60 protein-coding genes (2 of these 60 cut by a window edge) are annotated in these 57,671 nt (G+C 44.2%); 10 read left to right on the top strand and 50 right to left on the bottom strand.

Annotated features, from left to right (window positions below; all coding sequences use genetic code 11):
• From NST25_RS13550 to mraY, 3 genes are all read right to left on the bottom strand, one after another.
• Positions 1–632, bottom strand: partial view of an MFS transporter gene (locus tag NST25_RS13550; protein ID WP_076305482.1) — the 5' portion only. The gene continues 538 nt to the left of window position 1, outside the view; 632 of the gene's 1,170 nt are visible here — the first part of the coding sequence; it begins with the start codon at positions 630–632; its stop codon lies off the left edge, out of view.
• Positions 633–713: 81 nt separating this feature from the next.
• Entirely contained in the window at positions 714–1,025 is a 312-nt protein-coding gene (locus NST25_RS13545; RefSeq protein WP_076190171.1) for a helix-turn-helix transcriptional regulator, read from the bottom strand.
• Positions 1,026–1,131: 106 nt separating this feature from the next.
• Positions 1,132–2,085, bottom strand: a complete 954-nt coding sequence (gene mraY / locus NST25_RS13540; protein WP_340394196.1) for a phospho-N-acetylmuramoyl-pentapeptide-transferase — start codon at positions 2,083–2,085, stop codon at positions 1,132–1,134.
• A 295-nt stretch (positions 2,086–2,380) separates the two neighbouring features.
• Between mraY and NST25_RS13535 the strand changes: the two genes are divergently transcribed.
• On the top strand, positions 2,381–3,001 hold the full coding sequence (locus NST25_RS13535) for a TetR family transcriptional regulator (protein ID WP_076218025.1): 621 nt from the start codon (positions 2,381–2,383) through the stop codon (positions 2,999–3,001).
• A 47-nt stretch (positions 3,002–3,048) separates the two neighbouring features.
• Positions 3,049–5,352 (top strand): MMPL family transporter, encoded by a 2,304-nt coding sequence (locus NST25_RS13530; protein WP_340394194.1) that lies wholly within the window; start codon positions 3,049–3,051, stop codon positions 5,350–5,352.
• 101 nt (positions 5,353–5,453) lie between these two features.
• Here NST25_RS13530 and NST25_RS13525 read toward each other — a convergent pair whose 3' ends face one another.
• The 6 genes from NST25_RS13525 to NST25_RS13500 form a co-directional block, all read right to left on the bottom strand.
• Positions 5,454–6,584 (bottom strand): GNAT family N-acetyltransferase, encoded by a 1,131-nt coding sequence (locus tag NST25_RS13525; protein ID WP_340394193.1) that lies wholly within the window; start codon positions 6,582–6,584, stop codon positions 5,454–5,456.
• 36 nt (positions 6,585–6,620) lie between these two features.
• On the bottom strand, positions 6,621–7,250 hold the full coding sequence (locus NST25_RS13520) for a hypothetical protein (RefSeq protein ID WP_340394190.1): 630 nt from the start codon (positions 7,248–7,250) through the stop codon (positions 6,621–6,623).
• 113 nt (positions 7,251–7,363) lie between these two features.
• Entirely contained in the window at positions 7,364–8,149 is a 786-nt protein-coding gene (locus NST25_RS13515; protein ID WP_036686696.1) for an ABC-2 family transporter protein, read from the bottom strand.
• A gap of 6 nt (positions 8,150–8,155) precedes the next feature.
• Complete coding sequence (locus NST25_RS13510; protein ID WP_051491475.1) at positions 8,156–8,905, bottom strand: ABC-2 family transporter protein; 750 nt, start codon at positions 8,903–8,905, stop codon at positions 8,156–8,158.
• Between the two features lie 127 nt (positions 8,906–9,032).
• Positions 9,033–10,088, bottom strand: coding sequence for an ABC transporter ATP-binding protein (locus NST25_RS13505; RefSeq protein WP_076126169.1), 1,056 nt, complete (start codon positions 10,086–10,088; stop codon positions 9,033–9,035).
• Positions 10,089–10,166: 78 nt separating this feature from the next.
• Positions 10,167–10,949, bottom strand: coding sequence for a GTP cyclohydrolase II (locus NST25_RS13500; protein WP_339190836.1), 783 nt, complete (start codon positions 10,947–10,949; stop codon positions 10,167–10,169).
• A gap of 194 nt (positions 10,950–11,143) precedes the next feature.
• Here NST25_RS13500 and NST25_RS13495 point away from each other — a divergent pair, with 194 nt between their 5' ends.
• Positions 11,144–11,470: a winged helix-turn-helix transcriptional regulator gene (locus tag NST25_RS13495; RefSeq protein WP_036686688.1), complete on the top strand. Its 327-nt coding sequence runs from the start codon at positions 11,144–11,146 to the stop codon at positions 11,468–11,470.
• A 77-nt stretch (positions 11,471–11,547) separates the two neighbouring features.
• On the opposite strand, the gene NST25_RS13490 is transcribed toward NST25_RS13495, so the two are convergent.
• From NST25_RS13490 to NST25_RS13435, 12 genes are all read right to left on the bottom strand, one after another.
• Positions 11,548–12,432, bottom strand: coding sequence for an ABC transporter permease subunit (locus NST25_RS13490; protein WP_076183784.1), 885 nt, complete (start codon positions 12,430–12,432; stop codon positions 11,548–11,550).
• On the bottom strand, positions 12,429–13,421 hold the full coding sequence (locus tag NST25_RS13485) for an ABC transporter ATP-binding protein (protein WP_076126163.1): 993 nt from the start codon (positions 13,419–13,421) through the stop codon (positions 12,429–12,431). The genes NST25_RS13490 and NST25_RS13485 overlap by 4 nt, the downstream gene beginning before the upstream one ends.
• On the bottom strand, positions 13,421–14,506 hold the full coding sequence (locus tag NST25_RS13480) for a DUF4179 domain-containing protein (RefSeq protein WP_076301890.1): 1,086 nt from the start codon (positions 14,504–14,506) through the stop codon (positions 13,421–13,423). The genes NST25_RS13485 and NST25_RS13480 overlap by 1 nt, the downstream gene beginning before the upstream one ends.
• Before the next feature lie 46 nt (positions 14,507–14,552).
• Positions 14,553–15,071, bottom strand: coding sequence for a sigma-70 family RNA polymerase sigma factor (locus tag NST25_RS13475; RefSeq protein ID WP_076301889.1), 519 nt, complete (start codon positions 15,069–15,071; stop codon positions 14,553–14,555).
• Between the two features lie 119 nt (positions 15,072–15,190).
• Positions 15,191–15,508, bottom strand: coding sequence for a hypothetical protein (locus NST25_RS13470; protein WP_036686678.1), 318 nt, complete (start codon positions 15,506–15,508; stop codon positions 15,191–15,193).
• Between the two features lie 143 nt (positions 15,509–15,651).
• Positions 15,652–17,106, bottom strand: coding sequence for an N-acetylglucosamine-specific PTS transporter subunit IIBC (gene nagE, locus NST25_RS13465; RefSeq protein ID WP_036686675.1), 1,455 nt, complete (start codon positions 17,104–17,106; stop codon positions 15,652–15,654).
• A 47-nt stretch (positions 17,107–17,153) separates the two neighbouring features.
• Complete coding sequence (locus NST25_RS13460; protein WP_076126158.1) at positions 17,154–17,660, bottom strand: PTS glucose transporter subunit IIA; 507 nt, start codon at positions 17,658–17,660, stop codon at positions 17,154–17,156.
• 22 nt (positions 17,661–17,682) lie between these two features.
• On the bottom strand, positions 17,683–18,555 hold the full coding sequence (locus tag NST25_RS13455) for a PRD domain-containing protein (RefSeq protein WP_076126156.1): 873 nt from the start codon (positions 18,553–18,555) through the stop codon (positions 17,683–17,685).
• Between the two features lie 213 nt (positions 18,556–18,768).
• Positions 18,769–19,152, bottom strand: a complete 384-nt coding sequence (locus tag NST25_RS13450) for a DivIVA domain-containing protein (protein ID WP_036686669.1) — start codon at positions 19,150–19,152, stop codon at positions 18,769–18,771.
• Positions 19,153–19,245: 93 nt separating this feature from the next.
• A complete protein-coding gene (locus NST25_RS13445) occupies positions 19,246–19,605 on the bottom strand; it encodes a helix-turn-helix transcriptional regulator (protein ID WP_036686667.1) in 360 nt (119 codons plus the stop codon).
• Positions 19,606–20,548: 943 nt separating this feature from the next.
• Positions 20,549–20,689: a hypothetical protein gene (locus NST25_RS13440; protein WP_340394187.1), complete on the bottom strand. Its 141-nt coding sequence runs from the start codon at positions 20,687–20,689 to the stop codon at positions 20,549–20,551.
• Positions 20,690–21,099: 410 nt separating this feature from the next.
• Complete coding sequence (locus tag NST25_RS13435; protein ID WP_248548169.1) at positions 21,100–21,459, bottom strand: GNAT family protein; 360 nt, start codon at positions 21,457–21,459, stop codon at positions 21,100–21,102.
• Between the two features lie 251 nt (positions 21,460–21,710).
• On the opposite strand from NST25_RS13435, the gene NST25_RS13430 reads away from it, so the two are divergent.
• The gene (locus NST25_RS13430; protein WP_076183777.1) at positions 21,711–22,601 is read left to right on the top strand and encodes a GNAT family N-acetyltransferase; all 891 of its coding nucleotides are present in this window, start codon (positions 21,711–21,713) and stop codon (positions 22,599–22,601) included.
• Positions 22,602–22,636: 35 nt separating this feature from the next.
• On the opposite strand, the gene NST25_RS13425 is transcribed toward NST25_RS13430, so the two are convergent.
• The 7 genes from NST25_RS13425 to aroC all read right to left on the bottom strand — a co-directional run bounded on the left by NST25_RS13425 (position 22,637) and on the right by aroC (position 27,617).
• On the bottom strand, positions 22,637–23,575 hold the full coding sequence (locus NST25_RS13425; RefSeq protein ID WP_340394186.1) for a GNAT family N-acetyltransferase: 939 nt from the start codon (positions 23,573–23,575) through the stop codon (positions 22,637–22,639).
• 122 nt (positions 23,576–23,697) lie between these two features.
• Positions 23,698–24,132, bottom strand: a complete 435-nt coding sequence (locus NST25_RS13420) for a hypothetical protein (RefSeq protein ID WP_143766419.1) — start codon at positions 24,130–24,132, stop codon at positions 23,698–23,700.
• Positions 24,113–24,322 (bottom strand): hypothetical protein, encoded by a 210-nt coding sequence (locus tag NST25_RS13415; protein ID WP_076275738.1) that lies wholly within the window; start codon positions 24,320–24,322, stop codon positions 24,113–24,115. Before NST25_RS13415 ends, NST25_RS13420 begins: the two co-directional genes overlap by 20 nt.
• A 216-nt stretch (positions 24,323–24,538) precedes the next feature.
• Entirely contained in the window at positions 24,539–25,036 is a 498-nt protein-coding gene (locus NST25_RS13410; protein ID WP_139329842.1) for a hypothetical protein, read from the bottom strand.
• 278 nt (positions 25,037–25,314) lie between these two features.
• Entirely contained in the window at positions 25,315–25,509 is a 195-nt protein-coding gene (locus NST25_RS13405; protein WP_076126143.1) for a hypothetical protein, read from the bottom strand.
• Between the two features lie 33 nt (positions 25,510–25,542).
• The gene (locus NST25_RS13400) at positions 25,543–26,400 is read right to left on the bottom strand and encodes an NAD(P)-dependent oxidoreductase (protein WP_076183766.1); all 858 of its coding nucleotides are present in this window, start codon (positions 26,398–26,400) and stop codon (positions 25,543–25,545) included.
• 161 nt (positions 26,401–26,561) lie between these two features.
• The gene (aroC, locus tag NST25_RS13395) at positions 26,562–27,617 is read right to left on the bottom strand and encodes a chorismate synthase (protein WP_076126139.1); all 1,056 of its coding nucleotides are present in this window, start codon (positions 27,615–27,617) and stop codon (positions 26,562–26,564) included.
• Between the two features lie 71 nt (positions 27,618–27,688).
• Here aroC and NST25_RS13390 point away from each other — a divergent pair, with 71 nt between their 5' ends.
• A complete protein-coding gene (locus NST25_RS13390; protein WP_340394183.1) occupies positions 27,689–28,621 on the top strand; it encodes a LysR family transcriptional regulator in 933 nt (310 codons plus the stop codon).
• Between the two features lie 830 nt (positions 28,622–29,451).
• Here the strand turns inward: NST25_RS13390 and NST25_RS13385 are convergent.
• Entirely contained in the window at positions 29,452–30,036 is a 585-nt protein-coding gene (locus tag NST25_RS13385; protein WP_076126136.1) for a general stress protein, read from the bottom strand.
• A 98-nt stretch (positions 30,037–30,134) separates the two neighbouring features.
• The gene (gene hrpB, locus NST25_RS13380; protein WP_340394182.1) at positions 30,135–32,627 is read right to left on the bottom strand and encodes an ATP-dependent helicase HrpB; all 2,493 of its coding nucleotides are present in this window, start codon (positions 32,625–32,627) and stop codon (positions 30,135–30,137) included.
• 139 nt (positions 32,628–32,766) lie between these two features.
• Here hrpB and NST25_RS13375 point away from each other — a divergent pair, with 139 nt between their 5' ends.
• Positions 32,767–33,189 carry a GNAT family N-acetyltransferase gene (locus tag NST25_RS13375; protein WP_340394181.1) on the top strand — a complete coding sequence of 141 codons (423 nt, stop codon included), beginning with the start codon at positions 32,767–32,769 and terminating at the stop codon, positions 33,187–33,189.
• A gap of 138 nt (positions 33,190–33,327) precedes the next feature.
• Here the strand turns inward: NST25_RS13375 and NST25_RS13370 are convergent, their stop codons facing one another.
• From NST25_RS13370 to NST25_RS13360, 3 genes are all read right to left on the bottom strand, one after another.
• Positions 33,328–33,726, bottom strand: a complete 399-nt coding sequence (locus NST25_RS13370; RefSeq protein ID WP_340394180.1) for a DnaJ family domain-containing protein — start codon at positions 33,724–33,726, stop codon at positions 33,328–33,330.
• 474 nt (positions 33,727–34,200) lie between these two features.
• Complete coding sequence (locus NST25_RS13365) at positions 34,201–34,350, bottom strand: hypothetical protein (RefSeq protein ID WP_175619945.1); 150 nt, start codon at positions 34,348–34,350, stop codon at positions 34,201–34,203.
• Between the two features lie 627 nt (positions 34,351–34,977).
• A complete protein-coding gene (locus tag NST25_RS13360; protein WP_340394179.1) occupies positions 34,978–35,121 on the bottom strand; it encodes a hypothetical protein in 144 nt (47 codons plus the stop codon).
• 254 nt (positions 35,122–35,375) lie between these two features.
• Here NST25_RS13360 and NST25_RS13355 point away from each other — a divergent pair, with 254 nt between their 5' ends.
• Complete coding sequence (locus NST25_RS13355; RefSeq protein ID WP_340394178.1) at positions 35,376–35,852, top strand: SRPBCC family protein; 477 nt, start codon at positions 35,376–35,378, stop codon at positions 35,850–35,852.
• Here the strand turns inward: NST25_RS13355 and NST25_RS13350 are convergent.
• The 4 genes from NST25_RS13350 to NST25_RS13335 all read right to left on the bottom strand — a co-directional run bounded on the left by NST25_RS13350 (position 35,844) and on the right by NST25_RS13335 (position 40,228).
• Positions 35,844–36,653, bottom strand: coding sequence for an SDR family NAD(P)-dependent oxidoreductase (locus NST25_RS13350; protein WP_076218875.1), 810 nt, complete (start codon positions 36,651–36,653; stop codon positions 35,844–35,846). The two genes, NST25_RS13355 and NST25_RS13350, sit on opposite strands and share 9 nt — an antisense overlap.
• A 219-nt stretch (positions 36,654–36,872) precedes the next feature.
• Positions 36,873–37,739 (bottom strand): transglutaminase family protein, encoded by an 867-nt coding sequence (locus tag NST25_RS13345; RefSeq protein WP_340394176.1) that lies wholly within the window; start codon positions 37,737–37,739, stop codon positions 36,873–36,875.
• Positions 37,736–38,689 (bottom strand): alpha-E domain-containing protein, encoded by a 954-nt coding sequence (locus NST25_RS13340; RefSeq protein WP_076104260.1) that lies wholly within the window; start codon positions 38,687–38,689, stop codon positions 37,736–37,738. Before NST25_RS13340 ends, NST25_RS13345 begins: the two co-directional genes overlap by 4 nt.
• A gap of 75 nt (positions 38,690–38,764) precedes the next feature.
• A complete protein-coding gene (locus NST25_RS13335) occupies positions 38,765–40,228 on the bottom strand; it encodes a circularly permuted type 2 ATP-grasp protein (RefSeq protein WP_340394175.1) in 1,464 nt (487 codons plus the stop codon).
• Between the two features lie 354 nt (positions 40,229–40,582).
• On the opposite strand from NST25_RS13335, the gene NST25_RS13330 reads away from it, so the two are divergent.
• Positions 40,583–41,461: a DUF1835 domain-containing protein gene (locus NST25_RS13330; protein ID WP_340394174.1), complete on the top strand. Its 879-nt coding sequence runs from the start codon at positions 40,583–40,585 to the stop codon at positions 41,459–41,461.
• A 124-nt stretch (positions 41,462–41,585) separates the two neighbouring features.
• On the opposite strand, the gene ftsY is transcribed toward NST25_RS13330, so the two are convergent.
• The 12 genes from ftsY to NST25_RS13270 all read right to left on the bottom strand — a co-directional run bounded on the left by ftsY (position 41,586) and on the right by NST25_RS13270 (position 54,360).
• Positions 41,586–42,593 carry a signal recognition particle-docking protein FtsY gene (gene ftsY / locus NST25_RS13325; RefSeq protein WP_036686498.1) on the bottom strand — a complete coding sequence of 336 codons (1,008 nt, stop codon included), beginning with the start codon at positions 42,591–42,593 and terminating at the stop codon, positions 41,586–41,588.
• A gap of 36 nt (positions 42,594–42,629) precedes the next feature.
• Entirely contained in the window at positions 42,630–46,199 is a 3,570-nt protein-coding gene (smc, locus tag NST25_RS13320) for a chromosome segregation protein SMC (protein ID WP_340394173.1), read from the bottom strand.
• A 197-nt stretch (positions 46,200–46,396) separates the two neighbouring features.
• Entirely contained in the window at positions 46,397–47,101 is a 705-nt protein-coding gene (rnc, locus tag NST25_RS13315; RefSeq protein WP_038570606.1) for a ribonuclease III, read from the bottom strand.
• A 15-nt stretch (positions 47,102–47,116) separates the two neighbouring features.
• A complete protein-coding gene (gene fabF / locus NST25_RS13310; RefSeq protein WP_076101782.1) occupies positions 47,117–48,352 on the bottom strand; it encodes a beta-ketoacyl-ACP synthase II in 1,236 nt (411 codons plus the stop codon).
• 218 nt (positions 48,353–48,570) lie between these two features.
• The gene (locus tag NST25_RS13305) at positions 48,571–48,804 is read right to left on the bottom strand and encodes an acyl carrier protein (RefSeq protein WP_036686493.1); all 234 of its coding nucleotides are present in this window, start codon (positions 48,802–48,804) and stop codon (positions 48,571–48,573) included.
• Positions 48,805–48,929: 125 nt separating this feature from the next.
• The gene (fabG, locus tag NST25_RS13300; RefSeq protein WP_036686492.1) at positions 48,930–49,679 is read right to left on the bottom strand and encodes a 3-oxoacyl-[acyl-carrier-protein] reductase; all 750 of its coding nucleotides are present in this window, start codon (positions 49,677–49,679) and stop codon (positions 48,930–48,932) included.
• A gap of 54 nt (positions 49,680–49,733) precedes the next feature.
• On the bottom strand, positions 49,734–50,657 hold the full coding sequence (fabD, locus tag NST25_RS13295; protein ID WP_339173847.1) for an ACP S-malonyltransferase: 924 nt from the start codon (positions 50,655–50,657) through the stop codon (positions 49,734–49,736).
• Positions 50,658–50,678: 21 nt separating this feature from the next.
• On the bottom strand, positions 50,679–51,668 hold the full coding sequence (locus NST25_RS13290) for a beta-ketoacyl-ACP synthase III (RefSeq protein WP_139329841.1): 990 nt from the start codon (positions 51,666–51,668) through the stop codon (positions 50,679–50,681).
• An 8-nt stretch (positions 51,669–51,676) separates the two neighbouring features.
• The gene (gene plsX, locus NST25_RS13285) at positions 51,677–52,666 is read right to left on the bottom strand and encodes a phosphate acyltransferase PlsX (protein ID WP_038570599.1); all 990 of its coding nucleotides are present in this window, start codon (positions 52,664–52,666) and stop codon (positions 51,677–51,679) included.
• Complete coding sequence (gene fapR / locus NST25_RS13280) at positions 52,650–53,246, bottom strand: transcription factor FapR (RefSeq protein WP_036686484.1); 597 nt, start codon at positions 53,244–53,246, stop codon at positions 52,650–52,652. Before fapR ends, plsX begins: the two co-directional genes overlap by 17 nt.
• Before the next feature lie 358 nt (positions 53,247–53,604).
• The gene (rpmF, locus tag NST25_RS13275) at positions 53,605–53,778 is read right to left on the bottom strand and encodes a 50S ribosomal protein L32 (protein ID WP_019911234.1); all 174 of its coding nucleotides are present in this window, start codon (positions 53,776–53,778) and stop codon (positions 53,605–53,607) included.
• Positions 53,779–53,847: 69 nt separating this feature from the next.
• Positions 53,848–54,360: a DUF177 domain-containing protein gene (locus NST25_RS13270; protein ID WP_036686482.1), complete on the bottom strand. Its 513-nt coding sequence runs from the start codon at positions 54,358–54,360 to the stop codon at positions 53,848–53,850.
• A 209-nt stretch (positions 54,361–54,569) separates the two neighbouring features.
• Here NST25_RS13270 and NST25_RS13265 point away from each other — a divergent pair, with 209 nt between their 5' ends.
• Entirely contained in the window at positions 54,570–55,808 is a 1,239-nt protein-coding gene (locus tag NST25_RS13265) for a nucleotidyltransferase (RefSeq protein ID WP_076308082.1), read from the top strand.
• On the opposite strand, the gene NST25_RS13260 is transcribed toward NST25_RS13265, so the two are convergent.
• A complete protein-coding gene (locus NST25_RS13260; RefSeq protein ID WP_076308083.1) occupies positions 55,798–56,835 on the bottom strand; it encodes a SepM family pheromone-processing serine protease in 1,038 nt (345 codons plus the stop codon). The two genes, NST25_RS13265 and NST25_RS13260, sit on opposite strands and share 11 nt — an antisense overlap.
• A gap of 152 nt (positions 56,836–56,987) precedes the next feature.
• Between NST25_RS13260 and NST25_RS13255 the strand changes: the two genes are divergently transcribed.
• A protein-coding gene (locus NST25_RS13255) for a nucleoside recognition domain-containing protein (RefSeq protein WP_339173818.1) crosses the window boundary here: on the top strand, positions 56,988–57,671 show its 5' portion. The gene runs 543 nt beyond the window's last position; 684 of the gene's 1,227 nt are visible here — the first part of the coding sequence; it begins with the start codon at positions 56,988–56,990; its stop codon lies beyond the right edge, outside the window.

The raw sequence follows: 57,671 nt of genomic DNA, 5'->3' as shown, positions 1-57,671 counted from the left end.
GCCACAATATTTAACCACAATAGAGGTTTGCGTAAAATACCAAGTTGTTTACCATATGACATTTTTTCTTTAACTGGCATGGAAGGGAGCCAAGCTAGTATTCCTAAAAAGGCAATTATACTTACGACAGCTCCAAACAGAAAAGCGACTTCTAACGAAATTTTGTCCGCGAGATAAGAAGTCAAAGGCACACCAAAAGCAAACCCGACCGTTATTCCGGCGAAAACCTTTGTAACTGCTTTGGTGCTCTTTTCCGGAGGGACAAGTTGGGCAGCGGTAACAAGTGCAACTGAAAAAAACACGGGATGAAAAATAGCAGGGATAATACGGAAAATCAGCATTACTTCAAACATGGTCGTATACGCATAAACAATATTTGAAATTGCAAAAATAAGTACAGCAGTTAATAGAATTATTTTACGATTAATTCCAGAAGCCAATAAGGTCAGAAATGGACCTGAAATAGCAACAACTAAAGCAAATATACTTACAAGCCATCCAGACTGAGAAGTTGATATATTAAATTTTTGAGTTACCTGTGGCAGAACACCTATAATCCCCATTTCCGTTGTAATAATGCCAAATACGCCTAAAGCCAAAATAATAATAAGCAAAGGGTTAACCTTTTTCATTTTAAAATAATCCTCCATTTATATTCACATATTTAGATTTGTAGATATGTATTACCAAAAAAAAGCCCTACCTCCTTTCTCCTATAGTTTCTCTTTAATATAATCGGAAAACTCTTGAATTGTCTTTTCGTTTCGACGATAATACGTCCACTTCCCAATTCGCTCAGATTCCAGCAAACCAGCTTTTTGCATAGTCAATAGATAGCTCGAAATAACCGACTGTGCAAGCCCCGCTTTAGCTTGAATATCTCCCACGCAAATCCCAATTTGAAAATTTAGGCCTTGTTGTAAATAAGGCTTTTCATCAAAAAATTCCTCGGGAGTTTTTAGCCACATCATAATTTGACTACGAGTCTCGTTAGACAACGCTTTGAATATCAATAAAGGTTCCATGTGTTCCATTATATCTACTTTTATAGATTTGTAAATACAAAAGATGCCGATGTCTCGTTGTTGCAATAACATTATGTAGAGTCATGTTTCGTATCGAATTGTTCGTTTAGTGAATTAAATATTTCCAAATCAACCAGCACAGCAGTACGGATACCCACGAAATGAAACCGAAAATCATCACGATTTTGTTCTCACTCCATCCGTATTTTAAGCTGAAGTGGTAATGGATCGGAGCCATCCGAAATAGCCGCAGCTTCGTCCGTTTGTAGTACCAAACTTGTAAAATGACCGACAACTGCTCCGCAAAATAAATGAAAAATAAAATTGGAAGCAAGAGCTCAACCTTTTCAATGACAGCCAGAACGGAAAGGGAGCCACCGATCGCCAGTGATCCAGTATCGCCCATAAACGCTCTTGCAGGATAAATATTGTAAAGCAAAAGCCCTAGCAGACAACCGATCATAACAAGTGAAAAAGTCTGCACTTCAGGTTTGTCCGAGATCATAAAAAAGAAAAAATACGACGGTATGGCAACATTGATCAGTAGCCCATCGAGACCATCTGTAAAATTGATGGCATTCGCGGATCCGACCACAAACAGCAAAATGATGGCCACATAAAGGTACACAGGCAACTGCAGATTTTGGCCTTTAAATAACTCGATATTACTCGTCAGGCCGAACGAATGGAATAACACATATAATATAAATCCAGTAAAAAGAAATTGAAGCACTAGTTTTGAGCGGCCGCTGATGCCGGATGGGTTTTGCCAAAAAGCCTTTTTGAAATCATCCAAAAATCCGACTGAACTAAACAACAAAAACGTAACGCATAAGAGTAACATTAGAGGCCCGGGTTGAAACTGCAGCGAAATCGCTATCCCGATAAGCAGGATCAACCCTGCCATTAGTGGTGTACCCCGTTTGGCCTGATGATCTGCTGGAAGCTCGGCACGAATTGGCTGCGTTAACCTCAGTCTATGCAGCGTCCAGATTAATAGAGGCGTAAACACCGCCACCAGAAGAAAAGACAGGCCGGAAACAGCCAGAATTCCATACATATAAAGAACTCCCCTCTTTGAAAAAGATCATTTATAATACTCACAAAATATTTCTAGAGTTAATGAGGTCGTCTGTAATTATGTACTCTTTTCATCTGTTGATAAAGAGAAATTATTCTATTTTTATTTCCTGTTTTCTGCTGTGAAACTACTGGGAATTTTCTATAAGCAGATTCCAAAGCATAAACTTGCCCAACGAGAAAGTTTGCACATTGGGCAAGTTTACATTAGTATAAAGTCAGTAATCCTAATCTTCACCACAATTACAGCTATATGGGAGGTGTATACATAAATTATGATTAAACAAACGTTGAGAGATTTCAAAAAAGAAGCCACTGAAAAAGCGCTAGCTGAAGCGGCATTCGAACTTGCACTTGAACATGGGTTGGACGGTTTTGTTGTTGAAGATATCGTGCAAAAAGCCGGCTACTCCAGAAGAACTTTCGCAAACTATTTCACATGCAAGGAAGAGGCAGTTGCCATGGGAGCAGTTACCGTACGGAACACGAATGAGTATGAAGAATTGCTCACCAAAATCCCTGAAAATGCCTCCCTGCTGGATACCTTATATCAACTAATTAAGATGCAACTTACATCTGAGCTTATAGGGAGGTTGCGTGAGCTTTCTTTACTTTCCCGAAAATTCCCAGCTCTCGAGCCCCATTATCTAAGAGCAATACATCTTACGCAAACTGGAGCACAAAAAACATTGTTGCACTTGTCAAATGGTAAGTATGACGAGGTCTATACTTATCTGCTTATAAATTCGGTTTACGGAACTGTGCTTCCCTTAATTGACGGAAAACTTAATGTGCTGCTTCCGGGACAAACGACGAGCGACGATCCAAGTCCTGAAACGCTTACGTTCGATCAATTTTTGGAAACTATTTACGGATATTTACGCAACGGATTCTAATAGGCTAACAATCAGTTTTCATCATCGAGGGAGTGTAAAATAGATACATGTCAACATTATTATACAGAGTGGGAAAAACCGCTTATCGCAAACCTGGGTACTTCATTTTAGGTTGGATTTTAATTTTAGGAATTGTCATCTCTATGATCAGCATGAATGGTATTCATATCAGTTCAGAAATGAAGATTGAAGGCACAGAATCGCAAAAGATTTTGGATCAATTAGCAACAGAACTTCCGGCTGCATCTGGTGGACAAGGGAGTGTCGTATTCAAAGCACCTGAAAATGAGCGATTGGATACGCCAGAACGTTTGGCAGCGATCACTAAAGGTGTTAATGAGGTTTACGGTATAAACGAAGTGATTAATCCTGCGGATTATGCAGCGGAAGCAAGTAGTTCAACTACTGAAGCAACTCAGGCTGCCAGTATGGATCAGTCTGCAGCAGCCACAGCACCCCTTTCCTATGGTCCTCTGATGGCAGATGGCGTTCCAGTACCTGGTGTTATTCTTTCCGCAGACGGTAGCATTGCATTGTTCCAGTTCCAGTTTACCATTGAGCAATCTGCTATCTCTCAAGATATTTTTGATTCTGTAATTGATACCGTCATGAATGTCGAGAAAGATACCAACATCACTGTACTGCCGGGCGAGACACTCAAATCAGTATCTATCGGTGTAGGATCAGCTGAGATTGTCGGACTTGTCATTGCTGCAATTGTTTTGCTGGTGACGCTTGGCTCTGTCGTTGCAGCAGGTCTGCCCCTTATAACTGCACTGCTTGGAGTCGGCATCGGTGTAGGTGGAGCATTTTCTATTTCCAAATTCATTGAAATGCCTAGTGTCACTTCCGTCTTGGCGCTTATGATTGGATTAGCCGTCGGAATCGATTATGCTCTTTTCATTGTAAATCGCCAACGCCGGATGATTATTGATCAAGGATTAAGCGCACAAGAAGCTGCGGCTAGAGCAATTGGCACATCCGGCAGCGCCGTATTTTTCGCCGGTTTGACGGTTATTATTGCTCTCTGCGGTATGCTTGTAATCGGGCTTACTTTCTTATCTACGATGGCGTTAGTAGCAGCTGCTACCGTCCTTATCAACGTATTTGTTGCCTTAACCCTATTGCCGGCATTGCTCGGATTGGTGGGTGAACGCATCTGTTCACCTAAAGCTCGCAAGAAAAACAAGGATCATCATACAACGGGTAACCGCGGTATAGCTGATGGATGGGTTAAATTCGTCATCAAGTATCGTTGGGTCACTATTGTTGCCATCGTCGTGGTACTTGGCGTAGCAGCAACCCCTATAGCAAAAATGGAAATGGGCATTCCCGGAGCTGCCTCAGCGAATTTGGATACGGTAGCAAGACAAAGTTATGATGCTATATCCGAGGGTTTTGGAGAGGGCTTTAACGGACCGCTTATTCTGGTTGCAGAACCAAAGAATTCTTCCACTCCAGTCACTCCGGAGCTCCTAGGAAATCTTGTAAAAGAGCTCCAAGCTCAAAAGAATGTCGCATTGGTCACTCCTCTGGGCATGACTAAGGATTTGGCTATCTTCAGTCTGATTCCAGAAACGGGTCCTAGCGATATAACAACCAAAAATCTGGTGAATGATTTACGGGCTACGGAATCTAGTATCGCTCAAAGTAATGATGTTAAACTCGGGGTTACCGGCTTTACCGCTGTTAACATCGATATGTCGGCCAAACTGGCAGATGTATTTCCCATTTATGTAGGAATCATCATTCTCCTATCGCTCATTATTCTTCTGTTGGTATTTCGTTCGATTATCGTTCCTATCAAAGCTACGATCGGCTTTCTGCTTAGCATACTCGCTACCTTCGGGATCACCACAGCCGTGTTCCAATGGGGCTGGCTCCATTCTCTCTTTGGTTTCGACACCGGTGGCCCATTGCTAAGCTTTATGCCAATCATCGTTACGGGTATCCTATATGGGCTTGCGATGGACTATCAGGTTTTCCTTGTCAGTTCCATGCGTGAATCGTACGTTCATGGTCATGAGGGATCAGAGTCCGTTGTTCATGGATACAACCAGGTGAGTCGTGTCGTAGTAGGCGCTGCTATAATTATGATCTCCGTTTTTGCAGGGTTTATTTTTACGGATGATGTCATGATTAAACAAATTGGCTTTACACTGGCCGTAGGGATCTTAATCGATGCTTTCATTATTCGAATGGGATTAGTTCCTGCTGTAATGTCTATTTTCGGCAACAAAGCTTGGGCACTTCCAAAATGGCTCGACCGTATTCTGCCAAACCTGGATGTCGAAGGCGAGAAACTGATTGCTACACTCAATGCTAAAGACAAGTCTAATTCCATGAAATAGATACAATAATAAACAGCCTGAGTCCTGTATTCCTAGGGGTTCAGGCTGTTTTGTTTCTGTGGTAAGATTCGCTTCCCATGAAACGATGTTGGAGAAAGAGCTTAATAATTAAGGATTAAAGCGGGGCGCACACCGTAACAAGCCAAGTTGACATGTCCGTAACTGCGAATACTGCTACGAGTACCTACAAAATACGCACGTGAGGAAATCGCAGGTTGAGTTCTCAGCCACCACCATGAGCAGCCAAACTCTTCATCCTTCTCAAGGATATAATCAGCTTTGACTTTTTTATCATACACATACAATTTACATCCATCGTACTTTTTCACTTTGGAGAATCCCGTTCCTATCGCCCTACGCTTCGCACGTAAAGTATCTTCTCCAAGTTTAAAGGTGAATTCATTCGCCTCCGAAACACTAAGCAGAAAAATCTTATCTTCCGTGTTTATACTTCCCTCTCCGTTATCTGTGCACTGTGTAGTCTTGATGAGCCTGTGCTCGGAGTCATTAAAAGCGGCATTATAAAACCCATCGTTCAACCACTTTCGCAAATCGGAGTCATGCCATGTAACGTCAACATATTCATCGTGATACCGCCTGCAATCCAAAATGTACTCGCTCAAAATGAACAGTTCTCTACCTGAATTTTGCAGCACTCGCCACTTTATCGGCATTTGGTCTGCTCCGTCCGCCATTTGCGGATAAGCGCCAAAAGTAATTAGTTCGCCGGGTTTTGCCCGCTCATACACGGAAGCAAGATTATCATTTTCATTACAAATCATAATTATAAATTCTGTAGTTCCTTTAACGATTTCAGCTTCCCTGCTAAATCCTAGTTTTTCATACAAGCGTATCGCTCTATCGTTGAACTTCGCCACTGTCAGCCGCTTTGGTTTTTCCTCGCATCTCTCATTGATATAGTTAAGGACTGTTGTGAAAAATTGTGTCCCATTCCCCTGTCCGGTTAACTCAGGCTTCATTCCTAAACCCACATCTATAAAATCCTGAGAATATGTATATTTATCATTTGGAACCTGTGCTGGACTTCCTACACAGAAGAATCCGATCAATTGTTTATCTGCATCAAGTACAGAAAAAAATGCTTCCTCTAGCATTTCACTTATAGCTTCAGGAGTTAGTTCATTATTGTAAAAATCATAGGGTGGATCATATTGCCAGCTTAAAATATCCCTAGCAGCATCAGCATTCAGCTTTTCCACGTAAAGTTCCATTTCGCATCCCCCTTTGTTTTCAAAATCGATAAGTCCCTAAGTGTCTAGCTCCGCTAACTCCTGAAGAATTATCTCTACATCACCATCAGGATTTAACGCTTTGATCATCTCTTTTGTAATGGCTGCACCCTCATAAACTTGTGAAACAACCTCTAAGGGGAGTGTGAGTTCAAAATAACCTTCGGCAAATTCCACGAAATCCTCAGCTGTGCGGAAAATAGTCCCTAGCAAAAAGTCCGAACCATCTTCTGCCCCCGCTGGAATCTCTACCTCCCCCTTCTGCCACGTCAAGTCGTTATTTTCACGCCAAAAACAAAAAGTAACATCATCCTTAGCTATCGCCTCATCTTCCAGTAAAGACAATAGCGAGGTTGGAACCTCTTCATAGATTCCTGGCCAAACTTCATGTTCGTCACGCGCATATGGACTTACTTCGGACTCATGATCAAAACCTTTAATTACCGTTCCTTGAGGTGTAAAAATAATAAACAAATTATCGCCTGAGCCATTATTGATCGATGCTAGAGAAACATTCTTATCAAATTTAGAATCAAAACTATGATAGCGAAGCCAGTCCTCTGGACATAGGACAATATTTAGAGAAGCAAGTATTTTCATAAGTTTTTTTAAGTTTTCGGGTGCTGGTAAAATATCTAACACATTCATCTATGATTCCTCCCCATTGTAGATATAAATGATTTTAGCATATTCATGAATTCCGGGTGAAAAAAAGACTACCCGAAGGTAGCCTTTCCAACTTAACAAAACACTAGCTTAACTTAAGACCCCGCACCTTTATATCTTCGTACGCCATAACTCCAGGCTAACAAACCAATCCCCAGGAATATAGCGCCTACTACAGGTGTCATCAGAGCAAGGCTGGTCATCTCCTCCCGCTGTAGAAAAAGCGCGGCTGGATACACTCCGACGAATGCAAATGGAATGATCCAAGTAAGCAATACCTGTATAGCACGATTGTAAATCGTTACCGGGTACCGGCCATAAGTCTGAATGTTGTACATTAACGGAAGAATGCCAGTAGGAGCATCCGAATAGAAAGACAATGAAGTCAACGTTGTGTAAATCCCCGTATAGATGGCGACCGCACTTAACGTTAGAATGATCAGAGCCGGTATCGTCCACCATTCAAAAGGAAGACCCAGATTGCTGCCACTGATGGCCATAATAATAATACCTATGAATGAGCCCATAAGTGCTGGTGGATCAACATTTTCCAAAAAGATCTGGAACAAATTATGAGCTGGGCGTGTCAAAATACGGTCCATCTCACCTTTAACGATGTAACGTTCACTAAATCCCCATAGATTCACAAAACAACTAAACACCCCAAATGGCACCATAAAGAATCCATAAACGAACACTACTTCATTCTGATTCCAGCCGCCCAGGCTATCTGTGTGCATAAAAATTACGAGAATAAAGATAAAGTTGGTAGCTTGAAAAAGTAAGTCTGAAATGACCTCTACCCAAAAGTCAGCGCGATAGGTGAGCCGGCTCTTCATATAGTTTTTGATATATTCAATTAATAATCCCAGGTAATACATGTTTCCTCAACCTCCCTGCACGAAGAGACGCTGCCGCGCCGCATGATATAACCAGACAATTGGAATCAGCAATACTAGGAACCAAATAATTTGTATCCCTAATACATTCCATATTCCAACCCCTTGCACACGTCCCGTAAACACTGAACCTGGCAAGTAGGTAATCGCCTGAAACGGCAGCACCTCAAGTACGGAAGATAACCAGTTAGGAAACAGACTGATCGGTACGATTAAGCCGGAGAATAAGTCTACAATCACCCGCTTCATTCGCATCATGCCTTCATTATTTTCCACGAAAAATGCCGAGAGCCCTGTGATGATATTGATCTGTGAATTAATTAAAAAGCTGAAAAAGAGCATCACCAGGAACCCTGCCCAAGCAGATGGCGCTGTTGGCAATTGAACCGGGAACAGCAGCATCGCTATCGCCATGCCGGGAATCATAAATAAAAGGAAGCGGAACATTCCCTCTCCAAGACCTTGCATCATTTTGACTAAGACATAGTTATAGGGCCTTATAAACTGGATAGCGATACTTCCATCACGGATATCCGTAGAGATCTCGCGGTCTAGGTTATTAAAATAAAAGGCTCTAGCCATCCACGACACAGCAACATATGATGTCATTTGCGTTGCAGTAAAGCCACCCAATGAATCCCCATTGCCATAAATGGCCATCCAAGTGAAATAGTTAACCCCAATATTCAGTGAATAGATAAGAATACCTGAGTAGTAGTTAATCCGATAAGCAAGCATGGTAAGAAAACGGATGCGTATAAAATCTAAGTAAGCCCCGAATAGTAATTTACGGCTATTCTCCTGAGGACCGCCAGAAGATGAACTTCCTGAGGAGGAAGACATAGCTGTTGCAGGATTAAGCTTATCAGACATGTAAAGCCTCTCTTTCATCCTTCAGAGCGGCAGCCATTTCATCAGGCTTGTCTGCAGACCCAGATTGATAAATACTGCGAACAATATCGTCCGTATTGGTCTCTATGATTTTGATATCAGTAATGTCTGCTTTTCCCACTACTCTGCCTAATACATCCGATACATTTAGCTCTAGCGGTATCCAGACAGACGCCCCTAAATCGTTCTCCGCAGACCAAGTAACAGGCAATCCCTCAGTCCATAACTCAAGTTGCTGACGTTTCGTAGCATTTCCAAATTGAAATTGAACCTCACGTCCGGTTCCCCAACGCTGCTTCAGGTCTTCCAGTCCTCCGTCATAAATGATACGGCCATCATCAAGCATTATCACTCGGGAGCAAAGCGCCTCAATATCTTGCAGGTCATGTGTAGTCAGCAGTATGGTTGTCCCATGCTCGCGGTTCATATCTTTTAGGAATTCACGGATCTCTGACTTCACCACAATATCTAAACCAATGGTCGGTTCATCCAGAAATACAATCGACGGATTGTGAAGCAATGCTGCCACTAATTCACAACGCATCCGCTGACCTAGACTAAGCTTACGAACCGGACGATTCAGCAGTTCTTGCAGTTGCAGTCGTTCGACCAATTCATCCAGCCGTTTCTTGAAATCTTGTTCAGACACCCGGTAAACCTTGCGCAGGAGCTGGAACGACTCAATCACGCCAATGTCCCACCATAGCTGACTTCGTTGCCCGAATACCACACCGATATTTTTCACGAATTTCTCGCGCTCCAAATACGGAACATACCCACCTACTGTCAGGTTTCCGGAAGTCGGCACGAGAATACCTGTGAGCATTTTGATCGTGGTCGATTTCCCAGCACCGTTCTCGCCGATATATCCACAGATCTCACCTTCAGGAATGGAAAAGGAAATGTCCTTCACCGCAGTCACTTCCGTATATTCCCTTTTAAACAAATCAGCGAAGGCCCCTTTGAGACCCTCGCGGTTTTTTTGTACTTTGAATGTTTTGCGTAAGTCTTGTACTTGAATAGCAGTCATATTGTACCTCACTAAGCTTAGAGTTGGTTCCCAGTACCCCATTATAATAGAAGAAGCGCAAAAGCACTACTTCAATCTTTACTTAGCCAGTCTTTCATTTAGCGAATGGGTGTCCTTCACAGCTTCTAAATGCCCTGAGCGAGCGACTTTAGTCCGCAAATATTTCTCGTTAAAAGAAGATACATCTCCCCATAACGCTACTCTTTTCACGGCATTCATCCCTGCAGCCTTGAGCGCATCCAATTTCTTCGGATTATTCGTAATCAGCGTCACTGGTTTGTGACGTAAAGTTTGCAGAACACTGATTGCCTCTTCGTAGTTTCTTGAATCATCAGCAAATCCCAACTCTAAATTAGCCTCAACTGTATCGTATCCTTCTTCCTGTAAAAGATACGCTAAAGATTTGCTGAACAGGCCAATGCCTCTTCCTTCATGATTCGCGAGATAAAATAATGCCCCAGAGCCATGCTCAACAATCATTTTCATGGATTGATGCAGCTGGAATCCGCAATCGCAACGTTTACTGCCAAAAATATCGCCAGTATGGCAGATGCTATGCATCCGGATCAATGCATCCTCAGACCCTTCGAAATCGCCATATACCAACACACTGGATTGTTGTCCTTCTGCTAAGTTCATGGATGGCAAACGTGAAATTAAAGCTGCCGTTGCTTTACTGCTATCCTCTTGAAGAAGCTCTGCATCCGTTGTATTCAGCCAGTTGTACCATTTAAAAATAACGGTCTCGCCGTCTAAATTCACCGGTAACGTAATGGGTCCAACCAATATATTTGTGGAATTTGCTAAAGGAATTCGCGTGATTTTATTCTGTAAAATAGAAGTGATTTCTGGTTTAATCATAATTACACCTTCCTCATTGTTCATCAATGCTTAGATAGAGCTAAGCATAAGGATAAAATATTAGTTAAATTATAAGTAACTATTTGTAAGTAAGTTTATCATTGTAATATAACTTCGTCAAGTTATAATATATCTTTAAATATTTATAATTACTTTATGTAAGTTTATGATATAATGAATGTCGAGGTGATATTATGAATGATTTCAACATGTGTCCTCGCTTTGAAAAAGCGGTAGACTTGCTAAGTAAACGTTGGGTCGCGCTTATTGTTTTCGTGCTTATGCCAGGGCCACGCCGTTTTGGTGAAATTGAGAGCTGTCTGTCCAATCTCAGTGGCAAGGTGTTATCTGACCGATTGAAGGAAATGGAAACCGAAGGTATTATAGAGCGAACTGTATATCCTGAAATGCCAGTACGTATTGAGTACTCTCTGACTCCAAAAGGCACAGCGCTTGCTCCTATACTTGGTGAAATTGGAAACTGGTCTACCGAATGGATTGAGCTTGGTATTAAGAAATGATTCCCGCTACACAACACAAAGAGCCCTAATTGTCCCGATCATGAGACAAGAGGGCTCTTTTTGGATTAACATCCCCTTTATAAGTCTTTTCGCTCGAAGCGAAGTAGACCTATAACAAAAGCTAACAGGGTATATCCTATCGCATAAAAAATAAACATATTTGACGGAACCGTATTAAAATCCAGCAATCCATTCATGCTGCCGAACAATCCCATCATTCCACTCATTTCATTAGCGCTGAACAGGACGGCGGTCATTTTCCGCTGTAAACCATCCACTGGCATAAGCAGTGCCATCATTCCTGACAGATTATTTAATGTGTCAAGGACATCGGGTTCTAATCTCAGCGATCCTCCGATCTTATCAATCATCCCACCTAACCAGCCAGCTCCATATAACATTGTCATAAAGACACCATTCCCCACTGCTGAGAAGAATCCAGAACCCAGCATAGAAATCGTAATTAGCAAAGGCACTACAGAGGAGAATAACAAAAATGATTTCAATAGGACTACGGCATCTCTAGGAACGGTGGCATGGATCTCAGTAATCCATAAAATAGAAATAAATAAAATCAGGGCATAACCGATCCCAAGCGTCACATATCCAAGCCAGCGACCTGTGTACCATTTCCACCGCGGCAGCGGTCTTGGCAGTAAAGCCTGCATAACCCCTTGTTCCGCTTCACCTGCAATAGCTGAGAAGGAACTGAAGATCGCCAAAAAGGCGAGTACAAACGCGCCAAAAAAGAATCCAAGTGATAATATAAAAGCACCATTTGTAAAATTAGCTAAGAGATGCTCGCCACTGCTAATATCTGTTCTGTTCGGTATTCCGCTTTGTCCGATCGTATTTGCCACAAACCAAAATCCTATAAGAAAGACAATGGTCATAAGCAATGTTAATACCATTACTCGTTTACGCAGCAATTCCTTCCAGGTCATTCCTATGATTATTCTCATTCGTGTTCACCTCTGTGACTTAGGCCGGATACAGCACTCATAAACCAGTCTTCCAGACGTTCTCGCTTCCGTGAGACTTCATATAAGGTCATGCCCTGTTCAATAATTAACGTGTTCAGCCAGCCTACTTGCTCCTCATTCTCCAATTCCGCTTCCAGCCAAACTGTGCTACTCTCCAATGTAGCTGGGAATGAAGCTCCTTTTTCAGATTGAGCTCCGATATCCGCTGAAACTTTGATCTGAAGTTCAGTACTATCCTGTAACCAAGACAACAAAATAGGCGTAAAACCGCCCACTTTAAAATGCCAGCTTGTTCGCTTATTTAAGATCTCAGATACTTTCCCATGCCGCAGTATAACTCCGTTATTCAGCAGTGCCATACGGTCGCAGATGAGTTCAACATCCTCCAGTAGATGAGAGTTAAGAAATATTGTAACTCCCTTCTCTTTTAGCCTCTGCAAAATATTCCGAACTTCCTGACGTCCAATCGGGTCTAGCGCCGATGAGGGCTCATCCAGAAAAACGATGGCCGGATTGTTTACAAGAGCGCAAGCAAGCCCTAATCTCTGCTGCATCCCTTTGGAATAATGTTTCACGCGATCCCGTCCACGGTTTCCAATTCCAACTTCCGCTAGAAGCTCTGGAATTCTTTTGTCGGCTACAGATCGATCTACACGGCACAGCTTGGCATGCAGTCTTACTACTTCTTCCCCCGTAAGCCATTCTTGATAGCGATATAATTCCGGTAAATATCCGATTTGGGACTTGGCTTCAAGTGAACCGATCTTATGACCAAATAGAGTAGCACTACCATTCGATGGACGAATGAGACCTACCAACATTTTGACAAAGGTACTTTTCCCCGCACCATTAGGGCCGAGGAAGCCAAAGGCTTCCCCTTTCCCAACAGTAATCGTTACATCACGGCAACCACGTCCGTTATCATATTCTTTGGTCAAAGACTTCGCTTCTATTGCAGCAGCCGTCATTATTCAATCAACTCCCCTAGCTTCTCTAAGAATACAGCTTTATCTGTATACACGCTTCCTCCGTTGAAATCAAACAGTTGTCCGTTCTGTACCCAAACAGCCGAGTACACAATCCCTTGACTATATTCATTCTGATTCAGTAGAACCGTAGTATCTTTAATCTTTATTTGATCGGTATTCAAGCCTTTTACCAGTGGCAGAGGAATTTCACCCGATAAAATGCGGCTCTGCTTTAAGCTGGATTTCAGATAATCTGGCAGCAATGGAAAATCGATTATAGCTTCCAAAGCTTCATCAACCTTTATAGTTGGATCTACCGTAATTAAAGGAGTCTTCGTCTGTGTAAGATTAGCCCATTTATCATTATTAATCGAAAGATCATAATTCACGATCTCCGAAAGATCTAATTTAATTTCTTTCCCATCTATGGCTTCTGGAAGAAGCTGTTTTGCACCCAATCTTTTCATTGCTTTATTAACTGCTTCAATATTAAGCTTCAAGGTTATTTCTTGTGAATTGGTTATATATGCGCTCTTCACATTCTCGAGCAAAGTTCCGCTTGGAAGTGTAAAACCTAGAGTCTCTTCCACCTGATTTAGCGGAATAATCCCTTTATTTGAACCAAAGGAACTTGTAAACACACCAAATTTGTTCATAGCTTCATTCATGGATTGACTTTCATTTACCTGATAAAAAATATCCCGGATATCATTTTCATTCACAACTGTAACTTCTTCCATCCGAAATTGATTCAGCAGCGATGCCATAGCCGTATTTCCTACTGGAGTTCCAAGTATAACCGCAAAGATCGCGGCACCTGCCACTGCTACTCCCCATTTGCGCCGACGATTCATGCGAGGACGCTTGGATGGGCGATTAGCTGTTGGATTGTCATCCGTAGATTGAGGCTGGTCTATATGTGGATCTGTTTTGTCATCATCTTTCATAACATCCACAGACAACTGCTGACTCCACACAGACCATTTGGGACTTGCAGGCTCAGACGCTAACTTGTTTTGCAATTTGGCCCAGGCTTCATCTGTATGTTGTTTATTATGATCTTGATTTAGCGGTTGTTTAGTCATTAGTAATCCCTCCTAAATAATTTGGAGCTTCGCTTATCTCGTTTTATTATTCCGTCTGAGACAGTGATTTTGCTGCATTTTGTCTTAACCTCTGGGTCGCACGGTGCAGTAATGTCCCTACTACGGGAGGTCTTAGACCAAGCTCGCCTGCTATTTCCGCATAACTGTAACCAGAGTATCTAAGCAGAAGCGCTTGTCTATCCCTGTCAGGCAGCTCGTTCAACCATTCATGAACATCCTCCTGATCCAGCTTACTGATTAAGACTTCCTCTCCTGAAGGAGGTGATTCCCTCACTTCGTATAACTGTTCTTGTTTATTTTGCAGCCGCCGTTCCCTTGCTTTTTTGTCCAGATAATCATATCCAATACGAGTAAGGACTCTATGAAGCCAGGCACCCAGCGCTGCTGGATCATCTGGGGGGTTACGATACAATCTCAGAAAAACTTCTTGTGCCAAATCATCTGCTGCCGACTCATCACGAACCAAAGCGGTCAGCTTACGTCTGACAATAGGATAATGTTCATAGAATATTGCTTTAAAAATTTCAGATTCCGGAATTTCCATCTTGTAAATCCTCCTTATCAGCTGCAGCTATAAGTAAGACGACTATCAATGTATTTTTGTATCAAGATTACGTAAAAAAAGACAGCCCCTAAATTAATAAGGAAACTGTCTTCTAGTGTTTACCTAATTCGAATGTAACGATTAAGAATCTTTTTAGATAAAATACTCCGTTCCAGCCTAAGCTCCCAGAGCTGCTCTTTCCACTGAAACTGTTGCTCTGAATGTTCATTCTCCCGTAACTTCTCAAACAGCTTCATGATCATTATGTTAATGGCATCAAACCTTGACCAAAGTTCTATTACACTTTCTTCTTGTATCTGAGGACTTTCCGCTGCTGCACTAAGATTCTTTAAGCGCTCAATGATGTCAGCCTGCCACTGCCCATCTTTAATCGCCTTGGCGTAATTTAAAAGATCCAAATAATCATCGACTGACATGTGTACCGACTCCTTTGCTTACTTATACCAAGTATTATACTAGGCATTATCTATAAAGCAACCCTTTATCTCTGGACACAGCAAAAAAACAGGACTGGTATGAGAACCAGCCCTGTTTAATGATTTCAACATGATCAATTTAGTTATAAAAGCTTTTGAATATCATCTTTAATTTGCTCTGATTTTGGACCAAATACGATCTGCACAGCCCCTTGACCCAGTCTCATAACACCGGAAGCTCCGAGCTGTTTCAATGCGGAATCTTTAACGGCTTTTTCGTCATTAACAATCAGACGAAGGCGTGTGATACATGCATCGATATTGCGGATGTTCGATGGACCGCCGATGTTCTCAAGAATTTGAGCAGCTTTAGAAGACGATGAAGGCGTTCCATTACCTCCAGGTGGTGCTAACAGACTTTCTTCATCATCATCTTCACGTCCAGGTGTTTTTAGCTTGAACAATGAGATAATAAAGCGGAATAGTACATAATACAAGACGAAGAATCCAAGACCCACAGGAATAAGTATCCATGCATTAGTAGACAGTTTCAGGTTTACAAGATAATCGATCAAACCTGCGGAGAAACCAAAACCAAGCTTAACATCTAAAATGTACATCAAGGCCATGGAGAATCCTGTTAATAAAGCATGAACTCCGTACAAGAGTGGTGCTACGAACATAAAGGAGAACTCAAGTGGTTCAGTGATCCCTGTTAAGAAAGAAGCAATGGCAGAACCGATGAAGATGGAAGCAACCATTTTACGTTTTTCCGGTTTAGCTGTATGAATAAATGCAAGTGCTGCCCCTGGAAGCGCAAACATCATAATTGGGAAGAATCCAGTCATAAACATCCCAGCAGTTTTATCTCCAGCGAAGAAGCGGTACAAGTCACCATGCACCAGTTCACCAGCTGCATTCGTAAAATCACCAATTTGGAACCAAGCAATCGTATTAAGCACGTGGTGAAGACCGAACGGAATCAGCAAGCGGTTAGCTGTACCGAAGATGAATGCTCCAACAGCCCCCAGTGACACAACCCAGTTCCCGAAGTCACTAATAACATCTTGTATCGGACTCCAGATCATACCCACAAATACAGCAAGAACCATCATAGAAGCTGCCGTAATGATTGGGACAAAACGTTTACCTGCAAAAAATCCGAGCCAATCAGGCATTTTTATATTGTGATATCTCTTGTATAAGAACGCTGCCCAAGCACCGGCAAAAATACCACCAAGCACACCCATGTTCAATACAACATCATCATTGATGAAAGAGAATTGAAGCGGTACGATAAGCAGAATCTTAGTCAGTACCATGTAAGAAATTACTGCTGACAAAGCTGCTACGGCGTCACCGGCAAATCCAATGGCAACCCCTACCGCGAAGATTAAGGCTAGGTTACCGAAGATCGCATTCGCTCCGGCGTTTAGAAATGGAGCAAAGTATTGATTCAGAAATCCACCAATGGTCGCTCCTAGCGGAATATCTTTTTCGTAGTTAAGCAAACCAAACCCTTGAAGAATAGCTGCCGCCGGCATGGTTGCAACAGGAAGCATTAACGACTTACCTAGTTTTTGTAGAAAAGCCAACATTTAAAATCATCCTTTCGGTTCAATAGTAGTAGTGCTCTATAAACCATTTACTTTGAAGCCACGGTAAGAATCAGATCCTGTCCTGCTGTAACCTGACCATAATGTCCGCTTACTTGAGGTGGATTCTCCTCTGTACTGGTCACGATTACAGGCGAAATTGTGTCACAACCTGCCGCGCGAATTACGTCCAGATCAAATTCGATTAGGGTTTGACCTGCTTTTACTTGATCTCCAGAGGTTATATGACTGACAAAACCGTTGCCCTTGAGGCTGACAGTATCGATTCCGATATGTAATAGCAATTGCATACCGGAGGAATGTTCCAGAATGACTGCATGACTCGATTTCACGATATGAGCAACCCTACCGTCAAAAGGCGCTTTCAAAATTCCTTCAGATGGTTTTATTGCAATTCCGTTACCCATATGACCGCCAGCAAAGGTTTCATCCGGAACCTGTGCTAGTGGAACTGACTCCCCGCTGATTGGTGCCATGATTTCGATGGTATGTTCAGTATGTTTCTCTTCTTTTTTTGATTTCCATTTGGAAAACATATGCTCCACTCCTCTTAAGATGTTAATTTGATTTCACTAAGGTCTGAAATAACCGGTGCAAATGCATGGCTAGAAAACATAGTTCTTCTTCCGGAATTTCGACCTCAAGCGATCTTTGCATTACTTTACCGAGCTTTTTAGCCAGCTTGTATTCCTCTTTGTATTCTTTCTTAATATGTTTCACAAAGGGATTATCTATTAGTGATCCTTTTAAAATACGTTCCAGCGAAAAACGCAAGTGGATCATTAATCGGATATGATTCATACTGCCGTGCTCAAAAGTTATCTTTCGTTCTTGCTGAATCATGTCTAGAAGCTCATTGACAATATTAGAGGCCTTGACTAACTGACCAACCGATACATTATTGACGGCTGAATACACATGATAAGTAAGAAATCCAATCTCATCTTCGGGGATTTGCACTTGAAATTCAGCATTGATTTTCTCCGATGCCTTGTAAGCGATCTCAAATTCCTTCGGAAATGACATTTTGGTTTCTTGCAAAAACGGATTAATAATATCCATCCCGTTGCGCAGACGGTAGATGGTGAACTGTATGTGGCTCGGGAGTGCCAGATAAATCTTGTCGTTTAACTTGTCAGGAAATTGACTTTGGATATCTGCAATTATCTCATCAGTTATTTTCATTACCTTAGGATCTATATCTTCCAGCAAAACTTGATATTGGCTCCAGGCTTCGCGATCTTCTAGACGAAACAATTTTTCAATCCGAGCATCATTTCCTTCGATCACACCAGAACCCTTCACTGCAAATCCAATACCTTTGCCAATGATGACATATTCCTTCCCGTTTTTGCTTCCCTGAACCATTACAACGTTATTCCCAATTACACGCTGTACTTGAAATTGCTCGATCTCTCGCGACAAGCTCATCACTCCTCTCCCTAATTATCGTCAAATTGGAACAAAAAAAGCCAAGAATTGTCTAATGGAAATAAAGACAATTCTTGGCTCATGCCCTTAACGGTAACACGCCACTAAAATATAAATGATCATTTATGAACATATCATAATTCATGAACTGCTAACTCGTCAATGGTAAATTTAGAAATGTCAAGCGGAGCTCCCATTATCCCAAACAGCGCCTTATAAAAACTCTTCCACGCGAGGAAGCTTATCTTTAAGCTGGCGGACGTTAGTTTCAAGCCTCAGAATAACCTCTTCCAATTCTTTTGGATCAATGCCTCGGGAAACAGGAACCTGGATAACCTCTGTTTTTGTTTCTGCCTTTAATTCCCGCATTTCCAGCTGCTGCTCTTGCCATTTATCCATCAGATCAGCTATCGTCGCATAGAAACGTTCGTAATCTTTGATTACGCTGTCCAGAAATGTATCTACTTCCTCCGCATCGTAGCCACGCAGCTTCATGCTGAATTCTTTTTCATGTATGGTTAGAGCGTCTAATGTGATGCCAAGTTGACTGAACAGCTTCCGCTGTTTGTCTAACCGGCGTTTCATATGTTCATCCATCTTTTGCTACCTCCAAGTATATACTGCAATCATCCGGCAGTAACCATTATAACAGGGTGAGAGCATCCTGAAAATATTACTATAGTTGCAGTTCTAATAGTTGTCCACAACAGCTTTATTCAAAATGCCTAAGCAGCGGTCAAGATCCGTCTTTACCTGCTTTTTATATAATTTTGCTTTTTCTTCACCATCTGAGGTGAAATGGTAAAGTACGATTTCTTGAAAATCCACTTTAGGGTCATTGCCTTTCAGCTGCTTGGTACGATATAAAATCCCTTGCTGCACCAGCTCATGCAGGGCGCGATAGATTTCACTCTGTGGAGGGGAATAACCATGGGCTTTGAAATCCCGACGTAAATCCTCCAGCATTTGATATCCGTAACCGCGGTGTTGTTCTACCATTGTTATAAGATACACTTTGATAAACGCTCGTTGAGCAATCATAAACGCCATATAAACCCTCCTCATGTTGTAAATGTTGTTGGCTAATCTTTCCTTCTATTACTCTAGTATAAGCACTATTTTCCAACTTTCACAACCTGAAATTTGGTAGAGGGTTCACTTATTACGTTGTTTATAGAGATTTGGTGGGATACAGGATGATTTATATGGATGTGAGTAGGGAGAGTTTAGTTTTTTGTGGTTTTCTATTGTGAATTTTTCATATGATGAAATCACGGAATAAACGGTTGTAAATCGTTGATTTCGTAGAATGATCCTCGAAGAATTAGATCCACAGCTTCGGCACGATACAAACTCCATCTGAACCCGCATGCTTCGGCACACCCTCCCATTCTTTGTTTAATTTGATTCGTTTGGTTTGTTTGGTTTGATCCGTTTGGATTGATCAGTTTAGTTTGATCAGTTGCTTGTTCGAGCTACTATCGGACCCAGTTGACCCTATTCGCTGCTTTTTCCCACTTTTGGTGTGCTATCGGACCTCATGGGCGCTATTGGCATAAAAAGTAACATATATACAGCGATTCTTGGGGAATAGCTGCACTGGTGTCCGATACTACTCTCAAATAGCTAAATATTTGCAAATAGCGTCTTCTGGGTCCGAAAGTTTCTGCGTGAACTAAACTCTATCTGGATCCACAAGTTTCTGCACGAAATAAACTCTATCTGAATCCACAGGCTTCAGCACGCTCCCCCTCCCATTCTTTGTTTAGTTTGTTCAAGTTTGCTCGTTCGAGTTGCTATCGGACCCAGTTGACTCTATTCGCTGCTTTTCCCCACTTTTGGTGTGCTATCGGACCCCATGGACGCTATTGGCATAAAAAGTAACATATATACAGCTATTCTTGGGGAATAGCTGCACTGGAGTCCGATACTACTCTGAAAAAGCTTAATATTTGCAAATAGCGTCTTCTGGGTCCGAAAGTTTCTGCGTGAACTAAACTCTATCTGGATCCACAAGTTTCTGCACGAAATAAACTCTATCTAAGCCCACATACTTCTGCGCAAACCAAACTCCATCTGGATCAATATACTTCAGCACGATACAAACTACATCTGAATCCACATGCTTCTGCATGATCCTCCTCCCATTCTTTGTTTAGTTTGTTCAAGTTTGCTCGTTCGAGTTGCTATCGGACCCAGTTGACTCTATTCGCTGCTTTTCCCCACTTTTGGTGTGCTATCGGACTCCATGGAGGCTATTGGCATAAAAAGTAACATAAATAGAGCGATTCTTGAGGAATAGCTGCACTAGAGTCCGATACTACTCTGAAAAAGCGAAAAATATGCAAATAACGTCTTCTGGGTCCGCAAGCTTCAATAGAACATCAATTCGAACAGCAAAACGCAAAAAAGCGATCCTCCAGTTATTGAAGAATCGCTTTTTAGGTAACTAATAAGTTCCACTTTGCCAAGTTCATTTTCTAAACGTCCTTCTCAGCTATAATCCCTGCGCCACTCCGCTTTCCAAGTAACCTCTCCTAAGCACTATTTCATAGCGTTTTTCTCCACAAATTCATTCTTCGTCAATCCAAACAACAGCAAGTCTAAATACTGTCCATTTGTATAAATAACTTTACGGCGCACGCCTTCTTGAACACAACCCACTTTTCTAAGCATAGCTGCTGAGGGTTCGTTACCTTCGAGCGTACATTCGTTAAACTTGTTGAGTCTAAGCTCCAAAAAAGCACACTTCAACAGGATGTTGATAGCTCTTGTCCCATACCCCTTACCTCGATGGTCTCTATCCACTTGCACGCCTATACTGAACGTACCATTTTTCTCGTCTATGCTATTAAGATTTACTCCACCCACATATTCACCATTCAGATTTTCGATCGTAAACATCAGTCGCTGTGATGAGAATTCTGCAAATGTGAACAGATCTTAGTCTTATTTTCTCATCCTGCCAAAAATAATGACTGTAATCTATCTCTCTCATCTTATACCTCCGAGTCAATAATTTAGAGATTATGATAACACATCTACAGGATTATATTGGTATAGTATTTTTAAAATCAACTTTACGGTTAAAAAGCATAGTATTATATATTCATAAAATGCGAATCCCAAAATCATCTGAAATAGAGGTATATTCTATGAATGAATATCAATTGATTAGCGATTATAAACACATCGATAAATATAAGCTTAGCTTCAATTCTTTAGCCCAATCAATCTTTGGTATTGATTTTAAACCTTGGTATGAACAAGGGGGCTGGAATGACAAATATATTTGTTATTCCTTTATCGATGAAGATCACGTCATTGCGAATGCATCTATTAATAAAATGACTATTCTCATCAACAAAAAAGAATACAACGCCATCCAAATTGGGACGGTGATGACACATCCTGATTATCGTATGCAAGGTTTATCCCGAAAATTAATAGACCACATTATCGCTAAGTACGAACATGAATACGACTTCCTCTACTTATTTGCTAATGAGCGCGCTTTGGATTTTTATCCTAAATTCGGGTTTGAACGCATGCAAGAAAGCAGCTTTTCACTTAACGTTGCTCATCTTAGCAATCAGCCAACTACAACCTACTCTGTGCGGCCTTTATCTATAGGTAACCCCGTTGATTTTAGCATGATCAAAAATTTTGCAGTCAAAAGAACACCGGTATCCTCTGCGCTAAGTGTGATAAATAATGAACATCAGCTGCTGTTTTATTTTATTCTTCCTTTTCACGATTCCTTTTATTATATTGAAGAGGCTGACGTTATTGTGATCTTTAAACATGAGGATCATCAGCTTCATATTTTTGATATTATTAGTACAACAAGTTTTGATATCAACACAGTATTGAAAAGCATTATTTCTCCGGATACTGAAGTTATACATTTTTATTTCACACCAGATTATCCAATCGATCAAGTTAAGGCAGAATTAATTTCCCAGAGTGAAGATACCTTATTTATACGTCCGTTATTAAAAGAACTCCCTCAACATTTCATGTTTCCTATTACCTCTCATGCCTAGTTAACAAAAAAAAGGCTGCCATCTGGCAGCCTTTCTTAGTCGTGCATAGGAATATACATACTCTGTATCTCTTGTACTCCAGGGACAAATCCTAGATTTAAATAAACAGACTCCGCATCATTACCTTCCATGACATATAATCTTAGGATCGGATACTTATCTTTCAGGAGATTAAGTCCTCTTTTCAACATCAGTGTAGCAATCCCTTTTCCTCTGTAAGCAGGTATTACACCAATACTGTAAACTGCTGCGTAATCATCTTGTAAACCCAAAAGACAATTCGCAATTAGCTGTCCTGATTTCTTATCATACACAAGCGTTGACGCTGTCAGTAATTCTTCATTTGTGTAATTAGGTTCTTCACTTGGGATAAAATCTTCATAAGCGAATTTTTTTCTCCTTGTTGCCTCAAGACTTCCATCGAAGCTCGCATAGTTACATTCGGCGATCTGCTCTTCAAGAATAAAACGTTTAGCGCCCATTCCATTATCTTCGATCTGAGGACTTTCAATCCTTAACTCTTTGTTCCATTCGACCTCAAAATAATCTGTAGGACGGTGCATCCAACGGCATCTGAACTCATCAGGCCAAAACCCTGCCCGCGCAAATAATTGAACCTGGTCTGGCAGAACCTCGAAGGTTTTTATAGGTTTTGTTCTATCCGACCAATAAATCAAAAGCTTTTTTAATAGCTTCAGCACCACAAATGTATCGTTAAACGGTGGAATAACAAATAAATGATATATCCGGTTAGGCGACATCCTTACTCCACCTATTTTAGACTCGCCTTTATAGATCCAAAAAGCGTTTCTTTGGGCAGAATTGAACCTTTCTTCTTTAAAAAAACCATTATATTGCATATTATAATAAATGGAACAATACAGTCCCCATTCTTCCGACTCTGCCTTACGAATAGAAAAATCATTATTTAAGTCATATGAAATCTCGTAATCAGACCATGCCATTAATTGCATTTACATTTCCTCCTCACTAGTCCTATAACCTTCTGTATTCCATAGTATCACTTCTTAAAGTAAATGTTTGGTAATAAACTGTTATATTAGTCTTTTGCCGATTTAAAGCAAATGCTTTTCTTTTATCTTAGAAACGGCTTTACCTGGTTTTTAACCTCTAACTTTTGATAAGCTTGACGGACCATCAGCATACGCGCGAGTGTGATTTGTTCGTATTCCCGGGCAACATTAGGTTTATCATTTGCACTAATATGCCTTTTCGTTAGCCATTCATCACCGCTACTTAACGGTCCTTGCGAGAACTGAATTCGAATATATGCAGCTTCCAGCAATCTTTCCCTGCCAGGAGAATGATATTGCTTAAGTTCCGCAATAGCTGTCTGCAAAACCTCCGCTGCATCTTCCACATGACCCATTGCTTTTAACATTTTAGCTTGCAAAATAACCCCTGGCACCCACACGCTCACATGCCTCGTGGAATTACACATAACAAGCGCTTTGTCCAGTTGGACATTTGCATCTTTAAGATGATTCCGTTCATAGAAAAGATCCGCCAAAAATACAAAACCATGTCCTTGTAACGTTTACTATAGATGCAAATTTCTCTATGCCTTCCCTGTTTTGGTCCAATAGCTCAACGAACGTATCCACGTCCCCCTGATAAAATGCAACCGAAGCACGATACAGATCCAACCGCATTTGAATTACGGCTTGCTCTTTTTCCGGAATAATAAATTCCTCTTCCATGAAAAGTTCAACCTTTTGTAAGAAGCGTTTGGCATCATCTGATCGTCCAGCGACAGCCATCGAACCCGCTTGAAAATAAAACAAATCAGGGTGCACAATCTATTTTTGATCGGCAACTTATCTAATAAATCTAGCAATGAAGATTCATCGCCATCTTTGATAATTGAATTGAAAGGCCTATCCATACATGATGCAGAAAACGTATAATCCTCTGCCTCAAAAGCATGCTGGATAGCTTCCAAGACCAGCCCTTCCTGAAAAAGAGCGGAAGGCAAGAATCAAACCCGCTACCCATCCATCTGTTTTTTGCTCGAACAAAAATAACTCTTCTTGTGTAAGATGCTCGCTCAAGGATTGGGATTGCAGCTCATCTTTTTCGTCAAATGTAAACCTCAGATCATCGTTACTTAATTCTAGAAGTTCCTGTTGTGCTCTTAGGCGGGATAAGGCGAGTGGCGGGAGGGTTCTACTCAATATTACAAGCTTCACATTAGCCGGAAGATGTCCGATGAAAAAGCCCATACTTTCATGAATCGATTGATTCGTAATCGCATGATAATCATCCATTATAAGTGTAATAGAGCCTGGAAGAGAATGCAGATCGTTTAATAAAAGAGGAATCGCAGTTTCTACTGAACCGTCACGAACAGACTGGATAAACAAATCCAAGCGATTTAAAAAGGGGCGAAAGATTCTCTCAATTGCAGCATGCAAATTTAACCAGAATCGTACAAGATGGTTATCTGCAAGCTATGCAACCTCATCGGAATGAGTACGAGCCCATTCGGCCGCAAGTGTCGTTTTTCCAAACCCAGCTGAGGCGGCAATAAGCGTCACTTTGGCACGATTTTCATCCATGAGTTTAGACATTAATCTTATGCGCTGAACATAATAAAGAGCCTGTTTTAACCATCTATTAAGTAATAACATAACATTCTAGCTTTCTGACATCCAATATCAAAAAAAAAGACCGCCAATTGGCAGCCTTTTTTCTAATATATTCTTGAGCATAACCAAAAAGCTGAACCCACTGCGATAATGCCTGCCATAGATACAAACAGGACATACCCTTTCTTTGTTCTAGTAACGGTGTGTTTATCATAAAACTCTGGTTTTCGAACGATTCCAAACCATAGATCAGCAATTAAATTCACGACTACTAAAGAAAAATTCTTTAATTTACTCATGTCATCTCTCCTTCTACATGTTTGGATTCATCTCTAACCTTTCAAGCTCTGAGCAAAACCTGACCTCCATGACGGGTATGATGGACTCCATCCGTAATCCATTCGAGCTTTTGTATTGGACGCTCCCCGTTCCCAGCCTTCTCTGCCCATATGCAAAGGAGGTCTAGGAGCTCCCAAGATTTCAGAAAAAACAGGCACCCAATCTATTCCTCGCGCAGGTTCATTGTCCACAATATTAACTGGACCAGAAGGCCAGTTCAGAGCAAGCGCCGCCGCGTTAGCTGCATCCTCCACATGAAGGAATGACGTAACCGCTTCTGTTGCAGTCAGTCTCCCTTGTCGAATTTCTTCTGTCATTAATCCCGCAGCATCATACCAAGTCCCTTGGCCGTACAACATTCCGTACCGCAAAATCACATGATTAGGAATTTCTGCAACTGCCTTTTCAAGTGAGCGGATACCCTCAATGGTTCTCATCCGGGATTCAGAAGCATTAGTATCTAATGGAGTATTCTCCGTGGCAGGTCCCTCACCAGCTTCATAAGCCCAAGAGATACTTTGGGCAATAATCTGTTTAACCCCGCTTGTCAGTGAAGCATCGACAATATTTCGTGTTCCTTCTATTCTTATCTTTGAATTATCTGCAAAATTCCGCTGACTTAATGAAGTCAGCTGATGAATTACCACTTCAGGTTGGGCTGCTTGAATAGCCGCAAATATAGACTCACGCTCATACACATCCGCGATTACCGCTTGTGCCCCTAAGCTCTCAAGGATTGTTTTGTTTTCTTCTTTATGGGTCAGACCGATAACCTCATGCCCCGCTTGTAGTAACTTAGGAAGCAATGACCGTCCAATCACACCAGCAGCACCTGCAACAAAGATTCTCATCTATTCCCTCCTTTTCGCTGTACTGTATCTTATGGCATAACTAGAGACAAAGCATAATTTGAATGATTATCCATATGATACCACATATGCAAAAAAGACTGCACCTCACAGTCTATTGCTAAGAGGTGCAGTCTTTGATTTGTTTCATTTTATAAAGTGTTTCATCCAAAAATAGCAGCTTGTCTTTTATAAAGATCTTCCAATACTAAGCAAGCCATTGCTTCAACAACCGGGACGATTCTCGGACAGATACATGGATCATGTCTGCCCTCCGTTTTAATCTCAACTTCTTCACCATTCGTGTTTATGGTCTGTTGAGTAACAGAAATCGAGGATGTAGGCTTTACACTTATTCGAAAAATAATCTCTTCTCCTGTGCTGATTCCGCCTATAATTCCACCGGAATGGTTACTAAGAAATCCATCCTTATTCATCGCGTCATTATGTTCACTTCCAAGCATAGAGGCCGCTTCGAATCCAGCTCCAAACTCTATTCCTTTTACAGCACCAATAGATAACATCGCTTTAGCTAACTCTGCATCCAATTTATCAAATACGGGTTCTCCAAGACCCGGAATAACCCCTCTAATCCGACACTCCACGATACCTCCGCAGCTGTCTCCAATCGAAGCTAAGTGTTCAATTTTTTTAATCATTTCAGCTCCAGCCTTAGCATCACAGGCGCGGACTGCATTTTGTTCAATAACATCTTCATCAAAGGTTTGACACTTAATCCCTCCGACCTCTTGCGTGTAGGCTAGTACCTCAACCCCTCTTCTTTCGAGCAGTTTCCGAGCGATCGCTCCGCCAGCTACTCTTGCCGCTGTTTCCCTGCCAGATGCCCGCCCACTGCCTCTATGATCGCGAATTCCGTATTTCTGCAAAAAAGTATAATCCGCATGGCCGGGTCTAAATGAATGCTGAATATCGTTATAGGCCTCCGGTTTCATATCTTTGTTGTACAGAACTACAAAGAGTGGAGTTCCGGTTGTTTTACCTTCGAATATTCCTGATTGTATTTGCACCACATCATATTCCTTACGCGGTGAAGTTACAGAGGACTGGCCTGGTTTCCTTCTATCCATCTGTTTCTGAATATATGCTTCATCAATTTCAACATTAGGTGTAACTCCATCCACTATGACCCCAACCGCTGCACCATGTGACTCTCCAAAGGTAGTAATCTTAAATACTTCTCCAAATGTGTTACCTGCCATAATATTCAAACCTCCATTGCCGACTCTTTTATTATTTATATATCCAAATTATAATAAGATTGTTGCAATTAATGAAATCACATTTTCAACAGACTGTCATAGAGGTGATCTATATCAAATTCTTTAACCTTGAATGGTATCGTATTTTTTTATATACGGCTCGTTACAAAAATCTAACAAAGGCTGCAAATGAATTGCATATTACACAGCCATCCGTAAGTTATGCCATTAAACAAATGGAGGATTCTTTAGGCCTCAAATTATTTCATCGTTTATCTAAAGGTGTAGAGCTAACCGAGGAAGGACGGGCGTTATTGGAATATGTTGAGCCCTCTTTAGTCATGCTGGATTCTGCACAAAAGCATCTTCATGATCTAAAGCAATTAAACGAGGGAGAAGTTCGGATTGGAGCAAGTGATTCCCTTATAAAAAATCTTTTGCTGCCGCAATTGAACGCATTCCACAAACAATATCCCGGCATACGAATTCGGCTATCACACGGAAAAACGCATGAGATCACCAAACGTTTGAAAGAAGGCGAAATAGACTGTGCGCTCGTCCATATGCCTATTGACGATCCACAATTAAGTATTCAGACGCTTGCCACCCTTGAGGATTGTTTTGTAGTGGGACGAGCCTTTCAGGAACTGGCAAACCGTTCGCTTACGGCAAAAGAACTTGCAGAGTTACCTTTTATTTTATTATCCCCAGAAAGCAGCACCAGACTGTTTGTTGATCATTGGTTTGCTGGTAAGCGGTTGTCCGTTAAACCAGATATAGAGCTGGGCAGCATCGATTTACTCTCTGAATTCGCAAGACTTGGTTACGGGGTAGCCTTTATTAGCCGTTCTTTTGTAATTGAGGAGATTCAAAAAGGAGAACTTTTCGAGTTGCAATTAGATGATCCCCCTCCCCCCCGGAATATAGGCTTCGCAATCCATCGCGATATGAGGTTATCCGTGGCAGCTGATTCTTTCATCCGCATGCTTCGTATCCTTGATTAAGATCGTGCAAGGTAACAGCATATAAGGACACTGCGGAACGGGGCATGTGCTTAGCAACCATAAGGTCGCTGCGGAACGGGGCATGTGATTACCAACCATAAAGACGCTGCGGAACGGGGGGATTTCGTAGCTGCAAACCGGGGGCTTATGCTCAGTAGGATAAGGACACAGAGTCCGGGTGCGCTTACGTAGCAATACAAGGACACAGTGGAACGATAATAGTAAAAGGACTCTAGGGAACGGTGCATGTACGTAACAGCATTAAGACACAGCGGAACGATGCACCTCCAACAAAGGTCACCGTGATCGGGTACGCATAGATAGCAGTACAAAGACAGCACGTGCGTAGTAGTATTAAGGACACTGCGTAACGGGGCACGTTCAGAGTTGCAATCCGATACGAATACTCTGTAGCATAAGGACACGTGACCGGGTGCGCTTACGTAGCAATACAAGGACAGCACGTGCGTAGCAGCATAAGGACACTCCGAAACGATGCAGGAACGTAGTAGCAAAGGACACAGCGGACCTTAACCGCAATATTATTCAATATTTGGAGCCCTATCGGACCCCATTGCAGCTATTGGCATAAATAACAGCAAATATGAGCCTCATTCTATAGAATAGCGTCCATGGAGTCCGAAATCCTGCTGCAAAGACCAAAAATTAGCCAATAGCGTCATCTGGGTCCGTACACCTCAGAAGAGGATGAGCAAAGGGGGATTCCGGGAGGCGCGATGGACTAAAAATACAAAAGGAGCGATTCTCCATTAAATCGGAGAATCGCTCCTTGTAACCTTTTACCGCTTTTAAAGCAGGTTATTATAATGTTATATTTTATCGCGGTTGTAGACTTCAGCCGTCCGATCCGCTCTGTTAGCCATCGAATTTCCTAGTCTAGTGTCTTCGTTATAGACGCCTTCGTAACGCTGAGTATTCAGCGAACGGTTACCGCGGAACACATCATGTGCTTGATAGCCGCGTCCATTATCATCGACTAGTACAAGGATTTTGCCGCTTTCCACATAACCTTCGTACTCTTTAGCCTCATCCTCAGGAATACCGAGTCCGATCAAGCCGCCGACTAATCCACCTGCGCCTGCACCAACTGCTGCACCTGTAAGGGTTGCAACTATAGGCCCTGCCGCCAGAATCGGTCCAATCCCCGGAATCGCCAATGCTCCGATCCCTGCTAATAGTCCGGCAACGCCGCCAACTACACCACCTGTAGCAGCGCCTGTTGCTACTCCTTCTGGAGCTTTTGTGCCTGTATCCTCTGAGATGTTTCTAAGCTCATCACGATCACGTGTGATTACTGATATTTCATCATTATTAAATCCTTGATTGTGAAGTCCTTCAATTGCTCTGGTTGCTTCTTGTTCTGTGTCGAAAATACCTACGATTTTTTTAGTCACTTGAAGCCCTCCTTAGTAATTGTCTTCGCTAGTAATTACCCTTTAAACGGGAGACCAAACATCTAAGGAAAAATTTCAAGAGCATATGTAACCATAAATTATTTTACAGGACGTGTACGATTAGTCGGAATAGCCTGTAATGGGTCATCTGGCCAATAGTGCTTCGGGTACCGTCCCTTCAGATCTTTTTTGACCTCAAAATAGGTCCCCCGCCAAAAACTTGCTAGATCAGAGGTTACCTGCACAGGTCGTCTAGCTGGTGACAAAAGATGCAGCAATACTGGCACTTTTCCCCCTCCAATTCGAGGTGTGTCCAGCTGTCCAAACATCTCTTGCAATCTTACTGCCAATACCGGGGCAGCAGGATTAGTATAATCTACAGGCACACGCGAGCCACTAGGAACAGATATATATGTAGGTGCCTCCTTTTCCAGCATCTGCCGCTGATTCCAGTCTAACATCCCCTCAAGCGCTCGCGCTAACGGTACACGCTGAAGGTCGCGGAGGTTCCTCATACCTTGCAGATATGGCAAAAGCCATTCATCCAACGTAGCAATTAAAGCAACATCTGATACATCCGGCCAATCTGAACGTAAGGTATGCATAAACATCAAACGTTCGCGAAGCTGTATGGTTCCCTTCTCCCACGGTAGGATTTCAATGCCATCTGTAGCGATGACACTTAATAGTACATTTGCCATTTCTTCCGCGGAGGGTCTTTCATGTGAAGTTTCTTTTAAGACCAACGCGCCGAGCATTGTGCGACGACGTTTCTTCACACTTCCACTTTCTTTATCCCAATACACATCCGCTTCCTCGGTGATGCGGTCTGCATGATAGGAAAGCAGTTGTCCTTCTTCTATCTCAGCTGCCAGCATAATTGCGCCCTGTGTAGCGCGATCATCGATCGAAGCAGCTACGATATATGATGACCGGGCCAGCGGTTGTCCTTCCCGCATGGCCGCCCCCCGACCGGAGTAGAGCAGAAACGCGCCATCGCCGCGTTTCTGCCCGATCCGGTCGGGATAGGCGAACGACAGAAGCAGCCCGCAGCGGCTGATGTCGTTCACGTTCTCGCCTGGCGCGGCTTGCAGCTGCGCCAGGAAATGGCGGCTCTCGCGCTGCACAGCGCGCAGAGCCGCCGGGTCCGCTCCGCCGCTATCAGCGGAGCGCTCGAACCGGAGCAGCGCCTCAACGCGGAGCGTGAGGTCGCAATCTAGGGCCGCGGGACCCTTGAAAAGGTCCCGCTCTTGCAGCAGCGCCGCCAGCCGACAGGCGAGCGGTGCTGCGCCAAGCTCTGCCGCGCGCAGCAGCATATGCGCGGCTCGCGGGTGCGCGCCAAGCGCGGCCATGCTGTGGCCGTGCGGCGTAATAGCGCCGCCGGCGTCCAGCGCGCCGAGCTGGTGCAGCAGCTCGGTGCCCTGCGCAAAAGGCGCAGCGGGCGGCGCGTCAAGCCAAGATAGCGCGGCAGGATCGCGCACGCCCCACAGCGCCAGCTCCAAAGCGAGCTGCGCAAGGTCAGTCTGCATAATCTCCGGCACATTGTCATCCGGAAGTCGATTATGCTCCTCCTGACTCCACAGCCTGTAGCACACACCAGGGGCTGTTCGTCCAGCACGTCCCCGCCGTTGATCCGCGGAGGCTTTCGATACCGGGACTGTCGTCAGACTTGGCATTCCTGTGCGTGGTGAGAATACCTGTGTACGGCGCTGCCCTGTGTCAATTACCGTTCGCACGCCTTCAATCGTTAGACTTGTCTCAGCGATAGAAGTCGCGAGCACTACTTTTCGTTCACCTTGAACCGATGCAGCCACAGCTGCATCTTGGATATTTTGTGGCAGCTGGCCATATAAAGGGCGAATTACCGTCTGCTCTGCCAAGCTTCCATTTTCCAACTCACTTTGAGTTCTGCGTATTTCTCTTTCCCCCGGTAAAAAGACGAGAATATCTCCGGGTTGTTCAGCAAGCGCACGTCTCACAGCAGCTGCAGCAGTTTTTTCCAGTGGAAGATTCCCAGTAGTTGGCACATAGATTGTTTCTACAGGATAGGTTCTGCCCGGACAATTTACTACGGGCGCATCGCCTAGTAAAGCAGACACCCGCTCACTGTCCAAGGTAGCTGACATGATAAGAATCCTTAGATCCTCCCGCAGCACAGCCTGTGCTTCCAGTGTAAGGGCAAGTCCCAAATCCGCATGAAGACTGCGCTCATGGAACTCATCAAAAATAACTAAACCCACATCACCCAAAGAAGGATCGCTTTGCAGCATTCTCGTTAATACTCCTTCAGTGACTACAACAATCCGCGTATTTTTGCCTACTTTAGTGTCATTCCGCATCCGATAACCTACCGTCTGTCCAACACTTTCTCCAAGGCAGGATGCCATGTAAGTGGCGGCAGATCTAGCAGCAAGCCTTCTAGGCTCTAACATTAAAATGCTTTTACCCGCCATCCAAGGCTCGTCCAAAAACGCCGGAGGCGTTCCTGTTGTTTTGCCTGCACCCGGTTCAGCGATAAGTACTGCTGCCTGCGCAGTGTTAAGTATGTTTTTCAGGTCAGGAAGCACCTGTATAATCGGAAGCTGTTTCATTCTATCTCTCCATCGTCTATAATCATATGTTATAATTTTCCTTGAAGTTATCTTAGATCATCTTCATCATGTGTGAAAAAACCTTAAAGATCAAGACTTACCATCCATACCCTCTATAATATTAATAAGGAGACTTACTATGATATTCGTAACAAAAGCTACAATTTCAGATCTACCCATGCTCACCAAAATAGACAGCAAGATCATTGGCAATGAAAGCCGCAAATCGAAGATTGAAAAATATATCAAGCATGAGCAGTGTTACGTAGCATCGCATAATGGAACGCTTGTAGGATTTGCTTGCTACGATACCACCTTTTTCGAATGTTGTTTTATTCAGCTGGTCATTGTGGATCCTGAGTTCAGACGCCTAGGCATAGCCAAAACACTCCTTAGCTACATCGAGGAACAATGCCCAACCCCCAAGCTTTTCACCTCCACCAATGAATCCAATACGATCATGCAGCAACTATGTCTTTCTCAAGGGTTTGTTAAAAGCGGAGTCATTGAGAATTTAGATGATGGCGATCCGGAATGGGTATATTTTAAACAAATTAGATGAGTATACATGTTTAGTTACACATAACAAGCAAAAAGGCAGCTCTTCTGTCTAAAACGACCAAGAGATGCCTTTTTATTTTACACTATTTATTTTGATGTCCAAATGAATGTAGGCATTTAGGCAGTAACTTAAGCAGCGTTATTCCTCTTCCTTTATCATCTGTTCGTGTATTTGAGCACTGTATTGCATAAAAGCAGGGTTACTATCCAAGCCGCGTTCACGCAATAACTCCTGTAGACGAAGTCTTTTCATAGACAGTTTTGACCGCAAAGTCTTGCCCTCACTTGTTTCTGCACTTCCGCTATTATGACAAGCCGCTAGCAATCCTTCCAACGTAACACATTCAGCTCGCAGAGAGATTTCCTCAGGCACCAGTCCGGAGTTCTTCATGATTTTAAAAGACATCCGCAATTCTTCCGGCACACCCGATAAATCCTCGAGCTCCAGCGGCTTGCCATGCCCAGGTAAATCTCGAAATTCCCCGTTACGCATAGACTCCTGAATCCGCTGCTCAGCTAACCAAGACATCATCCCCATATACGCAGCCTCCTTCACCAATGCCACACTATTAACTACCCTGCCTAAGCAAAAGTAGATTTTACGGAATTGCGTTAATTTTAGCATAAAAGACTTAGGATTTGCATCAAGGTGCCGGAATGCTTTCTCAGATCTTTCCTATGCTGTTAACTATAGGGATGGCGAGCTATTTACTCAAATGCCCCTTGCCCTCGTCGCACAGTTGAATAGCTCAGACTCTGTAACTATCGTACACAATGCATATTCTAAGCCCATAACCGCAATGTCAGCATACACTAGCCACCGTGAAACGTTTGGAACCAGGAGCTTTTGCTCGTATACTACATCCTTTATTACACATTCATTACACATTCATTACACATTCATTACATCTTCGTGGCATAGATCGTTCGGACTCAGCAGCCCTTATTTCACAAATTTAGTCCTTTTCGCTGTACTATCGGACTCAGTTGTACCTATTCGCTCAAACACACCCTACTTTTGTTCAAAAACGCGGCAATAAGCGCTATGCGGTCCGATATGTTCAAAATACAAACCAAAAACACCAAATAGCTGCAATACAGTCCGATCCATTAGCGAATCCAGGTCTCCGCAAACCGATCGAACCCAGTAGCTCTTGCTCATATACTACATCCTTTGTACCTTCATTACCTCTTCGTCGCCATAGATCATTCGGACCCAGCAGCCCTTATTTCGCTAATTTAGTCCTTTTCGCTGTACTATCGGACACAGTTGCAGCTATTCGCTCAAACACGCCCTACTTTTGTTCAAAATCACAGCAATAAGCGCTATGCGGTCCGATATGTTCAAAATACAAACCAAAAACACCAAATAGCTGCAATACAGTCCGCAACGCCGATGCATCCTCGCTACCATGTAACGTTCGGACTCAGATGACCTTATTTCACAAATTCAGGCTTATTCCCTCTGCTATCGGACTCAGTTGCAGCTATTCGCTCAAATACGCCCTACTTTTGTTCAAAATCGCGGCAATAAGCGCTATGCGGTCCGATACTTCTAATAAACACACCAAAAACTCCAAATAGCTGCAATACAGTCCGCAACGTCAGCGAATCCATGCCTCCGCAAATCGATTGGACCCAGTAGCTCTTGCTCGTATACTACATCCTTTACACCCTCATTACATCTTCGTCGCCATAGATCGTTCGGACCCAGCAGCCCTTATTTCACTAATTTAGTCCATTTCGCTATACTATCGGACACAGTTGCAGCTATTCACTCAAACATGCCCTACTTTTCTTTAAAATCGCAGCAATAAGCGCTATGCGGTCCGATACTTCTAATAAACACAACAAAAACGCCAAATAGCTGCAATACAGTCCGCAACGCCGATGCATCCTCGCCACCGTAGATGCTACTGTTTACTTCCGCCATTCATCATTCACTTATCCCTATCTTCAATCCCTTTTCCCCGCCAACACTATCTCCGCGCCGTACGCAAATCAAGCTCGTGGACTTGCCTAGGACCTTATTTCTCCCGCTATTTTATTGCCCTCTATTCCCTATAAGATAGTCTTCTAACTCACAGCCGGATCGTGCAATTAACACAGGCGATTGCTATACTCTTTCTGATGAGCCTCAACTCAATAAAAAAAGGACTACCGCAGTAGTCCAAAGGAGAAATATAAATGTTAGCTAACATCCAAAAAGAAGATCAACATTATGTCGCTCGTTTCGAACGCCAGTTAAAGCATTCCGCAACTGAGATTTGGTCCTATTTGACCGAAAATGAGAAGCTTGCCTTATGGTTCTCTGAATTAAAAATCGAGGACCTGCGTGAAGGCGGACTTATAAAGTTTGATATGCAGAATGGAACGTTTGTGGATATGGAAATTACCGCACTGCAGCATCAATCTATTTTTGAGTTTACTTGGGCTGAAGATCTTGTTCGTTTTGAGTTATACCCTAATTCAGAAGGCTGTTTACTCGTCTTGAACGAAACACTACAAACGCTTACCCCGCATACACCACGAGATCTCGCTGGCTGGCATGTTTGTCTAGAAGTGATCCAGCATCTTTTGGAAGGCACGACGCTGGAGTCACGGAAAGACGAATGGAATAAATGGTACGAGCAATACCGGGAAGCGATCTCGAAATTAGGATAACAAGGACTCCGCGCCGTCAATCACGATTTGCGCACCTGTTATATGGATAGATTCATCCGAAGCCAGAAAAGCAACGAGATCAGCGACATTATCCGGCTTGCCCGGTCCATCCGCCAAAGGTTGCGCTCCATCAGGGAATTCAATCGGAATGACGATTGCTTCTACATCCTCGCTCATTTCAGTGGTTTCATCTATATTCGTAGCTATAGCCCCAGGGCAGATCACATTTACACGAATCTTAAACTTAGCAAGCTCGAGAGCTGCCATTTTGGCAAAAGCCACCTGTCCAGCTTTGGTAGTGCTATAAGTAGACCACCCAAAGCTGGCAAATCTAGTGTTCCCATTAATGGAACTAGTAATAATAATACTGCCCTTCCCTCTATCTTTCAGATGAGGAATAGTATATTTTAGAGTCAAAAAAGTCCCCGTCAAGTTCACCGACATCGTACGCTCCCAGTCGCTCAAGCTTAGTTCTTCTATCGGGCCCACAGCGCCATTAATTCCCGCGTTAGCGAATACTACATCCACGCCTCCGAATTGTTCCACCGTACAACGTACGGCTTCCTCCATCTTTTTCTCATCCGAAGTATCTACCTCTATGGCCAGCGCGCAATCTTTTCGAAGCTTATTAAGCTTTTCTGCCAAGGAAGAGGTTCTTTCAAGATTTAAATCGAACAATGCTACATTTGCACCTTCCCGCGCCAGCTTAATAGCGGTAGCACGGCCAATTCCCGAGCCCGCTCCGGTTATAATCGCTGTTTTTCCAATAAATCTTTGTTTCTTAGATATGTTTGGGCTCATATGTAATCTCTCCTCTAATGTCTGTAAGATAAGTACTATGGATCAAGATTACCCAAATAAACCTGTAATGGAATCATCTCGTTCATAAATCTTCAGAATTTAGGCACGCCGCACAAAAAAATCTCCCCATTCAATAAGATGAGCGGAGAGTTTGTTTCGAATATTTTGATTTTTTTGATTGTTTCGATGTTCGATGTTCGATGTTTCGATTATTTCAATTCAGTTATCCAGCTTGCGTACGTCCACTTTTACAGTTAGTGTGCCTGCTCCACCGCGATATACCCCTTTTACAGGTACTATATCTTTATAATCCCGTCCATGACCCAGCTTGATATAACGCCAGTTGACTTCAACATTATTCGTCGGATCAAAACCAAGCCAGCCCGTACCCGGAACATGAGTCTCCACCCAAGCATGTGAAGCCTGCTCGAAATTAGCATTGCTGCTCTGTAGATCACCGACAAAATGATATCCACTAACATATCTTGAAGGCAGACCTACACTGCGGCAGACAGCGATCATAAGATGAGCATAATCCTGACAGACCCCACGCTTAAGCTTCAGGGCTTTTTTTACCGTTGTATTTACGCTTGTTGCCTCAGGATCATAGGTGAACTGTTCATAAATCGTCGAAGATAACTTCAGAATCCATTCATACATATCCTCAGCTTCACTAAAAGGGTACTGGGAGGCGAACTCCACTAATTCAGGAGTCACCTCGGTATAACGGGTCGGCAAAATAAACTCAATATAACGGTTCTGAAACTTTTCATCATTTAATAGTTTAACTTGCTCTTCAAGGCTGGTTCGCGGAAGATCGGTACCCTGGGCTTTATCCAGCGTTACTACAGTAGCTTTCGTATGGATTACCATTTCCGTATGTGGCTTATTAACCGAATAGGCATGCACCCGATTACCGAAGAAATCCTCATACGTTAATAGATTAGCTGCCGGAGATACTTCAACCTCATGGTGATAACAGGATTGCCGATAGTTGGTGCGTGGGGTAAGCCTGATTTCATTGACACTGTCCGTAACCGGTTCTGGATAACTGTATGTGGTGGTGTGATTGATTTGAATCTTCATACAGATACTCCTTCTCGCCGAAAAAAGGCGCCCTCCATCGTTTTGCCCAGTCTCTGGCAAGATATTACGAGTGATTGCAGCACATCTTCCACCAGCTCACCGGACATTTCCTCTTTCTCCATATAATCCAGCTCTGCCTTCAGCTTTCCTGCTTGACGGATGACCTTCTCATGACCTGAGCCTTTTTCTGAGGAATCTAATTCAAGTCTAGCTAAATGCTCTTCCAGCTGGTGAAAAGAAAAGCGGATCGAACGTGGAAATTTGGGATTTGCGATCAAAAAATCTAAAATGCTCTCCGGTGACATAGCATCTGCATAGTAACGGCGAAACGCCTGATAACCACTTACCGATTTCAGCACCGCCTGTAACTGAATATAAATTGCATTAAGCTCTTTAAAACGGCAAGAGGCAATAACTGCCTGCAAAATACGCGTCGTATTCTCTGCCCGTTCCAGAAAACGGCCGCTCTCTATAAAATGCCATTCATTTCCCCTAAGCATTACGGACTGTTCTGCTCCTAGAAACATAGCCGCACGTTCCTTCACCTGCTGGTAGAAATGATGTGGGCCACTCATAATATCAGCGACTGACCGCTCCCCAAGCCATAGATTAAAGCTGTTGACGATATCCCATAGCTCACTTGGAAGATGCTGACGCAGTGTGCGAAGATTATTTCTAGCATGATGTACGCAAGAGAATAATGAATTCGAATTGCCCAAATCGAGTGTAATAAAGGATAACACGTCCTGTTCAGAAAAGGTTTCGAACTGCTGCAAATATTCACTTCGAACTCCTAATGCATCGATAAGCCTCGACCATTTATGTCCTTCTTCCTGAAAATCCTCTTCCTGCTGGATATGATAATGTACATTGATTAGCCGCGCATGATTCTCTGCCCTTTCAATATATCGGCCGATCCAGAATAAAGCCTCCGCATTTCGATTCAGCATCTTTAGCCACTCCTTTATCCTCCAAATTGATGCTGCATATTTTTGATTCACAATCAAGGCTTACAAGATAATAGATCAAGCCATAACCCAAGTATCCTTTACGCCACCGCCTTGCGAGGAATTCACAACCAGTGAACCTTCTTTCATAGCCACTCGTGTTAATCCACCAGGTATGACATGCGGCTTCCGGTCTGCGCCCATTAATACAAAAGCCCGAAGATCGATATGCCGGGGTGCCATAGTGCCTCCCGACAATACTGGCGCTCTGGACAAGGACATAATTGGCTGTGCCACATACCGGTCCGGATCGGCAATAATTTTCATTCGGAACTCGGCTAATTCTTCTTTGGTCGCCTCACTTCCGATCAACATCCCATATCCTCCGGATAATGAGGTTTCTTTAACAACCATTTCGGATAGGTTCTCAAGAACATACAGGCGTTCATCGGGTCGGGACAACAAATACGTCGGCACATTACCAAGGATCGGCTCTTCATTCAGATAATAACGAATCATATCCGGTACATAGACATACATCGCTTTATCATCTGCAACACCGGTTCCCGGCGCATTAGCAATCGCTATGTTGCCTGCCCTATACGCATTCATAAGTCCTGCCACACCCAATAAAGAATCAGGTTGAAAGGCTAGCGGATCAATGTAATCATCATCCAACCGACGATACAGCACATCCACGCGACGCAGTCCGTTCATTTCTTTCAAATATATTTTGTGATCCTTTGTTACCAAATCTCGTCCTTCGACCAAATGTATACCCATCTGCTGTGCCAAAAAAGCATGTTCATAATATGCAGAATTGTATTCTCCAGGCGTTAGGAGTGCTATAACCGGATCTGACCTTCTTGAAGGAGATAGACTACGAAGCACGGATAAGAAGCGATTTAAGCTATGATCTACATCTCGGATGGAGCTGGCAAAGGACAATTCAGGAAACAATTGATTCATAAGAGTTCTGCCTTTAAAAAGATAGGAAAAGCCGGAGGGTGTTCGCAGGTTGTCTTCAAGTACATAATAATGCCCATCGTGGTGGCGGATCAGATCGATTCCTGAGGTGGTGATATAAGCTCCACCGGGCACTCGCAGACCTGACATTTCTGGCCGGAAGTAACAGTTGGAAATAATCATACGCCTAGGGACGATGCCATCTTTAACAATGTATTGCTCATGGTAAATGTCATGAATGAATAAATTCAAAGCTGTGATACGCTGAATAATTCCAGCTTCTAGCCTCTCCCACTCATTCTTAGGGATAATACGTGGAATCATATCGAAGGGGATCGTTCGCTCCATAGGATGATCCTGAGCCGGGTTATAAAGCGTAAAGGTAATTCCTTCTTCCATCATCCTACGCTGCATTAAATTTTGCTTCCCTTGCAGCTCTTCGGAGTTCATTCCGGAAAACATGCGATTCACATGTCTGTAGTGCGGCCGGACATTCCTCTTATCAGCATACATTTCATCGAAAAAATGCTGTAATGGATACGGAGACAGACCTGGCAGAGGATCTAATTTGGACATGAGCCCGACTCCTTTCGATAGATGTAATCTTTATTAACAACTTATACTTCCATTTCAGAAAACACCCATAAAAATATTGGTTTATATTCTCATAATACGTAAATCCACTCGTTCATGTCAACATATATAACAGAGAAATGTGATTCCGGAGATATTTGTATTTTTTGGAATCGCTTCCTTTCTCTCTTATATAGGTTGCCGGAGATGAAATGTAGATTCATCATTGAATTGTATGCAGGAAGTGTGACAAGCATTACTGTTATGAATTTTTCATATAATGTATTTTTTATATAGTTGCCTGAGGATGTGGATTCATTGAGTATGGTATAATTTGTTGCGATGGGAGAGTGACCTATGGAGCACAAATATACTATGTCAATTGAGCAGGAAGAGACTAGGCGGAATCACATTTATCTGTTATTTGGCCTGTCTGAAGCGGGATCAATGAAGGTAGCCCTTAGTCATCTGGGTTGTCGTCATTTAATACGAGTACTTTCATTTAATGAGATGTTCTCTGCTGGACCGTTGCGTGGATTACATAATAATGAAGGCTATCATACCCGTGAGTTATGGTTTCAGGAACGATTTCCGGATCAGGGTTATCATTTAAATCCCCAGCATAAACTGGCAGCCATGGTTCAGACCTTAAAAGAAATTCCCGAGGACAAAAAAATCACTATTTGGTGCGGAGATAACTCCCATGATCAAACGGGTTTACGATTTGCACTTTCTATTCTTAGTGAGAGGACGCAACCTATTCATGTTATTGATCCAGTCAAGGCTTATAGGGAGATTGCTGCTCCATTTGAAATCGGCTTATATCCCAGAGCACTTAGTCAGCTCCCAAATGAAGCTCTGCAAAAAATTATAAAAATTACCGAAAACACACCCCCTATCACCTCCGCTCAAAGAAAACAGTATGAACTAGAATGGCAAAAAATCAGCAACACCGAGGATATGCTTAGAGTTTGGGCTGAGGGCCAGCTTATGAATGTTCCCGAGAGTTACTATGACGAAGAAATTCTTTCTTTAATTCTGCAACTTCAACAGTGTGAGGAAAGAGATGGCTACGTAAATGCAGGTCTAGTTGTAGGCACAATTATAGGGCAATGGAATTTGTATCTCAGTACCTCATTCATAGAATATCGCTTCTGGAGGCTAATTAGTGAGGGAAAGCTGTTATTTAAAGGGATCCCTTACGCGATGCATTTATACTTTCTAAAAGTCGCTTAGCAGTTGCTACAAAATGACGGACAAACCCTTTATAAAAAAGAAAAGGAATGCCCTCCTAACTAAATATAGCTTCGAGGGCATTCCTTGTAAATATGACTTCTTTATGATTATATTGTGCTGTTGATTACACTTGCTCTTCCGATTCTTCTGACTCTTCTTCCTCGGCAATTAATCCGGCAAAAAGAGCATGTACGAACTGCTGCGAATCAAATGGCTGCAAGTCTTCCATTTTTTCTCCAAGACCTACAAACTTCACCGGCAAATTCATTTCCTGACGAATCGCTACAACGATTCCGCCTTTAGCCGTACCGTCCAGCTTCGTCAAGACCAAGCCAGTGACGCCACTCTTTTCACCAAATAACTTGGCTTGTGTAAGTGCATTTTGACCCGTCGTAGCATCTAGCACCATCAGTACCTCATGTGGAGCACTTGGGATTTCTCTTTGAATGACGCGGAAGATTTTGTTGAGCTCTTCCATCAGATTGCTTTTATTCTGCAGTCTGCCAGCAGTATCGCAGATTAAGATATCCACGTTGCGTTGCTTTGCCGCTTGGACCGCATCGTACATTACAGCCGCCGGGTCAGAGCCTGCTTGTTGTTTAATGACATCTACGCCTGCGCGTTGGCCCCAAACCTCAAGCTGCTCAATCGCTCCGGCACGGAACGTATCCCCTGCAGCCAAAAGAACTTTTTTACCTTCTTGTTTGTAACGATGAGCCAGCTTGCCGATGGTAGTCGTCTTGCCCACGCCATTGACCCCAACGAACAAAATAACCGTAATTCCATTCGGATTTTCCTTCAGGCTGTTATCATCATCTCCGCGCAGCAGCTCCATAAGCTTACGGGACAAAATCGGCTTCAGCTCGGCAGCATCTTCAATCCGATTTTGCTTCACTTCGGCACGCAAATCCTCGACAAGGGTCATAACAGTGTTTACACCCACGTCTGCACCAATCAAAATCTCTTCCAGCTCTTCGTAGAACTCTTCATCTATCTTTTTGCGGCGGATGATAAGGTCGGAGACCTTCTCTACAAAACCTTTACGGGTTTTCTCTAATCCGTCGCGGAATTGTTTCGTTACACTTTCCGTTTTGCCGGAAATGCTTTCTTTTAATTTTCTAAAAAAGCTCATTTGGTTCCTCCTAAAAGTTTTTCTTCTTTGATGAATTTAAGCAATCTCAGCTTCTTCATCCTCTAAACGTACTGAAACGAGCTTGGAGACACCGCCCTCTTCCATCGTTACTCCGTATAACACGTCCGCCTCTTCCATCGTTCCTTTGCGGTGCGTAACGACGATGAACTGAGTTTGTTCAGAGAACTCGCGTAAATACTGTGCAAAACGAACAACGTTCGCTTCATCGAGCGCAGCCTCGACCTCATCCAATACGCAGAACGGAACTGGCTTCACTTGCAAAATAGCAAACAATAACGCCATCGCTGTTAGAGCGCGTTCACCGCCAGATAAAAGCTGCAGATTTTGCAATTTTTTACCCGGTGGTTGGGCTACGATATCTATACCTGTTTCCAGCATATGTTCCGGATCCAGAAGCATGAGATCCGCTCGCCCGCCGCCGAACAGCTTTGAGAACACGGTCCCGAACTGTTTGCGGATCGCATCAAAGGTCTGTTTGAAACGTTTGGACATTTCATCTTCCATCTCGCGGATTACTTGATACAGGGTAGTCTTAGCTTCGACTAGATCATCTTTTTGTCCACTGAGGAACGTATACCGTTCATGGACCCGCTGATATTCTTCGATCGCCCCTAAGTTAACCTCTCCTAGCACAGAAATACTGCGCTTCAAACGCTGTACATCGGCTTGTGCGGCAGGTACATCTTCAGGCACTGGATATCTCTGTTTTGCTAATTCATAACTTAGCTCGTAGTCATCACTCAGCTTGCGGAGAATATTATCCAGCTCCACATCGAGTCGACCGACAGAAACTTCAGTGGCACGCAGCTTGTCCTCGACTACTTTAAGGGCCTGACGTTGATCTTTAGTCTTGCCTTCCTCAAGTTCCAGCTTACGGGTTAACGCTGTACGCTCAGCACGCGCAAAATCCAAAGTTCCAGTCGTCTCTTCCTTCTTCAAGCGGTAACTGTTCAAATCTTCCTTCTGCTTCACAGCTTCCAAAGCATTGTTAGCCAGATCCTGTTCAATCGTATGTAACAGATTTCGATTCTGGCGCAGCTCCTTGTCCTGTGAACCCACATCTTGTCTTAGGCGACGTAACTGCTCCTCCAGGGAGAATATCTCCTGATCGAGCTTGCCTTCCGAGACTTTCATACTGGTCAACTTGCCTTGCAGCTCTTCCTTAGCTGATTCATTCGCTTTACGCGCTGATTCAGCGTTACGGATACCCTCATGGGCTTCCTTTTCTTCCTTTTCAAGGCGTTCAAGCTCAGCAGTGGCTTGCTTCCGCGTCTCTTCAAGCGCACGTACTTCATTCTCAAAGCCGCTGCGTTCCGCACCTGTGCTCTCCACTTGCTCCTGCACATGCCGAAGCTCATGCTCGAGCTGCTTCAAATCACCGGAGACTCTTTGCTCTTCCAGTCTTTTCTCATCGCCATCACGGCGCAGGTCCTCCAGCTTCACGCTAGCGTTCTCCTGCTCCTCACGAAGTCTGGCAATGCCTTGCTTCAGCTTCACTATTTGACGTTCGCTTTCTTCAATCTCACTGCTTAATTGATCCAGCTGACGTTTACGGCTAAGCAAGCTATTATTCTTCTTATGCTGGCTACCCCCGGTCATCGAACCGCCGGCATTAACTACATCGCCTTCCAGGGTAACTACCCGATAACGATATTGGCATCTAGCGGCGATACGGTTCGCTTGCTCCAAGCTCTCCGCAATAACCACATTGCCGAGCAAACTGCCAATAATGCTAGTATATTTATCATCGTAACCAACAAGTTCGGAACCAATTCCAACAAATCCGTCAGCATCACCCACCATACCACGGTCACTGCCAGAAATCTGGCGCGGCCGGATAACATCTAGTGGAAGAAAGGTAGCTCGTCCCAGCTGACGTTGCTTTAGAAATGATATCGCTTGGCGGGACACAGTCTCATTATCCATGACCACATGCTGAAGTGATGCGCCTAGAGCAGTCTCAATCGCCATTTCCAGCTTCTCCGGAACAGAGATCAGCTCCGCAACCGCACCATGCACACCGTTGAGCTGTCCTTTGCGCGCACCCTTGAGCACTTCTTTAACCCCAAGCATGAAGCCGTCGAAATCATCCTGCATCTCTTTCATGGTCTCATGACGAGAGACTTGCGCTTCCCGCTTCTGTTCCCATTTCCGAAGACCGGACTGTGTTTCTTCGATCAGCTTCTGACGTTTACTGAGCTGCTCACTTTCAGTGATATAAGCCCCGCGAAGATTGCTAAGCTCCTTCCCCAGCTGGGCAATCTTGTCCTTCAGCCCTTTCTGGTTGGCAGACAACTCTTCATGCCGGGCTGTCCATTTGCCGCTTTCTTCTTCACTGCGGCTCATACGACGTTCCAGATTCTCCTTTTGCTGATCCGCGTAACGAATTTCGTTACGTGCATTCGCCATAAGGTTCATTAGCTCCAAAAGAGCACTTTTGAGCTTTTCTTCCTGGCTCTGGCTAATCCCGTCTGCCACACCTTCAAGCCTTGTCTCTTCATCTTCGATCTGTTTCCGAAGATCCACAAGCTTAAGCCGCGATTGCTCAAGCTTAAGCTCCAGATCCACGACTTCACGCTGACGATCTGCAGAACGCTCGCCAACCGAACCTAACGTGAGCATTAACTGCTCACGATTACTTTCCAGATTACGTTTGCGTTCCCTCAGCACTTCACCGTAACCTTCGCTCTTCTCAAATGCTTCGCTATAACGCAGCAATTGCTCTTGCTGCTTCTCGATCTGTGCTTCGATTGTGCGCAGTTCAGATCGCCCGCTCTCCAGCTTGGCATCATGAGCCGAAACCACAGTAGACAGCTCCAGCTGCTCGTCCTTCAACGTTTCAAGCTTAGCGTTACCTTCCTGCCAAGCGGTATGAATGCCTTCAATCTGGTGTACGTATACTGAAATTTCCTGATGTTTTAATTGTTCGCGAAGTTCCTTAAAGCGGATAGCTTTCTCGGACTGATCCTTAAGTGGCCCAATCTGATCCTCAAGCTCACTGATCAAATCATGAATACGAAGCAGGTTCTGCTCAGTATCATCCAGCTTTCGACTTGCGTCTTTCTTGCGCGATTTATATTTTACAATACCTGATGCTTCTTCAAAGATGCCTCGCCGATCTTCGGAACGAGTACTTAGAATCTCTTCAATCCTACCCTGCCCGATAATCGAATAGGCTTCACGTCCGATACCAGTATCCATAAACAGCTCTGTGATATCCTTCAGACGGCAGGATTGCTTATTAATTAAATATTCACTATCTCCACTGCGGTGGACTCTCCGAGTCACTGTAACTTCGCTGAAATCCAGCGGAAGTGTGTGATCTTCATTATCAAGCGTAAGTGATACTTCGCCATAATTCACGGCTTTACGCGCATCACTTCCAGCAAAAATGATATCCTCCATCTTGCCGCCACGCAGTGATTTAGCACTCTGTTCGCCGAGTACCCAGCGTATGCCGTCAGAAATATTGCTTTTGCCGCTTCCGTTCGGGCCAACTACAGCCGTTATACCGCGTACAAACTCCATTTCTGTTTTGTCGGCAAATGATTTAAAACCAGCTAATTCTATCCGTTTCAAAAACATACTTGCCAATCACCTCTGACCCATTATACCATAGCGTTTGTACCCTAAAAAACCATTAAGATGTACCTTATCCTTTGTAACGCGGAACATATAAGTTCTTATATTGTCGAAAAAGAGCAGCAACGGTCTGAGCTCCGCCTAAACGCCGGTATTCAGACCTTTGCTGCTCTCCTCCGCTTGTCCCCTTGATGCAAAACTCAGGCACCGTCCTCTTTCAGATGCAAAAGTGCTGCTGCTGCAGCCTGCTGCTCTGCTTCCTTCTTGGACCGGCCGCTTCCTTTACCAAGTGAACGGTTAGCCATATACACCTCTGAGACGAATTCACGCTCATGTGCAGGTCCCCGTTCTTCTATAATTCGATATTCCAATGTACCCATATTGTGCTGCTGAATTAGCTCTTGCAGTTCCGTCTTATAATCGGTCATCTGCATTTGCAATTTCCCATCCGTCTCCACGAGAGGAAATACGTGATTATCAAGAAAACTCCGCACTGTTTCCAGTCCTTGGTCGAGATAAAGCGCTCCCACGAAGGATTCGAATACATCAGCCAGCAGGGCCGGGCGAGTACGTCCGCCCGTAAGTTCTTCCCCTTTGCCCAATAGTACATAACGGCCAAAACCTAAACTCTCCGCAAACTTGACCAGTGAAGGCTCGCATACAATAGCGGCCCGCAGCTTGGTCAACTCTCCCTCAGGTCGGTCTGGCAATAGATTGTACAAATATTCAGAAACCGTTAACTCCAGAACTGCATCCCCAAGAAATTCGAGACGCTCATTGTCCTGATGCTGATTGAAACGGTGTTCATTCACATAGGATGCATGGGTAAAGGCCTGCTTCAGAAGCACAGAATCGTGAAATTGGATTTGAAGTTGCTGTTGTAACTGCTTCAGTTCTCCTTTCACCGCACTGTCCCCTTACTAATTATATTTTTTTAGAATAACTGTTGCGTTATGTCCCCCGAAGCCGAACGAATTCGACATTACAATATCAAGATCAGCTTTACGTGGCACATTTGGTACATAATCCAGATCACATTCCGGGTCTTGGTTGTCCAAATTAATCGTTGGCGCAATCATCCCTTTTTGCAAAGAAAGGCCACAGATAATAGCTTCTACTCCACCAGCAGCACCCAGAAGGTGACCTGTCATGGATTTCGTCGAACTAATTGCCACTTTATAGGCATGGTCACCCAATGCTTTTTTAACAGCAGCAGTTTCTGATCTATCTCCTACAGGCGTTGAAGTACCATGAGCATTGATGTAATCAATATCTTCAGGAGAGATACCAGCATCCCGGATTGCCATCTTCATGCAGCGAGCTGCACCATCTGGATCAGGCTCAGTCATATGATGAGCATCTGCGCTTAGACCATAACCGATAACCTCAGCATAGATCTTCGCTCCACGTTTCTCAGCATGTTCGAGTGATTCCAGAATAAGAATCCCGGCACCTTCACCCATAACAAAACCATCGCGATCCACATCAAACGGACGACTTGCCTTCTCAGGCTCATCATTGCGAGTGGACATTGCTCTCATAGCACAAAAACCAGCCATACCTGTTGGACGAATGGTCGCTTCGGAACCCCCACAGATCATTGCATCTGCGTCTCCACGTTGAATCAAGCGGAAGGATTCCCCAATGGAGTGACTTCCTGTAGCACAAGCAGTTACTGTCGTCGTATTAGGACCCTTTGCACCAAGGTTAATGGACAACTGCCCAGAACCCATGTTAGCGATCATCATCGGAATGAAGAACGGACTAACCCGCTTCGGTCCTTTTTCAAGCAACAAGTTATGATTGTCTTCCCAAGTTCCAAGACCACCAATACCTGATCCTACAGATACACCTATTCTTTCGGCATCAATATCTTCACCGATCTTAAGTCCGCTATCTCGCAATGCGTCCTCACCGGCAGCCACTGCAAATTGTACAAAACGGTCCATTTTGCGGGCTTCCTTACGACCAAAAAGTGCCTCTGGATCGAAATCTTTAACAGAGGATGCTATTTGCGTAGTATACTCACTGACATCAAAGGTCTCAACCTGTGATACACCGGATTTGCCGCTCATAAGATTATCCCAGAACGTCTCCAAATCTTTGCCCAATGATGTAACTACGCCCATCCCGGTAACAACCACTCTATGACTCAAACACAATCACCCCATCTATAGGTTGTATACATTATATTCAGAACTTATATACTTTCTGTTGCTACTATATGAACAGCGATAACCGCATCATTAACCATCCTGCGGTTCTGTTATATCCCTTATATAGTTGCTCAAGGCAACCTTTGATTCATCTTTAATGCTCTATAAATGAGGAGAAGTCCCGCCCTAGCAGGAACGGGACTCTCAATCATATGACTCTAGGTATGAGATTGTATGTACTTCACAACTTCACCCACGGTCGTAATCGTCTCTGCATCTTCATCAGAGATTTCCATATCGAATTCATCTTCCAATTCCATAACCAATTCTACTACATCAAGAGAATCAGCACCTAAATCATCTTTGAAAGACGCTTCTAATGTTACCTCAGCTTCATCGGCACCTAAGCGGTCGATGACAATGCGTTTTACACGCTCTAATACATCGGACATCCGGTTCACCTCCTCTTTTGGTATTATACGAGATATGAGTTCAAAATACCATAGAGCGTCAAAAACGCTTTCTTTATCCCTCACATTTCAGCATTAAAACAGTGTAATTTCTCCTTGACGGAGAGTTACATATACATCCCGCCATCCACGTGTAGTGTCTGGCCGGTCATATACGCAGCGCCTTCAGAGGCCAGGAAGACTACAGCCATAGCAATCTCTTCAGGACGCCCCAGACGAGCAAGTGGAATGCCCTTCTCAAGCTCACTGCGCACTTCCTCAGAGAGCTCACGCGTCATATCTGTATCAATGAAGCCAGGAGCGATACAGTTCACCGTGATCCCCCGTGAGGAAAGCTCACGAGCCGATGCCTTCGTTAAACCGATGACACCTGCCTTAGCTGCGGAGTAATTAGCTTGTCCAGGATTTCCTGTTACACCTACTACGGAAGAAATATTGATAATTCGCCCGTAGCGTTGCTTCATCATAGGGCGTGTAGCTGCCTTTAGGCAGTTAAACACCCCTTTTAGATTCGTTTCGATCACTTGATCGAACTCTTCTTCTTTCATGCGCATAATCAGGTTGTCTCTGGTAATGCCGGCATTATTGACAACAATGTCAATACGTCCCCAGGTATTCAGAACCTCTTTGACAAGGTTCTCGGCCTGTTCACTATTGCCGACATCGCCACGAAGGGCAATACCCTCCGAGCCAAGCTCGACAATCCGAGCTACGGTCTCTTGTGCGGCTGCTTCACTGCCCGCATAGTTCACGGCCACCTTCACGCCATGTTCCGCGAGAGCAAGTGCAATACTGCGGCCGATGCCGCGAGAACCACCAGTTACAAGGGCCGTTTGACCCCGCAATGCTGAGAACATCATTTATTCCCCTTTCGATCATATTGCTATTGATAAACAATGTTTGAACGTATCTTACAAGACAGCTTGCACACTTTCAAGTGTGTTAATGTTGATTACTTTGACCGTTTTGTCTATTTTGCGGATCAGACCTGCCAGAACACTGCCAGAACCAATTTCCACAAAAGTATCCACACCATCAGCAATCAGCCATTCAATACTGTCTTGCCAGAGCACAGGGGAGTACACCTGGCGAACAAGCAGTTCACGGATTTCTTCAGGATCCATTACAGGTGCTGCGGTAACATTGACAATAACAGGTACAGCCGGAGCATTAAAAGTAACACTCTTCAGCTCGTCTGCCAAGCGGTCTGCCGCAGCCTTCATCATCGAAGAGTGAAAAGGTCCACTTACTTCCAGCGGAATAGCCCGCTTTCCGCCTGCTTCCTTAACACGCTGCACAACACCGTTAACCCCGGCTTGTGAACCAGAAACAACAATCTGTCCCGGGCAGTTCACATTCGCCAGTTCTACCACGCCGCTCTCCTCGGATACGCTCCGGCATAATTCTGCCAGAGCATCCCGCTCCGCACCAAGCACTGCAGCCATAGCTCCCTGTCCACCTGGAACAGCTTCCTCCATAAAACGACCGCGTAAACGCACGAGTCTTACAGCATCTTCATAGGACAATACGCCTGCCGCAACCAGTGCGCTGTATTCTCCTAGGCTATGACCAGCTACATAATCCGGCTTCATCCCTTGATCACGTAATGCTTCCAGATAAGCCACGCTTGCTGTTAGCAGAGCCGGTTGCGTATTTACGGTCTGTTTCAAATCACTGTCAGGTCCTTCAAAAATCAGCTGGCTCAGTGGAAATCCGAGCACCTCATCACCTTTTTCGAATACCGCGCGGCTGTGCGGAAGAGCTTCATATACATCTCTACCCATTCCAACTGCCTGTGCACCCTGACCGGGAAAGACAAATGCGATTTTACTCATAAGTAAGAACTCCTTCCTCTATTACCAGATCAATACGGACGCGCCCCAAGTCAAGCCACCGCCGAATCCAACCATCAGAACCGTGTCGCCTTCCTTCATGCGTCCTTCTTCCGCCGCTTCAACTAGAGCTAGAGGAATAGAAGCTGCTGATGTATTAGCATATTTATCAACATTGATTACACATTTCTCCGGTGGCAGGTCAAGCCGCTGCATAGCGGATTGAATGATACGAATATTCGCTTGATGCGGTACGAACAAATCAATATCTTCTTTACCTAATCCGGCTTTAGTAAGCACACGTTCTGTAGCTGAGCCCATAACACGAACGGCAAACTTAAACACTTCACGGCCATTCATATAGATGAAATGTTTCTTGTCTTCAACCGTCTGCTGAGATGCAGGCAAGCGCGAACCCCCAGCTTCCAGCTTAAGCAAGTTTCCTCCAGAACCTTCAGCACCCAGATCGAAGGATTGGAAACCGCGTCCCTCTGGAACTTCACCGATGATTACTGCTCCTGCACCATCGCCAAACAGTACACAGGTGTTACGATCCGTATAATCAGTGATGCGGGATAAAGTGTCCGCACCAATTATGAGTGCATTATTGTACATTCCGTTCTGAATAAAGCCAACCGCAGTAGCTAGGCTGTATACAAAACCAGAGCAGGCTGCTGACAAGTCAAATGCCGCAGCACCTTTTGCTCCAAGTTTATCCTGCAAAATGCAGGCTGTGGAAGGAAAGGAGCTATCAGGGGTTACCGTTGCAATAATAATAAGATCCAGATCTTCGGCTTTCATGCCTGCAGAATCCAAAGCTTTAAGTGCAGCTTCATAGGCTAAATCAGAAGTTGCCTCATGTGGTGCAGCGATATGTCTTTCACGGATCCCTGTCCGACTGACGATCCATTCATCGTTAGTCTCCACTATTTTTTCTAGATCACTGTTTGTTAAAATTTTCTCAGGTACATATTTACCCGTACCGATAATCCCAACCGGCCGCAACTGTTTCATTTCGTCACTCACTTCCCGCTAATTTCCTTGGATATACTTGGCACAAGATCGGCTTGCAGAGCAATCCGCGCTTGTCTTACTGCATTTTTAACCGCATTTCCGTCTGAAGATCCGTGCCCCTTAACTACCAATCCGCTAAGACCAAGCAGCGGTGCACCGCCATGCTCTTTATAATCCATCTTGCCCTTCAGGGCTCTAAGCTCCGGCATCAGCATAGCCGCTCCAAGTTTAGTCTTCAGAGAACGGCTGAATTGCTCCTTCAGTAAAGAGAACAATGCACCCGCTGTACCCTCAAGCGACTTCAACAGGATATTACCAGCAAATCCATCGCAGACAAGCACATCGCAGTTTCCTGTCAGTACGTCGCGTGCCTCAACATTACCGATAAAATGAATGCCCGGCAAGTTCTCCAGCAGTGGATAGGCTTCTTTGGTCAGTTCGTTGCCTTTCCCAGGCTCCGTCCCTACATTTAGAAGTCCAACCCGCGGCTTAGCAATGCCATGCACTTTATTCCGATAAATGCTGCCCATCAGCGCATATTGCACCAGATGTTCAGGCTTCGCATCCATGTTAGCGCCAAGATCAAGCGCAAGCACGCCAACATCATCCAGCGTCGGAATCATAGGTGCCAGCGCCGGACGTTCAATCCCCTGCATACGGCCTACTACAAGTAACCCTGTAGTCATAAGCGCCCCCGTGTTACCTGACGAAATCATAGCATCTGCTTCGCCCTCACGCACCATACGTCCAGCTACAACCATGGATGAATCTTTTTTGCGGCGAACCGCCTTAACCGGCTCTTCATCAGAACCAATAACATCTCCTGCATGCCGCACACTCAGGTTGGACGGCTTGTCCTTCAGCAGTGGCTCTAGTCTGGCTTCGTCACCTACGAGCACAATCTGCGTATCTTTCCATTCCGCGGCCGCGGACAACGCCCCCTCGACATTACATTCAGGAGCGTTGTCCCCGCCCATGGCATCAATGGCGATCAGCACTACGGTTACCCCCTTCACTATACTCTTCATTAGCGGAACGATACACTATAAAGTGGCCTTGAAATACCAATTCTTCTCCGACATAGGTGAATACGTCCACCTCTGCTTTGCCGCCTCTGCCTGCAAGTGACCGCACTTGAGCTTTAGCAATGCACTTCTCACCAAGCAGAACCATACGAACAAATCGTATGTCGGCTGAAGCAGTCAAGGCAATTTCATCGTTAATCACAGCAACCGCAAGCGAATTGGCTTGAGCAAACACGTAGTGGCCACGGGCGATCCCATTTCTGGAAAAGACATGATCCTCACGAATTTCAAAGATCGAAATCCCGCTCTTATCGAGCTGTAAATCCACAATATCTCCGATCACTTCATCCGCAGGCAAAGAGCGCACCTGATCATAGGAATGCTCTGCCATTTGTTTCATTCTTTCACGCAGTTCTGGTATTCCCAGCTCCATCCGGTCTAACCGAATCGTCTGAATGCTCACCTTCAGCTGACGAGTCAACTCCCGATCAGTTACAAAAGGATTGCCTGCAATTATATGTAGCAGCTGTTGCTGACGTTCTTTCTTGGACATCCGCTCGATAGCGGCTCACCTCCTGGCACATGCCAAGCGTAAACGCCTTCGGCGCCCTAATAAGGACGGTAAGCGTTTAAGCGAGAAATATAAGACATAAAGTATAGGTGCATAACTTATACTTCCTTATATTTTAAAGAAAGCATCCGGCCGCTTGAATGGCCGCTGTTATATTAGGTCAAACAATCATAAATATTTTTTAGAACCAGGTACTAATATGTAGTATAAAGCATGCCGCACCAAAAATAAAGCATTGACTTCTGAGCGGAACATAAAGTATAGGTGCATACCCTATCTTTATTAGATTTGGACAAAAAAATAGTACCTCACCGAAGTGAAGTACTACTTATTTTTGAAACTATTGTTTGATGATTTCTCTTGCTTTGTAAGTTCCGCAAACTTTGCATACGTGGTGAGCTAGTTTCAACTCTCCGCATTGTTCACATTTCACCATGCCCGGCACAACCAACTTAAAGTGGGTGCGACGTTTGTCACGGCGTGTTTTAGACGTTCTGCGTTGTGGTACTGCCATGTGTTCCACCTCCTCGTGATATTTCTGTCAGCCTGCTCCTCAGAGCAGGATGTGTTTTGTTGTAATGTTTCATTTGAAAAAGTCTTTCAACCCAGCGAGTCGAGGATCGATCACTGTGTTGTCGCAACTGCAGGTGCCTTCGTTCAAGTTCTGTCCGCATTTCTGACAAAGACCAAGACAGTCTGCCTTGCACAATACCGAATCCGGTAAGTGCAGTACGAAATTTTCTTCCACATACGGGATAAGATCCACAACCTCATCCTTGACGTAAATGAGATCCTCATCTTCGTCATCATCTGGAAGAACTGGCTGCTTAAGCCACTTGAAAGTCTCAGCAAAAGGAATGTTCAAATCACTTTTGACCTCCGTGAGACAACGTGAACATAACATGTCCACATCTCCACTCAGTTTTCCCACCACGTTCACACAATCGGTTCCCGCGGGCAGCGCTTTAAGGTCTACTGAGAGCGGAGCAACAGTTAGAATATCCTTGCGCCCTTTGACTACCTCGCTGACATCCACAACATCGTGAATATGTAACGGTTCGTCGGCATTCGCTAATTTGCGAAAGTGAATCTGCATACTTATCACTCCCAAACAAACAAAATTTATTATACCTAGTATTCTATACCTTTGTCAACCATTTTCCCTTTATATTGTTTCAGAAAATGCGGTGAATTATGATATAACTATTAGTGTAAATCAAAAGATCAGCTTGTGCTAACAGTATCTCTAGAAATCTACCCTACTAAACTCAATAAATATACCTTACTTATCGGAGGGAAGCCACAGTGACAACGGTTGGAATCATCGCAGAATACAATCCTTTACATAACGGACATGTGCATCACTTCACGGAAGCCAAAAGACTTTCCGGCGCAGAGCGCACCATCGTCGTCATGAGTGGTCCCTTTACCCAGCGCGGCGAGCCGGCGGCGGTAAGCAAGCAAGCCCGGACAGAGATGGCGCTGCATATGGGCGCCGACCTCGTCATTGAGCTGCCGGTGGCTTATGCCGTCCAGCCAGCCGAGTGGTTCGCGTTCGGAGCAGTTGCATTGCTGGAAGCGACCGGGGTCGTGGACAGCTTGTGCTTCGGCTCCGAAGCCGGCACTTTGGGCTCGCTGCTCCCCCTGGCCAGATATCTGGCTGAGGAAAGCAGCGAGCTTCAGAGCGAGATCCGCCGCCGCATGGCGCTCGGAGCGAGCTTCCCCGCCGCGTACAGCGCAGCGGCGGCGGTGGCCTTTGAAGGGACTCTCCCGGAAACGGAGAGTCCCGGAGATGCAGGCGAGCTGCTGCGCCAGCCGAATAACAGCCTTGGCCTGCATTATCTTATCGCCTTGCAGCGGCTGCACAGCAAGATAATGCCACTAACCGTTCCGCGCACAGCAGCAGGCTTCCATGACCCATTACAAGCCGACTCTTCTATTGCAAGTGCGACGGCCATCCGCAAGCTGCTGCAAGAAGGCGGATCTCCCGCTGCTTATATGCCGGATTATAGCGTGTCCATTTTGGAAAGAGAGCATGCAGCCGGAAGGGGCCCTCTGAGCTTGGAGAGCTTCAGTATCCCGCTCCGCCATCTGCTGACCACCCATACTGCTGCCGAGTTACACGCGATCCATGATATGAATGAAGGCTTGGAGAACCGAATACTGCGGCTTTTGCCTGAGTTGGAGCAATTCTCTGTTTCAGGCCTGCTTCACGCCCTTAAGAGCAAGCGCTACACGCATACACGGTTACAGCGTCTGCTGCTACATGTTCTGTTAAATCATTCTAAAAAAGAAATGACCCCTTCCATACTAGCAGAGGGGCCCGGATATATTCGTATTCTTGGTTTTAGAGAAAGCGGACGAGCACTGCTTAAAGAAATGAAACAAAAAACTACGTTGCCCATCGTCATGCGCCCGTCCCTTTGTTCCCATCCGCAGCTTGAGCGAGATCTTCAAGCCGCTTCCGCTTTCGCGGGAGCTTTTAAGGAACCCCGTAGAAATGATATGTACCGCGATTATTTGGAACCTCCGGTCATGGTTTGACCGGCAGTTCCACCATATACTTCAGCGCCTCATCCAGCGTAGATACAGGCACCAGCTTCATAGATGTGCCGATTTTATCAGCTTTTGCTTTGGCTTCGTCATAATTCTTAACAGGCACGAAAAAAATCTCCGCCCCTTCTCGGTCCGCAGCCACGATCTTGTGTTTCACTCCACCGATAGCACCAACTACACCCTCAGCGTTAATCGTACCCGTCCCTGCAACCCTATGGCCCTTAGTTAAATCTCCAGAAGTAAGGCGATTGTAAATTTCCATAGTGAACATTAGCCCTGCCGAAGGTCCGCCAACATTTGTATCTACAAAGCTGACAGTTTTCCCTGCTTCTTTTGGTTTTACTTTTTGAACGGCGGCAATAGTGACTCCAAAACCAGGTCGAACGGCAGCTCCCTCTTTATCCTTTATTTCAACCAACGTCACTTGTTCTTGTACTTCCTTGCCATTTCTTTGCAAAACAACAGCGACTTGATCTCCGATTTTTTTAGAGGAGAGCAGTTTAGACAGTGCTTCAGGATCTGGCACTTTTTGTCCCTCTACACTAATGATTTTGTCACCCGGCAGAAATTGTCCTTTATTACTTTCTACAGGAACCGAAAAGACGTAGAGATAATCCACTACATCCTCATATGGAATTCCCGCCGCATGATAAGCGGCCTGAACAGAATAAGACTGTGAGCTATTCATATAATAAACCTGCTCTGCAGCATATTCGTCTTCTGATTTATCCCCTAGCCGGGTTTCTTTTCGCACAACCTCTGAATTGGAATTAAAAGCAGAGGCGACCAATAAGGCCACATTAGCATAACTAGCAGACACCGTAGTCATCATAAACGTTCCTTCTTCAGCCGGATCGGCATTCTCTACCTTAATCATAGGGGCAACCTCAGATGCACTGCCTGGCTGATATACGATGTACGGGGTGTTCATAAAGACAAATACATACACGATTACTACAAACGTAAACAGATAAGCTGTGGCGCGGAAACCCGGCCGATGCTTCAGTTGCTTCACTGCTCTTCCCTTCTTTCCCGCGGCACTTTTAGGATATGAATGATTGAACTTCATTACCGCTTCGACTAGTGGTTTGGCATGATGGTTGTCTACTCTGCATAAATTGATAACACATCGTCCATGCCTTAAGTTATGAAGAGGTGATCTGAGAAATGAAAAATATTCAAATACGCCGACTAGCTACACGCTCCACACCATTTATACCCGGGATTATGGCAATCCTGACAGCCATTGCAATTATTATCTCACCGGAGAGCTCCTTTGAGGCTTCACTCCAAGGATTGAAGCTTTGGTGGACACTCGTATTCCCTGCCCTGCTCCCCTTCCTGATGCTGTCAGAGATGCTTACCGCCTCGGGTTTCGTGCATGGTTTTGGAGTGCTTCTGGAGCCATTGATGAAAAAGGTCTTTCGTCTGCCCGGTGCCAGCGGCTGGACCTTGGCACTCGGAATCACAGCCGGATTTCCCGGTGGAGCTGGAGGGGTCATGCAGCTACACAAGCAGAACAGCATTTCTGACAAGGAAGCCGCCCGACTTGCCGCACTTACACACTTCGCCAGCCCGGTAACCATGCTTATAGTAATTGGCATAGCTTTTCTACACAGTACTTCAGCAGGTTATTTCCTGCTGGCCATCCACTGGATCTCTGGACTTCTAGCCAGCTACACCGATGCTCTATTAAAGGGGCGGTCAGCGAACACGAAACCAGTTGATAAGATCCCCACAGACACCAAACAGCCTTCTTTATATAGTCGCGTTCAGCTTGCAGCAACAGATGCCAGAGCAAAAGACGGACGCAGCTTCGGCAAGCTTCTCGGCGAGTCCGTCGCTAATGCC

It is taken from the genome of Paenibacillus sp. FSL E2-0190, from assembly GCF_037992965.1.
Lineage (GTDB): Bacteria > Bacillota > Bacilli > Paenibacillales > Paenibacillaceae > Paenibacillus_AQ > Paenibacillus_AQ odorifer.
This window is presented reverse-complemented; position numbering and strand designations above follow the sequence as displayed.

Bases quoted from the DNA above. Each gene is read 5' to 3' on its own strand.
- NST25_RS13545 (WP_076190171.1), bottom strand. From the start codon at position 1,025: ATGGAACCTTTATTGATATTCAAAGCGTTGTCTAACGAGACTCGTAGT.
- mraY (WP_340394196.1), bottom strand. From the start codon at position 2,085: ATGTATGGAATTCTGGCTGTTTCCGGCCTGTCTTTTCTTCTGGTGGCG.
- NST25_RS13535 (WP_076218025.1), top strand. From the start codon at position 2,381: ATGATTAAACAAACGTTGAGAGATTTCAAAAAAGAAGCCACTGAAAAA.
- NST25_RS13530 (WP_340394194.1), top strand. From the start codon at position 3,049: ATGTCAACATTATTATACAGAGTGGGAAAAACCGCTTATCGCAAACCT.
- NST25_RS13525 (WP_340394193.1), bottom strand. From the start codon at position 6,584: ATGGAACTTTACGTGGAAAAGCTGAATGCTGATGCTGCTAGGGATATT.
- NST25_RS13520 (WP_340394190.1), bottom strand. From the start codon at position 7,250: ATGAATGTGTTAGATATTTTACCAGCACCCGAAAACTTAAAAAAACTT.
- NST25_RS13515 (WP_036686696.1), bottom strand. From the start codon at position 8,149: ATGTATTACCTGGGATTATTAATTGAATATATCAAAAACTATATGAAG.
- NST25_RS13510 (WP_051491475.1), bottom strand. From the start codon at position 8,905: ATGCTTGCTTATCGGATTAACTACTACTCAGGTATTCTTATCTATTCA.
- NST25_RS13505 (WP_076126169.1), bottom strand. From the start codon at position 10,088: ATGACTGCTATTCAAGTACAAGACTTACGCAAAACATTCAAAGTACAA.
- NST25_RS13500 (WP_339190836.1), bottom strand. From the start codon at position 10,949: ATGATTAAACCAGAAATCACTTCTATTTTACAGAATAAAATCACGCGA.
- NST25_RS13495 (WP_036686688.1), top strand. From the start codon at position 11,144: ATGAATGATTTCAACATGTGTCCTCGCTTTGAAAAAGCGGTAGACTTG.
- NST25_RS13490 (WP_076183784.1), bottom strand. From the start codon at position 12,432: ATGAGAATAATCATAGGAATGACCTGGAAGGAATTGCTGCGTAAACGA.
- NST25_RS13485 (WP_076126163.1), bottom strand. From the start codon at position 13,421: ATGACGGCTGCTGCAATAGAAGCGAAGTCTTTGACCAAAGAATATGAT.
- NST25_RS13480 (WP_076301890.1), bottom strand. From the start codon at position 14,506: ATGACTAAACAACCGCTAAATCAAGATCATAATAAACAACATACAGAT.
- NST25_RS13475 (WP_076301889.1), bottom strand. From the start codon at position 15,071: ATGGAAATTCCGGAATCTGAAATTTTTAAAGCAATATTCTATGAACAT.
- NST25_RS13470 (WP_036686678.1), bottom strand. From the start codon at position 15,508: ATGTCAGTCGATGATTATTTGGATCTTTTAAATTACGCCAAGGCGATT.
- nagE (WP_036686675.1), bottom strand. From the start codon at position 17,106: ATGTTGGCTTTTCTACAAAAACTAGGTAAGTCGTTAATGCTTCCTGTT.
- NST25_RS13460 (WP_076126158.1), bottom strand. From the start codon at position 17,660: ATGTTTTCCAAATGGAAATCAAAAAAAGAAGAGAAACATACTGAACAT.
- NST25_RS13455 (WP_076126156.1), bottom strand. From the start codon at position 18,555: ATGAGCTTGTCGCGAGAGATCGAGCAATTTCAAGTACAGCGTGTAATT.
- NST25_RS13450 (WP_036686669.1), bottom strand. From the start codon at position 19,152: ATGGATGAACATATGAAACGCCGGTTAGACAAACAGCGGAAGCTGTTC.
- NST25_RS13445 (WP_036686667.1), bottom strand. From the start codon at position 19,605: ATGGCGTTTATGATTGCTCAACGAGCGTTTATCAAAGTGTATCTTATA.
- NST25_RS13440 (WP_340394187.1), bottom strand. From the start codon at position 20,689: ATGCAGAAGCATGTGGATTCAGATGTAGTTTGTATCGTGCTGAAGTAT.
- NST25_RS13435 (WP_248548169.1), bottom strand. From the start codon at position 21,459: ATGTTTACGATCGAAAATCTGAATGGTGAATATGTGGGTGGAGTAAAT.
- NST25_RS13430 (WP_076183777.1), top strand. From the start codon at position 21,711: ATGAATGAATATCAATTGATTAGCGATTATAAACACATCGATAAATAT.
- NST25_RS13425 (WP_340394186.1), bottom strand. From the start codon at position 23,575: ATGCAATTAATGGCATGGTCTGATTACGAGATTTCATATGACTTAAAT.
- NST25_RS13415 (WP_076275738.1), bottom strand. From the start codon at position 24,322: ATGGAAGAGGAATTTATTATTCCGGAAAAAGAGCAAGCCGTAATTCAA.
- NST25_RS13405 (WP_076126143.1), bottom strand. From the start codon at position 25,509: ATGAGTAAATTAAAGAATTTTTCTTTAGTAGTCGTGAATTTAATTGCT.
- NST25_RS13400 (WP_076183766.1), bottom strand. From the start codon at position 26,400: ATGAGAATCTTTGTTGCAGGTGCTGCTGGTGTGATTGGACGGTCATTG.
- aroC (WP_076126139.1), bottom strand. From the start codon at position 27,617: ATGGCAGGTAACACATTTGGAGAAGTATTTAAGATTACTACCTTTGGA.
- NST25_RS13390 (WP_340394183.1), top strand. From the start codon at position 27,689: ATGAAATCACATTTTCAACAGACTGTCATAGAGGTGATCTATATCAAA.
- hrpB (WP_340394182.1), bottom strand. From the start codon at position 32,627: ATGAAACAGCTTCCGATTATACAGGTGCTTCCTGACCTGAAAAACATA.
- NST25_RS13375 (WP_340394181.1), top strand. From the start codon at position 32,767: ATGATATTCGTAACAAAAGCTACAATTTCAGATCTACCCATGCTCACC.
- NST25_RS13370 (WP_340394180.1), bottom strand. From the start codon at position 33,726: ATGGGGATGATGTCTTGGTTAGCTGAGCAGCGGATTCAGGAGTCTATG.
- NST25_RS13365 (WP_175619945.1), bottom strand. From the start codon at position 34,350: ATGAGCAAGAGCTACTGGGTTCGATCGGTTTGCGGAGACCTGGATTCG.
- NST25_RS13360 (WP_340394179.1), bottom strand. From the start codon at position 35,121: ATGGCGGAAGTAAACAGTAGCATCTACGGTGGCGAGGATGCATCGGCG.
- NST25_RS13355 (WP_340394178.1), top strand. From the start codon at position 35,376: ATGTTAGCTAACATCCAAAAAGAAGATCAACATTATGTCGCTCGTTTC.
- NST25_RS13350 (WP_076218875.1), bottom strand. From the start codon at position 36,653: ATGAGCCCAAACATATCTAAGAAACAAAGATTTATTGGAAAAACAGCG.
- NST25_RS13345 (WP_340394176.1), bottom strand. From the start codon at position 37,739: ATGAAGATTCAAATCAATCACACCACCACATACAGTTATCCAGAACCG.
- NST25_RS13340 (WP_076104260.1), bottom strand. From the start codon at position 38,689: ATGCTGAATCGAAATGCGGAGGCTTTATTCTGGATCGGCCGATATATT.
- NST25_RS13335 (WP_340394175.1), bottom strand. From the start codon at position 40,228: ATGTCCAAATTAGATCCTCTGCCAGGTCTGTCTCCGTATCCATTACAG.
- NST25_RS13330 (WP_340394174.1), top strand. From the start codon at position 40,583: ATGGAGCACAAATATACTATGTCAATTGAGCAGGAAGAGACTAGGCGG.
- ftsY (WP_036686498.1), bottom strand. From the start codon at position 42,593: ATGAGCTTTTTTAGAAAATTAAAAGAAAGCATTTCCGGCAAAACGGAA.
- smc (WP_340394173.1), bottom strand. From the start codon at position 46,199: ATGTTTTTGAAACGGATAGAATTAGCTGGTTTTAAATCATTTGCCGAC.
- NST25_RS13305 (WP_036686493.1), bottom strand. From the start codon at position 48,804: ATGTCCGATGTATTAGAGCGTGTAAAACGCATTGTCATCGACCGCTTA.
- fabG (WP_036686492.1), bottom strand. From the start codon at position 49,679: ATGTTCTCAGCATTGCGGGGTCAAACGGCCCTTGTAACTGGTGGTTCT.
- fabD (WP_339173847.1), bottom strand. From the start codon at position 50,657: ATGAGTAAAATCGCATTTGTCTTTCCCGGTCAGGGTGCACAGGCAGTT.
- NST25_RS13290 (WP_139329841.1), bottom strand. From the start codon at position 51,668: ATGAAACAGTTGCGGCCGGTTGGGATTATCGGTACGGGTAAATATGTA.
- fapR (WP_036686484.1), bottom strand. From the start codon at position 53,246: ATGTCCAAGAAAGAACGTCAGCAACAGCTGCTACATATAATTGCAGGC.
- rpmF (WP_019911234.1), bottom strand. From the start codon at position 53,778: ATGGCAGTACCACAACGCAGAACGTCTAAAACACGCCGTGACAAACGT.
- NST25_RS13270 (WP_036686482.1), bottom strand. From the start codon at position 54,360: ATGCAGATTCACTTTCGCAAATTAGCGAATGCCGACGAACCGTTACAT.